Origin of the sequence: Aeromonas sp. s2 (genome assembly GCF_040907935.1) — a bacterium.
Lineage (GTDB): Bacteria > Pseudomonadota > Gammaproteobacteria > Enterobacterales > Aeromonadaceae > Aeromonas > Aeromonas dhakensis.
Map to the genome: position 1 here is coordinate 373,095 of NZ_JBFOCR010000009.1, position 55,559 is coordinate 428,653.

53 protein-coding genes and 1 other RNA gene (2 of these 54 cut by a window edge) are annotated in these 55,559 nt (G+C 62.7%); 35 read left to right on the forward strand and 19 right to left on the reverse strand.

Going from position 1 to position 55,559, the window contains the following annotated elements:
* Together AB5Y81_RS06635 and AB5Y81_RS06640 are read left to right on the forward strand one after the other, a co-directional pair.
* Window positions 1–554: the 3' portion of an anaerobic C4-dicarboxylate transporter gene (locus AB5Y81_RS06635; protein ID WP_005299013.1), read on the forward strand. 790 nt of this gene lie to the left of the window's left edge; the window shows 554 of its 1,344 coding nt (coding positions 791–1,344); its start codon lies off the left edge, out of view; it ends in the stop codon at window positions 552–554.
* Window positions 555–686: 132 nt separating this feature from the next.
* Window positions 687–1,343 carry an adenine nucleotide alpha hydrolase gene (locus AB5Y81_RS06640; protein WP_279484604.1) on the forward strand — a complete coding sequence of 219 codons (657 nt, stop codon included), beginning with the start codon at window positions 687–689 and terminating at the stop codon, window positions 1,341–1,343.
* Window positions 1,344–1,428: 85 nt separating this feature from the next.
* On the opposite strand, the gene AB5Y81_RS06645 is transcribed toward AB5Y81_RS06640, so the two are convergent.
* Both AB5Y81_RS06645 and dcuC read right to left on the reverse strand, forming a co-directional pair.
* Window positions 1,429–2,568: a M20 family metallopeptidase gene (locus AB5Y81_RS06645; protein ID WP_279484605.1), complete on the reverse strand. Its 1,140-nt coding sequence runs from the start codon at window positions 2,566–2,568 to the stop codon at window positions 1,429–1,431.
* Window positions 2,569–2,652: 84 nt separating this feature from the next.
* A complete protein-coding gene (gene dcuC / locus AB5Y81_RS06650; protein WP_017766169.1) occupies window positions 2,653–4,029 on the reverse strand; it encodes a C4-dicarboxylate transporter DcuC in 1,377 nt (458 codons plus the stop codon).
* Between the two features lie 286 nt (window positions 4,030–4,315).
* On the opposite strand from dcuC, the gene AB5Y81_RS06655 reads away from it, so the two are divergent.
* The 9 genes from AB5Y81_RS06655 to AB5Y81_RS06695 all read left to right on the forward strand — a co-directional run bounded on the left by AB5Y81_RS06655 (window position 4,316) and on the right by AB5Y81_RS06695 (window position 12,745).
* The gene (locus tag AB5Y81_RS06655; protein WP_005298999.1) at window positions 4,316–4,630 is read left to right on the forward strand and encodes a hypothetical protein; all 315 of its coding nucleotides are present in this window, start codon (window positions 4,316–4,318) and stop codon (window positions 4,628–4,630) included.
* 317 nt (window positions 4,631–4,947) lie between these two features.
* The gene (locus AB5Y81_RS06660) at window positions 4,948–5,859 is read left to right on the forward strand and encodes a LysR family transcriptional regulator (RefSeq protein ID WP_017783426.1); all 912 of its coding nucleotides are present in this window, start codon (window positions 4,948–4,950) and stop codon (window positions 5,857–5,859) included.
* Window positions 5,860–6,055: 196 nt separating this feature from the next.
* On the forward strand, window positions 6,056–6,406 hold the full coding sequence (locus tag AB5Y81_RS06665; protein WP_017779579.1) for an ArsC family reductase: 351 nt from the start codon (window positions 6,056–6,058) through the stop codon (window positions 6,404–6,406).
* 9 nt (window positions 6,407–6,415) lie between these two features.
* Window positions 6,416–7,543: a succinyl-diaminopimelate desuccinylase gene (dapE, locus tag AB5Y81_RS06670; RefSeq protein WP_017779580.1), complete on the forward strand. Its 1,128-nt coding sequence runs from the start codon at window positions 6,416–6,418 to the stop codon at window positions 7,541–7,543.
* Window positions 7,540–8,229 carry a M15 family metallopeptidase gene (locus AB5Y81_RS06675; protein ID WP_094698264.1) on the forward strand — a complete coding sequence of 230 codons (690 nt, stop codon included), beginning with the start codon at window positions 7,540–7,542 and terminating at the stop codon, window positions 8,227–8,229. The genes dapE and AB5Y81_RS06675 overlap by 4 nt, the downstream gene beginning before the upstream one ends.
* Entirely contained in the window at window positions 8,226–8,372 is a 147-nt protein-coding gene (locus AB5Y81_RS06680) for a hypothetical protein (RefSeq protein WP_005298986.1), read from the forward strand. Before AB5Y81_RS06675 ends, AB5Y81_RS06680 begins: the two co-directional genes overlap by 4 nt.
* A 271-nt stretch (window positions 8,373–8,643) precedes the next feature.
* Window positions 8,644–10,371 (forward strand): potassium/proton antiporter, encoded by a 1,728-nt coding sequence (locus AB5Y81_RS06685; RefSeq protein WP_005298984.1) that lies wholly within the window; start codon window positions 8,644–8,646, stop codon window positions 10,369–10,371.
* Window positions 10,372–10,410: 39 nt separating this feature from the next.
* The gene (locus AB5Y81_RS06690) at window positions 10,411–11,514 is read left to right on the forward strand and encodes a beta-N-acetylglucosaminidase domain-containing protein (RefSeq protein WP_019838588.1); all 1,104 of its coding nucleotides are present in this window, start codon (window positions 10,411–10,413) and stop codon (window positions 11,512–11,514) included.
* A 22-nt stretch (window positions 11,515–11,536) separates the two neighbouring features.
* Entirely contained in the window at window positions 11,537–12,745 is a 1,209-nt protein-coding gene (locus tag AB5Y81_RS06695; protein ID WP_219326416.1) for a sodium:proton antiporter, read from the forward strand.
* 85 nt (window positions 12,746–12,830) lie between these two features.
* On the opposite strand, the gene AB5Y81_RS06700 is transcribed toward AB5Y81_RS06695, so the two are convergent.
* Together AB5Y81_RS06700 and AB5Y81_RS06705 are read right to left on the reverse strand one after the other, a co-directional pair.
* Window positions 12,831–13,619: a DUF1460 domain-containing protein gene (locus tag AB5Y81_RS06700; protein ID WP_279484606.1), complete on the reverse strand. Its 789-nt coding sequence runs from the start codon at window positions 13,617–13,619 to the stop codon at window positions 12,831–12,833.
* Between the two features lie 208 nt (window positions 13,620–13,827).
* A complete protein-coding gene (locus AB5Y81_RS06705) occupies window positions 13,828–14,460 on the reverse strand; it encodes a LysE family translocator (RefSeq protein ID WP_017786084.1) in 633 nt (210 codons plus the stop codon).
* 164 nt (window positions 14,461–14,624) lie between these two features.
* Here AB5Y81_RS06705 and AB5Y81_RS06710 point away from each other — a divergent pair, with 164 nt between their 5' ends.
* The 3 genes from AB5Y81_RS06710 (at window position 14,625) to AB5Y81_RS06720 (ending at window position 17,249) form a co-directional block, all read left to right on the forward strand.
* Window positions 14,625–16,247, forward strand: a complete 1,623-nt coding sequence (locus AB5Y81_RS06710) for a methyl-accepting chemotaxis protein (RefSeq protein WP_017786525.1) — start codon at window positions 14,625–14,627, stop codon at window positions 16,245–16,247.
* Between the two features lie 178 nt (window positions 16,248–16,425).
* Window positions 16,426–16,956 carry a DUF1523 family protein gene (locus AB5Y81_RS06715; RefSeq protein ID WP_010634531.1) on the forward strand — a complete coding sequence of 177 codons (531 nt, stop codon included), beginning with the start codon at window positions 16,426–16,428 and terminating at the stop codon, window positions 16,954–16,956.
* Entirely contained in the window at window positions 16,953–17,249 is a 297-nt protein-coding gene (locus AB5Y81_RS06720) for a helix-turn-helix domain-containing protein (RefSeq protein ID WP_005298972.1), read from the forward strand. The genes AB5Y81_RS06715 and AB5Y81_RS06720 overlap by 4 nt, the downstream gene beginning before the upstream one ends.
* Window positions 17,250–17,359: 110 nt before the next feature.
* Here AB5Y81_RS06720 and AB5Y81_RS06725 read toward each other — a convergent pair whose 3' ends face one another.
* Together AB5Y81_RS06725 and rihA are read right to left on the reverse strand one after the other, a co-directional pair.
* Window positions 17,360–17,830 carry a hypothetical protein gene (locus AB5Y81_RS06725; protein WP_279484607.1) on the reverse strand — a complete coding sequence of 157 codons (471 nt, stop codon included), beginning with the start codon at window positions 17,828–17,830 and terminating at the stop codon, window positions 17,360–17,362.
* Window positions 17,831–17,864: 34 nt separating this feature from the next.
* Window positions 17,865–18,800, reverse strand: a complete 936-nt coding sequence (rihA, locus tag AB5Y81_RS06730; RefSeq protein ID WP_279484608.1) for a pyrimidine-specific ribonucleoside hydrolase RihA — start codon at window positions 18,798–18,800, stop codon at window positions 17,865–17,867.
* A 164-nt stretch (window positions 18,801–18,964) separates the two neighbouring features.
* Here rihA and AB5Y81_RS06735 point away from each other — a divergent pair, with 164 nt between their 5' ends.
* Window positions 18,965–19,729: an RluA family pseudouridine synthase gene (locus tag AB5Y81_RS06735; protein WP_279484609.1), complete on the forward strand. Its 765-nt coding sequence runs from the start codon at window positions 18,965–18,967 to the stop codon at window positions 19,727–19,729.
* A 124-nt stretch (window positions 19,730–19,853) separates the two neighbouring features.
* Here AB5Y81_RS06735 and udp read toward each other — a convergent pair whose 3' ends face one another.
* The gene (udp, locus tag AB5Y81_RS06740) at window positions 19,854–20,609 is read right to left on the reverse strand and encodes a uridine phosphorylase (RefSeq protein ID WP_005298967.1); all 756 of its coding nucleotides are present in this window, start codon (window positions 20,607–20,609) and stop codon (window positions 19,854–19,856) included.
* 391 nt (window positions 20,610–21,000) lie between these two features.
* On the opposite strand from udp, the gene yiaY reads away from it, so the two are divergent.
* From yiaY to AB5Y81_RS06755, 3 genes are all read left to right on the forward strand, one after another.
* On the forward strand, window positions 21,001–22,152 hold the full coding sequence (gene yiaY, locus AB5Y81_RS06745) for an L-threonine dehydrogenase (protein WP_279484610.1): 1,152 nt from the start codon (window positions 21,001–21,003) through the stop codon (window positions 22,150–22,152).
* Between the two features lie 136 nt (window positions 22,153–22,288).
* Window positions 22,289–22,627, forward strand: a complete 339-nt coding sequence (locus AB5Y81_RS06750; RefSeq protein ID WP_011705347.1) for an outer membrane protein assembly factor BamE — start codon at window positions 22,289–22,291, stop codon at window positions 22,625–22,627.
* Window positions 22,628–22,751: 124 nt separating this feature from the next.
* On the forward strand, window positions 22,752–23,387 hold the full coding sequence (locus AB5Y81_RS06755; RefSeq protein WP_279484611.1) for an NAD(P)H-binding protein: 636 nt from the start codon (window positions 22,752–22,754) through the stop codon (window positions 23,385–23,387).
* Between the two features lie 115 nt (window positions 23,388–23,502).
* On the opposite strand, the gene AB5Y81_RS06760 is transcribed toward AB5Y81_RS06755, so the two are convergent.
* Together AB5Y81_RS06760 and AB5Y81_RS06765 are read right to left on the reverse strand one after the other, a co-directional pair.
* A complete protein-coding gene (locus tag AB5Y81_RS06760; protein WP_005298959.1) occupies window positions 23,503–23,850 on the reverse strand; it encodes an RnfH family protein in 348 nt (115 codons plus the stop codon).
* Window positions 23,843–24,277 (reverse strand): SRPBCC family protein, encoded by a 435-nt coding sequence (locus AB5Y81_RS06765; RefSeq protein WP_005298951.1) that lies wholly within the window; start codon window positions 24,275–24,277, stop codon window positions 23,843–23,845. Before AB5Y81_RS06765 ends, AB5Y81_RS06760 begins: the two co-directional genes overlap by 8 nt.
* A gap of 169 nt (window positions 24,278–24,446) precedes the next feature.
* On the opposite strand from AB5Y81_RS06765, the gene smpB reads away from it, so the two are divergent.
* Both smpB and ssrA read left to right on the forward strand, forming a co-directional pair.
* On the forward strand, window positions 24,447–24,935 hold the full coding sequence (gene smpB, locus AB5Y81_RS06770) for an SsrA-binding protein SmpB (RefSeq protein WP_017766150.1): 489 nt from the start codon (window positions 24,447–24,449) through the stop codon (window positions 24,933–24,935).
* A gap of 179 nt (window positions 24,936–25,114) precedes the next feature.
* Window positions 25,115–25,474, forward strand: a transfer-messenger RNA (tmRNA) gene (gene ssrA, locus AB5Y81_RS06775).
* 86 nt (window positions 25,475–25,560) lie between these two features.
* On the opposite strand, the gene AB5Y81_RS06780 is transcribed toward ssrA, so the two are convergent.
* The 3 genes from AB5Y81_RS06780 to AB5Y81_RS06790 all read right to left on the reverse strand — a co-directional run bounded on the left by AB5Y81_RS06780 (window position 25,561) and on the right by AB5Y81_RS06790 (window position 31,262).
* Entirely contained in the window at window positions 25,561–26,451 is an 891-nt protein-coding gene (locus tag AB5Y81_RS06780) for an aldose 1-epimerase (protein ID WP_279484612.1), read from the reverse strand.
* Window positions 26,448–27,902 carry a sugar porter family MFS transporter gene (locus AB5Y81_RS06785; protein ID WP_279484613.1) on the reverse strand — a complete coding sequence of 485 codons (1,455 nt, stop codon included), beginning with the start codon at window positions 27,900–27,902 and terminating at the stop codon, window positions 26,448–26,450. Before AB5Y81_RS06785 ends, AB5Y81_RS06780 begins: the two co-directional genes overlap by 4 nt.
* Window positions 27,903–27,974: 72 nt before the next feature.
* Complete coding sequence (locus tag AB5Y81_RS06790) at window positions 27,975–31,262, reverse strand: DUF5107 domain-containing protein (RefSeq protein ID WP_279484614.1); 3,288 nt, start codon at window positions 31,260–31,262, stop codon at window positions 27,975–27,977.
* A 119-nt stretch (window positions 31,263–31,381) separates the two neighbouring features.
* On the opposite strand from AB5Y81_RS06790, the gene AB5Y81_RS06795 reads away from it, so the two are divergent.
* Entirely contained in the window at window positions 31,382–32,575 is a 1,194-nt protein-coding gene (locus AB5Y81_RS06795; RefSeq protein ID WP_167385384.1) for an ROK family transcriptional regulator, read from the forward strand.
* Between the two features lie 21 nt (window positions 32,576–32,596).
* Here the strand turns inward: AB5Y81_RS06795 and dsdC are convergent, their stop codons facing one another.
* A complete protein-coding gene (gene dsdC / locus AB5Y81_RS06800; RefSeq protein WP_279484615.1) occupies window positions 32,597–33,550 on the reverse strand; it encodes a DNA-binding transcriptional regulator DsdC in 954 nt (317 codons plus the stop codon).
* A 359-nt stretch (window positions 33,551–33,909) separates the two neighbouring features.
* Here dsdC and AB5Y81_RS06805 point away from each other — a divergent pair, with 359 nt between their 5' ends.
* From AB5Y81_RS06805 to AB5Y81_RS06815, 3 genes are all read left to right on the forward strand, one after another.
* Complete coding sequence (locus AB5Y81_RS06805) at window positions 33,910–35,241, forward strand: D-serine ammonia-lyase (RefSeq protein WP_279484616.1); 1,332 nt, start codon at window positions 33,910–33,912, stop codon at window positions 35,239–35,241.
* Between the two features lie 334 nt (window positions 35,242–35,575).
* Window positions 35,576–35,752: a hypothetical protein gene (locus AB5Y81_RS06810; protein WP_279484617.1), complete on the forward strand. Its 177-nt coding sequence runs from the start codon at window positions 35,576–35,578 to the stop codon at window positions 35,750–35,752.
* Window positions 35,753–36,057: 305 nt separating this feature from the next.
* Window positions 36,058–37,512, forward strand: coding sequence for a SulP family inorganic anion transporter (locus AB5Y81_RS06815; protein ID WP_279484618.1), 1,455 nt, complete (start codon window positions 36,058–36,060; stop codon window positions 37,510–37,512).
* 77 nt (window positions 37,513–37,589) lie between these two features.
* On the opposite strand, the gene icd is transcribed toward AB5Y81_RS06815, so the two are convergent.
* A complete protein-coding gene (gene icd / locus AB5Y81_RS06820; RefSeq protein WP_005298939.1) occupies window positions 37,590–38,843 on the reverse strand; it encodes an NADP-dependent isocitrate dehydrogenase in 1,254 nt (417 codons plus the stop codon).
* Between the two features lie 202 nt (window positions 38,844–39,045).
* Window positions 39,046–39,921: a helix-turn-helix transcriptional regulator gene (locus AB5Y81_RS06825; RefSeq protein WP_368146615.1), complete on the reverse strand. Its 876-nt coding sequence runs from the start codon at window positions 39,919–39,921 to the stop codon at window positions 39,046–39,048.
* Window positions 39,922–40,050: 129 nt separating this feature from the next.
* Here AB5Y81_RS06825 and manA point away from each other — a divergent pair, with 129 nt between their 5' ends.
* Window positions 40,051–41,250 (forward strand): mannose-6-phosphate isomerase, class I, encoded by a 1,200-nt coding sequence (gene manA / locus AB5Y81_RS06830; protein WP_279484620.1) that lies wholly within the window; start codon window positions 40,051–40,053, stop codon window positions 41,248–41,250.
* Between the two features lie 235 nt (window positions 41,251–41,485).
* Complete coding sequence (locus AB5Y81_RS06835) at window positions 41,486–41,992, forward strand: hypothetical protein (RefSeq protein ID WP_268009312.1); 507 nt, start codon at window positions 41,486–41,488, stop codon at window positions 41,990–41,992.
* Window positions 41,993–42,066: 74 nt separating this feature from the next.
* Here the strand turns inward: AB5Y81_RS06835 and AB5Y81_RS06840 are convergent, their stop codons facing one another.
* Complete coding sequence (locus AB5Y81_RS06840; RefSeq protein ID WP_005298930.1) at window positions 42,067–42,216, reverse strand: hypothetical protein; 150 nt, start codon at window positions 42,214–42,216, stop codon at window positions 42,067–42,069.
* A 734-nt stretch (window positions 42,217–42,950) separates the two neighbouring features.
* On the opposite strand from AB5Y81_RS06840, the gene AB5Y81_RS06845 reads away from it, so the two are divergent.
* The 3 genes from AB5Y81_RS06845 to AB5Y81_RS06855 all read left to right on the forward strand — a co-directional run bounded on the left by AB5Y81_RS06845 (window position 42,951) and on the right by AB5Y81_RS06855 (window position 45,505).
* The gene (locus tag AB5Y81_RS06845) at window positions 42,951–44,840 is read left to right on the forward strand and encodes a PTS fructose transporter subunit EIIC (protein WP_279484621.1); all 1,890 of its coding nucleotides are present in this window, start codon (window positions 42,951–42,953) and stop codon (window positions 44,838–44,840) included.
* A 199-nt stretch (window positions 44,841–45,039) separates the two neighbouring features.
* Window positions 45,040–45,174 carry a hypothetical protein gene (locus tag AB5Y81_RS06850; RefSeq protein ID WP_279484622.1) on the forward strand — a complete coding sequence of 45 codons (135 nt, stop codon included), beginning with the start codon at window positions 45,040–45,042 and terminating at the stop codon, window positions 45,172–45,174.
* A 40-nt stretch (window positions 45,175–45,214) separates the two neighbouring features.
* Entirely contained in the window at window positions 45,215–45,505 is a 291-nt protein-coding gene (locus tag AB5Y81_RS06855; protein ID WP_211051287.1) for a hypothetical protein, read from the forward strand.
* 62 nt (window positions 45,506–45,567) lie between these two features.
* Here the strand turns inward: AB5Y81_RS06855 and AB5Y81_RS06860 are convergent, their stop codons facing one another.
* Window positions 45,568–46,770 (reverse strand): pyridoxal phosphate-dependent aminotransferase, encoded by a 1,203-nt coding sequence (locus tag AB5Y81_RS06860; protein WP_279484624.1) that lies wholly within the window; start codon window positions 46,768–46,770, stop codon window positions 45,568–45,570.
* A gap of 75 nt (window positions 46,771–46,845) precedes the next feature.
* The gene (malX, locus tag AB5Y81_RS06865) at window positions 46,846–48,417 is read right to left on the reverse strand and encodes a maltose/glucose-specific PTS transporter subunit IIBC (RefSeq protein WP_279484625.1); all 1,572 of its coding nucleotides are present in this window, start codon (window positions 48,415–48,417) and stop codon (window positions 46,846–46,848) included.
* A gap of 272 nt (window positions 48,418–48,689) precedes the next feature.
* Here malX and AB5Y81_RS06870 point away from each other — a divergent pair, with 272 nt between their 5' ends.
* Complete coding sequence (locus AB5Y81_RS06870) at window positions 48,690–49,727, forward strand: Mal regulon transcriptional regulator MalI (RefSeq protein WP_019839596.1); 1,038 nt, start codon at window positions 48,690–48,692, stop codon at window positions 49,725–49,727.
* A gap of 121 nt (window positions 49,728–49,848) precedes the next feature.
* Here the strand turns inward: AB5Y81_RS06870 and AB5Y81_RS06875 are convergent, their stop codons facing one another.
* Window positions 49,849–51,093, reverse strand: coding sequence for an NADH:flavin oxidoreductase/NADH oxidase family protein (locus AB5Y81_RS06875; RefSeq protein ID WP_279484626.1), 1,245 nt, complete (start codon window positions 51,091–51,093; stop codon window positions 49,849–49,851).
* 224 nt (window positions 51,094–51,317) lie between these two features.
* On the opposite strand from AB5Y81_RS06875, the gene AB5Y81_RS06880 reads away from it, so the two are divergent.
* The 5 genes from AB5Y81_RS06880 to AB5Y81_RS06900 form a co-directional block, all read left to right on the forward strand.
* Window positions 51,318–51,782: a MerR family transcriptional regulator gene (locus tag AB5Y81_RS06880; RefSeq protein ID WP_123245819.1), complete on the forward strand. Its 465-nt coding sequence runs from the start codon at window positions 51,318–51,320 to the stop codon at window positions 51,780–51,782.
* A 95-nt stretch (window positions 51,783–51,877) separates the two neighbouring features.
* Window positions 51,878–52,153 (forward strand): hypothetical protein, encoded by a 276-nt coding sequence (locus AB5Y81_RS06885; protein ID WP_017781171.1) that lies wholly within the window; start codon window positions 51,878–51,880, stop codon window positions 52,151–52,153.
* A gap of 55 nt (window positions 52,154–52,208) precedes the next feature.
* The gene (locus AB5Y81_RS06890) at window positions 52,209–52,658 is read left to right on the forward strand and encodes a GNAT family N-acetyltransferase (RefSeq protein ID WP_017785160.1); all 450 of its coding nucleotides are present in this window, start codon (window positions 52,209–52,211) and stop codon (window positions 52,656–52,658) included.
* Between the two features lie 135 nt (window positions 52,659–52,793).
* Window positions 52,794–53,252 carry a GNAT family N-acetyltransferase gene (locus tag AB5Y81_RS06895; protein ID WP_279484629.1) on the forward strand — a complete coding sequence of 153 codons (459 nt, stop codon included), beginning with the start codon at window positions 52,794–52,796 and terminating at the stop codon, window positions 53,250–53,252.
* A gap of 465 nt (window positions 53,253–53,717) precedes the next feature.
* Window positions 53,718–55,559, forward strand: partial view of a fructose-specific PTS transporter subunit EIIC gene (locus tag AB5Y81_RS06900; RefSeq protein ID WP_279484630.1) — the 5' portion only. Its footprint extends 66 nt past the window's final position; 1,842 of the gene's 1,908 nt are visible here — the first part of the coding sequence; its start codon is at window positions 53,718–53,720; its stop codon lies beyond the right edge, outside the window.

Genomic DNA, 55,559 nt, shown 5'->3' on the forward strand with positions numbered 1-55,559 from the left:
AGGACAAGACCGGCCCGCTCTCCATGAACCTGGTGATCCAGATGATGATGCTGATCGCCGGCGCCATCATACTGATGCGCTGCAAGGTCAAGCCGGGCGAGATCGCCAACGGCGCCGTCTTCAAGGCCGGCATGGTCGCCATCTTCTCCGTGTTCGGGGTCGCCTGGATGAGCGAAACCTTCTTCCAGGCACACATGCCGCTGCTCAAAGAGACCCTGGCCCACGTGGTACAGGCCCAGCCCTGGACCTACGCCCTGGTGCTGTTCCTCATCTCCAAGCTGGTAAACAGCCAGGCCGCGGCGCTGACCGCCATCGCCCCCATGGGGCTGGCGCTGGGGGTCGAACCCAAGCTGCTGATCGCCTTCCTGCCGGCCAGCTACGGCTACTTCGTGCTGCCGACCTACCCGAGCGATCTGGCCTGTATCGGTTTCGACCGCTCCGGCACCACCCGCATCGGCAAGTTCATCATCAACCACAGCTTCATCATTCCGGGGCTGATCGGGGTGGTGACCTCCTGCTCGCTGGGCTTTATCCTGACCAGCATACTGCTCTGACGGGGCCGCACCGCGCAATCCGTTCCACAGGCCCCCGCTCGGGGGCCTGTGCTTTTCGCTCACCTTCCCGCTTTGCCAACCGCCCGCACTCTGGGTAGCATGGCCCCTCTTTTTCTTTGCGGAATCTCCCCCATGTCTCGCGTCATCGTGCTCTGGAGCGGCGGCAAGGATGCCATGCAGGCCCTCTGCCATGCCCGTGAAGCGGGCCATCAGGTGGTGGCGCTGGCCACCTTCGCGCCTCCCTCGCCCCGCTTTCTCGCCCATCCCCTGTCGCAAGTGCGTCGACAGGCGGCTGCCCTCGGGCTGCCCCACCTGCTGGTCACCATAGAGGCGCCGTTCGATCTCGGTTATGAGCGGGCACTGGCAAAGCTCAAGGAGGAGTGGCAACTCGATGGGGTCGTCACCGGCGATATCGACAGCGTGGCCGGTGCGCCGAACTGGATCCGCGAGCGTTGCCGCCCGCTTGGCCTCACCGTCCACACCCCGCTCTGGCAGCAATCTCGTCAAGCCTTGCTGGCGGATCTGCTGGCCCGCGGTATCGTCGCTCACCTCTCCTGTATCGATACCGATGTGCTGACCCCCGAGTGGGTGGGTCGGGTGCTGGACAAGGGAGCCCTCACCGAGCTGCAGCAGCTGGCGGCCACCCGGGGCTTCGATGCCTGCGGCGAACAGGGGGAGTACCACACCATGGTGACCGACGGCCCGGGTTTTACAGCTCCGCTGGTGCTCGGCCGCTGGCAGGTCGCCCGTCAGGAGCATCTCGCCTATCTGCTGGAGGGTGAGGAGTAGCACGCAGTTCCGTTCGACCGGTCTGCACCGGCACAACAGATAAAAAACGGGAGGCGATGGCCTCCCGTTTTGCTCTTCATGCTGCCTATCTTGCCAGCTTGCCCAGCACCCGCTGCAACAGGCGGATGCGCGGCTCGATGCTCTCCAGCAGCAGGAACTCCACCTCCGAGTGGAAACCGCCCCCCATGGGGCCGAAGCCATCCAGCGACGGTACCCCGGCCGCAGCGGTGAAGTTGGCATCGGAGCCGCCACCGGCCTCCAGCCAGTTGAAGGTGATCCCCTCCTCTTTCGCCGCCGCCTCCACCAGCGCCATCAACGCCTCGGTGTCGCCGCTCGGGCGCATCGCCGGCTTGAAGCTCTGACGATCCACCTCGACCCGGCAACCGGCGAGGAAGGGGTTGTTGGCCATGAAGGTGAGCCGCTCGTGCACGGCGGCCGCTTCGTCATTGCTCCAGAAGCGCAGGTCAACGATCGCCTCGGCAAAGTCCGGCACCACGTTGACGCCGGTCCCTCCCTGCACCACCCCCACGTTCATGGTGGTGCCGGTATCGAGGTTGACCTGCTGGTTGATGGCGAGCACCCAATGAGCGAGCTCCGTGATGGCGGAGATCCCCTCGCTCAGCGCCGAGCCGGCGTGGGAGGCCTTGCCGTGGAAGGTGATGCGGTACTTGGCATTGCCCTTGCGGGCGCTGATGAGATCCCCATTGGGGCGGGCCGCCTCGGCCACCAGCACGCAGCCACTCTGTCTGGCCTTCTCCACCAGCCACTCCTTGGACCAGGGGGAGCCTATCTCCTCGTCACAGTTGCAGCAGACCAGCACCTTGAGCCTGGCCAGCACGGCCGGGTCCATCCCCTTGAGGGCATACCAGGTGGAGAGCAGGCCGCTCTTCATGTCCGACACACCGGGGCCAAAGGCCTGATTGCCTTCCACTTTCAGCGGGCGCTTGGCCGCCGTGCCCTCGGGGAAGACGGTGTCCATGTGGCCCACCAGCATCACGTCGTAATGGCTGGCGCCAGGGGCATTGGTTGCCTCGAGGCAGGGGCCGCACTCGGCGGCAAACTGGTGGCGAGTCACCTGCCAGCCGATGGCCTCATATTTCTCGGTCATGATGTCGGCCACCGTCGCCACCCCGGCCGGGGTGCGGGTACCGCAATCGAGGTTGATGAGGGGGGCCAGATCCGCCAGGTAGGCGTCCAGAGAAAAAGCGTTGCGAGAGTCTGTCATTGTCATCTCCTGGGACGGGAGGGCACGCCACCCGTCCGACAGCCGAGTGAAAGGGGCGAACGATCCGTGTCGTCCGCCACCCGCTTACATAAACAGCAGATAGTTGAGAGTCAATGCCGTCACCAGCGCCCCCGCCATGGGCACACAGGTGCGCTTGACCACCACGAAGGGGGAGACTTTGGCGATGCCCGCGCAGGCGATCAGCACAGCCGCGATGGGGGAGACGGTGCGGCCTATGCTGGAGGCGAGCTGCATCGGCAACAGCATGGTCACCGCCGGCACGCCGAACTTGGCCGCAACCGCGGGGGCCAGGGTCGAGAAGCTCAGGAAAGCCGCGTTGCCCGAGCCCATGATGACCGCCGCCACCATGATGAGTCCCACCATCACCAGGGTCATCAGGCCGCTGCCGATGCCGGCGTTGCTGGCCGAGTGCAGCAGGGTATCGATGGCACCGATGGCCTTGAGGGATTCGGCAAACAGCTCGGCACAGACGATGAGCGCCACCACGGGGCCGAATACCTTGCCCATGCCGTCGAGGAAGCTGGAGAGCCCGGCAAAGGCGCTGCGCACCGAGCGGGTGCGCAGCAGCTCGCACAACATGCCGATAAAGACCGACAGCAGCATAGCCACCTCCACGCTCATCTTGATGTCGCTCACCAGCAACTTGGAGAAGGTCATCATCAACACGAAGGGGATGATGGGCAGCAGGCCGTACCAGGTCGGTGCGGGCACCTCGTCTGCCCCTTTCTCGTCCAGCTCGGCGTGCTCGCCCCGATGCTGGGCCGGATCCCAGCCATCCTGGCGGTCACAGTGCCGCTGCCAGAAGAAGTGCAGCACCATGGTCACCAGCAGCATGGGGGCCACCAGCCAGATCTGGTAGTCGACGAAATAGCTGGTGGGATCCATACCGGATTGGCCGGCGGAGAAGATGGCGTTGGTCTGGGTCGGGCCGATTTCGAACGCCTGGGAGGTGGCGATGACGCCGCAGGCGGAGGCCGGGCTGATGCCGAGGTTGCGCATCACCGGGTACATGGTGACCATGAGCAGCAGGCCAAGGCCGGTGGCGGAGGTGACGAACAGGGAGACGAACACCGCCACCAGGTAGCAGATGGCCAGCATCAGGTAGCTGGACTGGATGCCCGCCACCGGCTTGACCGCCACCCGCACCAGCGCCTGGGAGGCGCCGATATGGGACATGTAGGTGGCAAAGCCGGCCACCGCCATGATGGTGAGGCCGAGGCCCGCCGCCCGGTAGGAGAAGATCCCCTTGAACACCTCGAACAGGTCGAACAAGGCGAAGCCGGTGCTCTTGTCGGCGGGCAGAATGGGGTGCAATCCCAGCCAGTAGGCGACAGTGAAGATGGCCATGCCGGCCAGTGCCAGCACCGCCTGCGGGTTGTAATCCTTGACGATGCCGTAGACCACGGCCAGCAGGACGAGCAAGACGAAGACGAGCTCCAAACATTCACTCCTGACAAAGTTATCGAGGAGCGAAATCTAGTGGTCTGACCGCGCTTTCCCATTGATCCCTGTCAAGAAAGATGGCTTGACCGCACTTCGATAAAATAAAATGCTACACACTTAACAAAAAACGGTCTTTTAAACTAAAGGCAAACCTTTAGAATCCCTTTGCCACGCGTTCTGGCGAATAACCTCAGGCTTTTTTGCTTTGGATCAACGTCAGGGGCCAGTGAACTGGCCAAGATGCGCAACGACACACAGAGACCGTTTCGCGCCGGAGAGAGTTATGACAGACCGAGCCACCGCAGGCATGACGACCTGCGACTACAAGCTATGGGACATCCTCGTCGAGTCTGCAAAGGAACGCACCACCATTCGTTACTCCAAGCTGGCCAGGCAGGCCGGGCTGGAGAATTGCCAGGATGAGCTGCGCACCCTGCTGCAACGCATCCGCATGTACTGCACCGAGCACCAGTTGCCGATCCTCTCCGCCATCGTGGTGGACGATGTGGGCAAATATACCGGCCTCTCCTCCAGTCTGCCGGACGCCCCCTGGGAGCGGGCCAAGGTGTTTGACTACCAGTGGCCGGTTGCGCCCTGAGTGCTCAGCCCCTCACCATAACGCGCCCACCGGCGCGTTTTGTACTTCTTCGGGCTCCCTTTTTCCTGAACCGCAGGCAAAAAAAACCCGCCGAGACGGCGGGTACTAAGCAAGCAACGCTCTGGATGACCAGAGTAAAGAGTTCAGGCTGTCGAATCTTGCCACCTCCGGCACCACGCGAAAGAGGTAACAGGACAACATGGGTTTGCATAAATCGCTGATTTACCCAAGCTTCATGCTGACCATCGACGGGAAATGAGACTAAAGTGAAGGCCCTGCTTAAGGAAATGATTTATTAGTATTCCATTATGCACAGAATGAATTTACGAGGCGTCGACCTCAACCTGCTGGTGGTGCTCAAGGCACTGCTGGAGGAGCGCAACACCACCAAGGCCGCCGAACGGCTCGCCATGAGCCAGCCGGCCGTCAGCCGGGCACTGGCCCGTTTGCGTCTGCTCTATGACGATCCCCTGCTGATCCGCACTCCCCAGGGTATGGAACCCACCGCCCGGGCAGAGGCCTTGCTGCTGCCGCTGCGAGAGATCCTGCGCGACATCGAGCAGACCTTCAGCCCGCCCGAGCAGCTCGACCCCGCCCAGTTCGAGGGGGTGCTGCGCATCGGGGCCCACACCTATGTGGAGTACGTGATGATGCCGAGCCTGCTGGCCCGGCTGCAGCAGCAGGCGCCCAACCTGCGCATCCACATGGTGCCGCTCAATGCGGACTACGAGAGCCAGCTCGACGAAGGGGTCATCAGCATGGTGATCAGCAAACAGGACGAGGTGCCCGGCCGTTTTCGCCGCATCCCGCTGTTCGAGGACAAGCTGATCTGCGCCGCCCACCGCAGCCACCCGCTGCAGGGCCAGGTGCTGTGCATCGAATCCTTCGCCCAGGCTCAGCACCTGCTGGTCGCCCCCCGCGGCAGCGAAGGGGGCATCGTCGATGATCTGCTGGCCGCCCACGGCATGACCCGGCACACCCCCTTGATAGTGCAGAGCTTTCTGGCCGCCCCCTTCATCCTGCCGTGCGCGCCTCTGCTGCTCACCTCCCCTGCCCGGGTGCTGCGTCCGCTGATGCCGCTGCTGGATCTGGTGGAGTACGAGACCCGCTTCGCCCTGCCCACCTTCGAGGTGAGCCTCATTCGTCATCGTCGCGACGACAACAACGCCATGCTCAACTGGTTCGAATCCGAACTGCACCTCTGGTGTCGCACCCAGAGCGAACTCTGATACCCGCCGGCGCGTCCTGCGCCGGGTACTTTTCCCCTCTTCCCAGGCCCGACCAGCGCCTCGCCTAACCTCCCCCATGCGCATCGGCGTTGCCTTGGGATCGCCACAATGCCAGAATCGGGCCTCTTCTTGATTTCCCGTTTCAGGACTCAAGTTTCGGCTTTCCGGGCCCATGCCCGCAGACAAAGGACTCCCCATGGCCACCACCCTCTATGGCATCAAGAACTGCGACACCATCAAGAAAGCCCGCAAGTGGCTGGAGCAGGCCGGCATCGACTACCGATTTCACGACCACAGGGCCGACGGCCTGAACCCGGCCGACCTCGACCGCTGGCTGAACCAGCTCGGCTGGGAGGCGCTGCTCAACAGCCGCGGCACCACCTTTCGCGCCCTGCCGGACGAAGCCAAGCAGGGGCTCGACACCGCCAAGGCCCGTGCCCTCTTGCTGGAGCACCCGGCCATGATCAAGCGCCCGCTGCTGGACCAAGACGGCGAGCTGACTCTGGGCTTCAAGGCCGATCACTACCAATCCCTCTTCTCTCGTTAAGGAAAAACGATGTCGGATGTCATCGCACTGGCCAAGGATCTGATCCGCCGCCCCTCCGTTACCCCGCTGGATGAAGGGTGCCAGACCCTGATGGCGGAGCGCCTCGCCAAGCTCGGCTTCGTCATCGAGCCCATGGTGTTCGAAGACACCACCAACCTCTGGGCCCGCCGCGGCAGCGAAGGGCCACTGTTCTGCTTCGCCGGCCACACCGACGTGGTGCCCGCCGGCCCGCTGGACAAATGGCACACCCCGCCGTTCGAGCCGACCATCCAGGATGGCGTGCTCTACGGGCGCGGCGCCGCCGACATGAAGGGCTCGCTGGCCGCCATGGTGGTGGCGGTCGAGCGCTTCGTGGCCGAGCATCCGGATCACGCAGGGTCGATTGCCTTTCTCATCACCTCCGACGAGGAGGGGCCCTTCATCAACGGTACCACCCGGGTGATCGACACTCTGGAGGCCCGTAACGAGAAGATCCGCTGGTGCATCGTCGGCGAGCCCTCCTCCACCGCTGTGGTGGGGGACGTGGTGAAGAACGGCCGGCGCGGCTCCATCACCGGCGATCTGCTGGTGCGTGGGGTGCAGGGCCACGTCGCCTATCCCCATCTGGCGGACAACCCGATCCACAAGGCGGCCCCGGCGCTGGCCGAGCTCGCCGCCATCGAATGGGATCAGGGCAACGCCTACTTCCCTCCCACCAGCTTCCAGATCGCCAACATCCAGGCCGGTACCGGCGCCTCCAACGTCATTCCCGGCGAACTGCACGTCCAGTTCAACTTCCGCTTCAGCACCGAGCTCACCGATGCCGCGATCCGCGAGCGGGTCGAAGCCCTGCTCGAGCGGCACGGTCTGGATTACCAGATCAAGTGGACCCTCTCCGGCCAGCCCTTCCTCACCGACACCGGCAAGCTGCTGGCGGCGGCGGTTTCTGCCATCGAGGCGGTGAACGGCCAGCAGCCGGCCCTGCTCACCACGGGGGGAACGTCCGATGGGCGCTTTATCGCTCCCACCGGGGCGGAAGTCATTGAGCTGGGCCCGGTCAACGCCACCATTCACAAGGTGAACGAGTGCGTGAAGGCGGACGACCTGGATCTCTTGGCTGACATGTACCAAGGGGTGCTCGAGAGGTTGCTGGCATGACCCAGGATCAGCTACTGGGCCAGGATGAGGGTCACCTCATCCTGGTGGGGCAAGGCCCGCACCGGCTGACGGCCGCCACCGCGGCGGCCTTCAACGACATGCAGGTGGCCGCCGCCCACGCCGGCTTCAACCTGCAGCCCGCCTCCAGCTGGCGGGGCTTCGAGCGCCAGCTCGCCATCTGGAACGGCAAGTGGCGCGGCGAGCGCCCCCTGCTCGATGCCCACAGCCAGCCCATCGACGCCCTGCAACTGAGTGACGAGGAGCGGCTGCACGCCATCTTGCACTGGAGCGCCCTGCCCGGCACCAGCCGCCACCACTGGGGCACAGATCTCGACATCTACGACCCGGACTGTCTGCCCGCCGGCACCAAACTGGCGCTGGAGCCCTGGGAGTATGAAGAGGGGGGCTGGTTTGCCGACTTGAGCGAGTGGCTTGAGGATCGCATGAACGACTTCGGCTTCTTCCTGCCCTATGCCAAGCCGGCCGGTGCCGGCAGCGGCGTCGCCTACGAGCCCTGGCACCTCAGCTTTGCGCCTGAGTCCCGCGAGCAGCGGCTCGACCCGGCCGCGCTGGCACTTTGCCTACAACAGGCGGATATTGAAGGCAAGGCGACCATACTGGCCAACCTCGACGAGATCCTGGCCCGCTATGTCACCCTGGCCACCGACGAAAGGAGTAGCACATGAACCTCTGGCTCTGGATAGGCTTGCCCCTGCTCTTCCTGCTCGGCCTGTTTCTCAACGCCATCAAGGACATGAAGCGGCTGGAGAAAGAGCTGCCCCGCTACAAGGACAAGATCCGGGAAGTGAAGGACGACGAGGACGACTGACGACCTCGGTCAGCAGGGGCCCGGCGTGGGCCCCTGCCGTTTGCTGCCCGCTGCGGCGCCCGCCTCTCCCTCAAGTGTCCGTTTTGTGAACATCATCACGTTGCCGACCTCTCTGATCACCCCGCTGACCCCCTTTTGATGGCCAGAACCCTTCGCAGCAATCGCACTGAAAATGTAAAAAACTGCAAATAAATGCACAATTAAGCCACACGGAGCCGGTCAAACTGCATATAATGTGCCTGATTTGCATTTTGACAGAAGGAGTTCGCCATTGGATGCCGTCACCATCAACAGTTTCTTCCTCGTCGCGGCCTTGTTGGTGGGTGCCAGTGTCCTGTTGAGCGCGCTCTCCTCCCGTCTCGGTATCCCCATCCTGGTGATCTTCCTCGCCGTCGGCATGCTGGCCGGTGAAGACGGTCCCGGTGGCATCCACTTCGCCGACTACTCCATCGCCTACCTGGTGGGCAACCTGGCGCTCGCCATCATCTTGCTGGACGGCGGCATGCGCACCCGGGTCTCCTCGTTTCGGGTCGCGCTCTGGCCCGCCCTGTCGCTCGCCACGGTCGGGGTGGCCATCACCACCGGCCTCACGGGCCTTGCCGCCGCCTGGCTGTTTGACCTCAACCTGCTGCAGGGGATGCTGATCGGCGCCATCGTCGGCTCCACCGATGCGGCGGCGGTCTTCTCCCTGCTCGGCGGGCGCAGCCTCAACGAGCGGGTCAGCGCCACCCTGGAGATAGAGTCCGGCAGCAACGATCCCATGGCGGTGTTTCTCACCGTCACCCTGATCGAGGTGCTGGCCACCGCCCAGCAGGGGCTGGATGGCGGCTTTCTACTGCTGCAGCTGCTCAAGCAGTTCGGGCTGGGAGCCGGCATCGGTCTTGGCGCCGGCTGGCTGCTGTGGAAGCTCATCAACAGCGCCCGACTGGCCCCCGGCCTCTACCCGCTGCTGACCGTGAGCGGCGGCCTGCTCATCTTCGCCCTCACCACGGCGGTGGGTGGCAGCGGCATCCTGGCCATCTACCTCACCGGCCTCTTGCTCGGCAACCTCTCCCTGCGCAGTCGCAGCACCACCCTGTCGGTGCTGGACGGCCTCACCTGGCTCAGCCAGATCGGCATGTTCCTGGTGCTGGGGCTGCTCGCCTCCCCCCACAAGCTGCTGCCCATCGCCCTGCCGGCGCTGGCGCTGGCCATGTGGATGATCCTGTTCGCCCGCCCCATCTCGGTCTGGATCGGCCTGCTGCCGTTCAAGAACTTCGCCCCCCGCGAGCGCTGGTTCATCTCCTGGGTGGGGCTGCGCGGCGCGGTGCCGATCATTCTGGCGGTGTTCCCCATGATGGCGGGGCTGCCCAACGCCCAGCTCTACTTCAATGTCGCCTTCTTCGTGGTGCTGGTCTCGCTGATCCTGCAGGGCAGCTCGCTGCCGCTGGCCTCCCGCCTCGCCCGGGTCGAAGTGCCGGCGCCCCCCTCGCCCATCAACCGCTCCGGGCTCGAGATCGATCTCGACAGCCAGTGGGAGACCTTCGTCTATCGCCTGAGCGACGAGAAGTGGTGCATCGGCTCGCCGCTGCGGGATCTGCGCATGCCCAAGGGCACCCGCATCTGCGCCCTGTTCCGCGAGCAGGAGCTGCTGCACCCCTCGGGCAGTACCTGTCTGCAATCCGACGACATCCTCTGCGTCATCGGCCACGAGCGCGACCTTCCTGCCCTCGGCCAGCTGTTCAGCCAGGCACCGGAGCAGGATCTGGGCCCACGCTTCTTCGGCGACTTCCTGCTGGAGGCGGCCGCCAAGCTGGTGGATCTGGCACCGCTATACGGGCTGGATGTGAGCGAGGTGGCGGATCAGACCCTTGGCCATTTTATTGCACAGCAGTTGGGCGATAATCTGGTGGTCGGCGACCACGTCGAATGGCAGGGGCTGATCTGGACCGTAGCCGAAATGGAAGAGGGTGAACCCCGCAAGATAGGGGTGCGTTTTCTGGAAGAAGATCCGGTCTGATCGCCATCTGCCTCGTCCTCTGCGAGAAGGGAGTTATCTATGCCTTACCAAACCCTGTTGTCCGGCCTGCAACCCCCTTCGCCCAACCTGGGGGTGATCGAGGGCTTCTTTGGCAAGGGCTGGAGCTGGGAAGCCCGCGCCCGCTACGCCCAGTGGCTGCCCCGCCACGGTTACGGCTTCTATCTCTATGCCCCGAAAGAGGATGGCTATCTGCGCAAGCACTGGGCCAAGCCCTGGCCTGCCGCCCAGCTCGAGGCGCTGCGCCAGCTCGCCCGCCAGTGCCGCGACAACGGCCTCGCCTTCGGGGTGGGGCTGAGCCCCATGGGCGCCCACCACGACTATGCCCGCCAGCGACCGGCCCTGCTGGAGAAGGTGCGGCTCATCGAGGAGGAGCTCAAGCCCGACATCCTGGCGATCCTGTTTGACGACATGAAGGGGGATACCCCGGATCTCGCCCACTGGCAGCTCACCATCGCCCACGACATCGCGGCCCATACCAGTGCCGGCCGGCTGCTGTTCTGCCCCAGCTACTACAGCACGGACCCTGTGCTGGAGAAGGTGTTTGGCGCCATGCCCCCCCACTATCTGCAGGATCTGGGGCAGGGGCTGGATCGGCGCATCGACATCTTCTGGACCGGCCCCAAGGTCTGCTCCAGCGAGTACCCGGCGGCCCACCTGCGGCAGACGGCCGAGTGGCTGCACCGCAAGCCGTTCCTGTGGGACAACTACCCGGTCAACGACGGCAGCAAGGCCAGCAGCTTCCTGCACCTGCGCGCCTTCGAAAACCGCCCGGCGGAATTGGCGGATCTCGTGAGCGGCCACGCGGTCAACCCCATGAAGCAGGCGGCGCTGTCGGCCCTGCCGCTGGCCACCCTGCCCATGAGCTACCGGCTCGGCAAGCAGTACGACCCGGACAAGGCGCTGCACGCCTCCCTCAACGCCACCTGCGGCCCGCAGATCTCCGCCATGATCCAGGCTGACCTGCCGCTGTTTCAGGACATAGGGCTGGCCCAGCTGACCCCTGAGCAGGTGACTCACCTCAAGGCCCGCTACCTGCCGTTTCGCGACCAATCCTGCGTCGACGAGATCCTGCGCTGGCTCGATGGCGAGTACGTGTTCGACCCGGACTGTCTGACCGACTGACCCCACAGCCACAGGAGGCAGCATGGACGCGTCCCTGATTTACCAGAACCTGGCGGTGATCGCCGCCTTCCTGCTCATCTACAGCCTGATCGCCGGGCGCTTTGAATCCCGCCTCATCAACGGCCCCTTGCTGTTCTTGCTGATGGGCTGGCTGCTGGGGCCGGGCGGCATCGAGCTGCTCTCCCTCTCCATCGACAGCGACGGTATCAAGCTCCTGGCGGAGCTGACCCTGGTCATAGTGCTGTTCAGCGATGCGGCCAACACCAACTGGCAGGTGCTGCTGGCCAACCGCAGCCTGCCCATCCGGCTGCTGCTGATCGGCCTGCCGCTCACCCTGGCGGCCGGCGCCCTGTTCGGTCACTGGCTCTTCCCCGACTTGCCGCTGCTGGAGATGGCGATCCTCTCCACCATACTCGCCCCCACCGATGCGGCACTCGGCAAGGCGGTGGTGAGCAACCCGGCGGTGCCCGCCCCCATCCGCGAGGGGCTCAATCAGGAGAGCGGCCTCAACGACGGCATCTGCGTGCCCGTGCTGCTCCTGCTGCTCGCCCTCATCGCCCCCACCGAGCAGCACACCGGCACCGGTCTGCTGGCCATCACCCTGCTGCTGGAGGAGATCGGCATCGGCCTGCTGGTGGCCTGGGGGCTCACCACCTTCACCCTGCGCCTGCTCAAGACCTCCTACCTCAACGGCTGGCAGTTGCCGCTCTGGCGCCAGCTCACCATGCCGGGGCTGGCCCTGCTCTGCTTTTCGCTGGCCCAGACCTTGGGCGGCAGCGGCTTCATCGCCGCCTTCGTCGGCGGCCTGCTGATGGGCCGCAAACTGGGGGAGCACAAGCACGCCTACCTGGACAGCTGCGAGGGATACGGGGATCTGCTCTCGGTGGTGATCTGGATGGTGTTCGGCGCCACCCTGATGCCCATGCTGGCAGAGCTGCTGCACTGGCAGTACTGGCTCTATGCCGCCGCCAGCCTCACCCTGCTACGCATGCTGCCGGTCTGGCTGAGCCTGCTCGGCACCGGCCTCAAGCTTGAACTCAAGCTCTTCATCGGCTGGTTCGGGCCGCGGGGGCTGGCCAGCATCGTCTTTGCGGTGATGGTGCTGCAAAATGAGCCGGCCCTCCTCGGCCAGCGCCCCATCATCGCCACCGTGCTCTGCACCATCATACTGAGCGTCATCCTGCACGGTCTCACCGCCAATCCCTGGGTCGCCCGCTTCAAACCCCGTTGAGGGGCACCGCCAACAAAAAGCCCGGGCACTGCCCGGGGCTTTCTTTTGTCAGGCGCAAGGCGTCCATCTCGGCCAGGGCCCCTCCCTAGGAGCTCGCGTCCTCGGCCTGCGGCCGATAGACCAGGATCCCCGGCTTGTTCTGCACATACTCCAGGAAGGGGGAGTCCACCACCTGCATCTTGCTCGAGAGGGAGGAGGCATTGCGCAGCACGGGGCCGTTCTCACCACGGATGAAGATGCCGGTGTGAGTGACGTCGAGCCCGGCCAGATCGGTGTAGATGCCGATGTAGTCCCCCTCCTCCAGCAGACTCAGGGTGTTCTCGTCGATGCTGGCGGACGGAATGTAGGTGATGTCCCGCGCCGTCACCCCCAGCCCAGGAATGTAGTAGCCGCCGTCCGCCTTCTGGTTGAGCAGCTTGGCCGTGGTCACCGCTGCGCCGCCCACCAGATGGGTCACATCGCTCACCTTGTTGTCACCATGCACCCAGTCTGAGAAGAAATGCTTTCTGGTCAGATAGTTGACCTCACCGTTCACGTAACGAGTGTGCATCAGGTTCTCGATGAAGTGATGCACACTCGTTGCGCGACGCAGCGACTCGACATAATCCAGATAGGTGAAGCAATCGAGCCCGCCAAAATCCACCACCAGCTTCTCCTGCTCCTCGTTCGACCCCACCAGCCGGTTGGCCACATAGGGGTTGCCCAGAAACAGGCTGGAGAAGGTCTTGATCGTCTGACCCGGCGCCCCCTGCTGGCGGGCAAACAGCTCGATAAGTTGCGGCTCCTTGATGTTGTAAAAATCGAGGTTCCTCTCTTTGCCGGCAGCCGCCGCGCCGGCAAACAGGAGCAATCCAATACTGGTCAGCCTCATCATCCTTAAATCTCCTTGCTCGAAATGTTAATAAACGGACCCTGTGCACTCTCTCGCAGGGGCAAGAGAATTCCATTCGAGACTGACGGCATCCCGGCCGTTTGCAAACCGGATAAATGTAAGCAAATGTGGCCGACCGCCCGCCAGCATACGAAAAAGCCCCGCATGGCGGGGCTTCTCGGCAGTAACAGACCAGCTGGCAAGCGCGGTATCAACCCAGCGCCAGCCAGACCCCGACAAACAGCATGAGAGAGCCGGCAATCCGGTTCATCAGGGTGACGTTGCCGCTCTTGGCGAGGAAGTGGCGCAGGGTGCGACCGCCGCTCGCGTAGAGCAACAGGCAGGAGAACTCGATGAGCAGGATCAGGGCCACCAGGGCGCTGATCTGGGGTGCCATCGGCTTGGCTGCGTTGATGAAAGGAGGCAGCAGGGAGACCATGAAGGCCCACCCCTTGGGGTTGGCGATGGCGGTGACGAAGCCCTGCATGGCCAGCGCCAGCGGCCGCGTCTCCTGGGCCGCCGACAGATCCGCCGGGATCGCCAGCTTGCCCTTGGCCTGCCACATCTGGATGCCGAGCCAGATAAGATAGGCGCCGCCCACATATTTGAAGGCGGCAAACAGCGCCGGATAGTTGAGCATGACGGCCGCCACCCCGATCACCGACAGCACAGAGACCAGGCCGACTCCGATGAGCTCGCCCCACATCATGTGCAGGGTGCGGCGCACCCCCAGACTCATGCCGAGGGTCATCGCCAGGGTCATGCACATGCCGGGGGTCACGGAGACAAAAAAGAACGTGGGAATAAACAGCGCCAAAATGGCAGGATCGATCCAGTCGGACACACAACACCTCCATGGTAACAGACCGACGATCTTGCCTATCACACTCATTTAACACAAGAAAAAACCTTTTCAAATAGCCGGTTTTGCACCTTAAAAACCTGTGACAAGCTTTGTCGCGCCTGTGTAAGATGCCGCCTTGTTTCTCTTTTGGGTCAGGATCTTTCATGTCATTGAATAATCTCTCTATCCGTCTGCAAGTACTCATCCCTCTCCTGCTCGCCAGCCTGTTGATGATCCTGATGATCGGGATCGGCAAACAGGACATCGACCGCGCCATCGACGACATGAACGAGACCACCGCCAGCGTGACCCGTCACAAGGACGACATCGCCACCCTGATCCACGCCACCTACCGGCTGCGCACCAACGCCATCTACGGCCTCTACGATCCCGCCCGCTTTGCCCAGCTGCCCAGCGAGCTCTCCGCCGCCGAGCAGGAGATAGGTGCCATCCTGGCCAGACTGGCCATCGCCGGTGCCGAGCAGGACAACAGCCGGGTCGCGGCCGCCCTGCAGGCCTACCTCGGCCACACCCGCAGCAACATGCTGCCGCTGCTGGCCGCCAAGCACCAGGGCGGCGGCGATCCTGCCGCCTATGAGCAGGCCCGCCTGCGCTTTCGCGATCTGGGGGAGGATCTCATTAAGCAGATCGATGCCATGTCCGCCCACGTCAACCAGCTGATCCTGGCTGAAATTGCCGAAGAGCAGGCTCACTACCATGCCACCCTGCTGCGCACCCTGCTGCTGATGGCGGCCAGCCTGGCCGCCGCCCTGTTTGGCGGCTGGTGGCTCTCCGGCCGCATCGTGCGCCCCATCGGTCAGCTGCAGCAGGTGATGCGCGCGGTGGCCCAGGGCCGCTTCAACGTGCGCGCCGCCGCCAACGGCAACAACGAGCTGAGCCAGCTGGCCGCCGACATCAACCAGACCCTGACCCAGCTTGGCAGCACCATCAACACCCTCACCGGCATCAGCGGCAACGTGGCCTCCGCCGCCACCGAGCTCGCCGCCGTGATGACCCAGGCAGAGGTCAATGCCCAGCAGCAGCGCGGTGAGACCGAACAGGTGGCCTCCGCCGTCACCGAGCTGGCCAGCACCGCCGACAACGTCAACCACAACGCCGCCCTGGCCGACGAGCTGGCGCGCGATGCCAACCAGCGGGTCGAAGAGGGGCTGGCGCTGTTTGCCGAGAGCATTCAGGCCAACAGCCGCATGGCCAACAGTCTGGAGAGCGCCGCCTCCGTGGTGGCCAGCCTCAAGTCCCAGTCCGAGCAGATCGGCAAGGTGATCGAGGTCATCCAGGGGATTTCCGAACAGACCAACCTGCTGGCCCTCAACGCCGCCATCGAGGCCGCCCGCGCCGGCGAAACCGGTCGCGGCTTTGCAGTGGTGGCCGACGAGGTGCGCATGCTGGCGGCCCGCACCCAGGACTCCACCAAGGAGATCCAGGCCATCATCGAGCAGCTGCAGAGCCAATCCCTCTCCGCCAACAGCGGCGTGCAGGATACCCTGGCCATCCTGGCCCACAACCAGCAGCTCTCCGGCCAGGTGCAGGATCTGCTGGGCGGCATCACGGAGGCGGTCAACCAGATCAACGGCGCCAATGCCCAGGTGGCCACCGCCGCCGAGGAGCAGTCCTGCGTCACCGCCGACATCAACCGCAACATCACCAACATCCACGAGATCGTGAACCAGAATGCGGCCGGTATCAGCCAGAGTGCCGCCGCCAGTCACGAACTGTCACAGCTCGCCGAGCAGCAGCGCAAGCAGCTGTCCCAGTTCCAGCTGTGACGCCGACCCGCTGACCAGACAGAGAGGCCCCGCACGCGGGGCCTCTCTGTTAATGACGCTGACGACTTGTTATTGTTTTAAACGCTATTTTTTATGATTAGGCTTCATTGGGGGCTGGGCTACCTCACCAAATGTGGGTATGGTAGAGGCACGTCACTCCCCCTCATGCGAGATCATCATGAAGCTGTCCTTCAAGAAACCGGCCTTCATCGGCCTCGGGCTCATCGCCCTCGTCACCGCCATCTGGCTCGACTACTACCTGCCGGAACACACCATCGCCACCATCACAGGGGTGGAGGTGAAGCGCACCGACAAGGATGGCCCCATCAGCCAGAAGAACCCGGCCGACGGCCCCACCACCGACGTCTACTACATCTATACCGAGCGTCCCGGCGAGAAGATCCGCGTGTTCCGCAACGAGGACACCGAGTGGGGCTGGCCCTTCTACTTCAAATTCAACGCCGCCGACGTGCAGGCCAAGGCCAAGTCGATGGAGTTCGAAAAACGGCTGGCCATCATCACCTCCTACGGCTGGCGCATCAACATGTTCTCCATGTTCCCCAACGTCACCAAGATTGAGAGCACCGAGCCCGACGCCTCCACCTGGAGCTTCTTCCGCTGGTTCTGGTTCGGCATCTGGGCCCTGGTGATGGGCAAGGCAGCCATCGCTACCTGGCGCTACTTCGATCGTCTCGAGGACGAGATATGAGTGAGCCGAGCAAGACGCGCACCAGCTTCTATCGCCGGCTCTACGTGGCCTGGCTCATCAGCCAGGGCACGGATACGGTGCCGGCCATCATGGAGGCGACCGGCATGCCGCGCCGCACCGCGCAGGATACGCTCAGTGCCCTGGCCGAGCTGGACATCAGCTGCGGCTTCGAGCAGACCGAGGGGGCTCGCCATCTGCAGGGGCACTACCGTATCAGTGACTGGGGGCCCATCAATCCCGCCTGGATAAAAGCCCAGCTGCCGGTTATCAAGGAGACGCTGGGTTACCCCTGAAGACCTGGAGATCACCCGTCAGTGACTGGGGGACAATCCGCGAAAATAAAAGAGGGCCAGCCGACAAGGCTGGCCCTCTTTTTATCTCCGCCAAGGCGTCGGCCTTGTTTCTACTCGGAGAAAGGCTCCTCCGGCAGCGACTCCTGGCTCTCGCCCCGGGTGCAGTCGATGATGGAGCGCTTGGGGTTGTTGGGATCGCGCAGCAGCAAAGGGGCCAGCCCTTCGTCGTGCTTCTGCTCGTCGGAAAACTCGCTGCCGTAGGCATTGTGGGTAAGCCGGCGCGCGTTGGCGATGGGGGTATCCACGAACAGGGCGTGCACCTCAAAGGTGGAGGCCGGAATGAGAAAACCGCTGATGGGCAGGCCGTGCAACTCCTGGCGGGTCTTGTACCAGGCGAAGCCGTCCGCCACCTTGTAGGGGGTGTAGTGGTTGAGCTGCGGGTGCGCCGGCTTGCCCGTCTCGCTATCGAGATAGAGATCATCCAGCTCGCAGGTCGCCAGCCCCTGCCACATCGACTCGAACGGCGTGGCACACCCCGTCAGTTGCAACCCGGCCAACAGTGCCAGCCCTGTCTTCCACATCGCTTCGCCCCTTCTTGCAAGAGTGGAACTGCGTTTAGTCAAAGGCCCGCAGCCGCGTGACCAGCAGATCGATAAAGCCCGCCCGATCCAGCCCCAGCAGCACCAGCGCATTGGCCGGCTTACCGGTCAGACCGTAGCGATCCACCACCGTCATGCCGCTAGTATGGGTGCCGCCTGTCTCGATATCGACCCGGCACTCGACCCCGTGGAACAGCGCGGGAGCCAGCAACCAGGCAATGGTACAGGGGTCGTGCAGCGGCGCGCCAGCAAATCCCCACTTGGGATCCCGGTGGTAGATCATGAAAAAATCGAGCAGCCCGGCCACGCACTGGGCCACCGGATTGGTGATGGCGCGCACCCGTTCGATGTCTTCGTCCATCACCTGTGCCTGATGGGTCACGTCCAGCCCGCACATGGTGATGGGGATGCCCGACTTGAACACCATATCGGCCGCTTCCGGGTCCACATAAATATTGAATTCCGCCGCCGGGGTCCAGTTGCCGGCCCCTGCGGCGCCCCCCATCAGCACGATGCGGGCGATCTTGGATTTGAGCTCGGGGTGGGCCGCCAGCAGCAGGGCGATGTTGGTGAGCGGGCCGGTCGGCACCAGGGTCACGGGCTCAGGGCTCTCGCGCAGGCAGCTGGCCATCAGCTCGAGGGCTGTCATGGACACGGGGGTAAAGGCGGGATCCGGCAACTTGGGGCCATCGAGACCCGATTCGCCATGGACGTTGTCGGCGATGATAAGCTCGCGGGCCAGCGGCTTGGGAGCCCCCGCCGCCACAGGAATGTCGTCACGCCCCAGCAGGGTCAGGATGCGCAGGGCGTTGTTGAGGGTCTTGTCCGGCGTCTGGTTGCCGGCGCTGGTGGTGACCGCCAGCACCTTGAGCTCGGGGCTGGCCAGCGCCAGGATGAGGGCGATGGCATCATCGTGGCCGGGATCGCAATCGAGAATAACGGGCAACGCCATGGACAGGCTCCTTACAACATGACAGGGAGCCATACCTTAGCAAGCCGCGGCTGCATTAACTCTGGAAGGGGTCACAAAATGGCCCCTTCCCTGTATTATCAAGCAGTTAGTCACAAGACGAGGACCGCCCCTGCAGTTATTCGCCGTGCCCCGCCGGTTCGGGTATGATCCCCCTCCCTTTTCAGACCGTGCGCCCCATGTCCGCCATCATCGACACCTTCATCGCCCCGCCCTGTGCGGCCGCCATCGAGCTCCTGTTTGAGGATGAGCACCTGCTGCTCATCAACAAGCCGAGCGGCCTGCTGAGCCTGTCGGGCAAGAACCCGCAGAACCTCGACTCTGTGCACCACCGGCTGGTGCAGGATTATCCCGGTTGCGCCCTGGTCCATCGCCTCGATTTTGGCACCTCGGGGATCATGCTGGTGGCCAGGAACAAGGCCATCAACGCCCTGCTCTGCCACCAGTTCAGCCAGCGCACCGTGAGCAAGGCTTACAGCGCCCTGCTGTGCGGCCACCTGGCCGAAGACGAAGGGGTGATCGACGCCCCCATCGCCAAGGATCCGGCGCTGTTTCCGCTGATGAGCATCTGCGCCGTCAGCGGCAAGCCCGCCCGCTCCCGCTATCAAGTGATTGAGCGGCTGGAGCAGCAGATTCAGGGACAAACCGTGCCGCTGACCTGGGTCAGACTGGTGCCGGAGACCGGCCGCACCCATCAGCTGCGCATCCACAGCCAGCAGCTGGGCCATCCCATCCTTGGTTGCGATCTCTATGGCGGCCTGCTGCCGCCCGGCTGCGAACAGGCGCCGCGGCTGATGCTGCACGCCAGTGAACTCGATTTTGTTCACCCGATCAGCGGCGAACCGATGCAGATCCGCTGTGAGGCGCCCTTTGCGCTGGCGCTGGCGACCATGACGGGGCAACAGGGATAACTCAGAAGGAAATAGAGGGGAAAAAGAGAAGGGGAAAAGCGGTAAACGGCGGATAAAGATAGGGGCCGTGCTTTCGCAACGGCCCCCACCCCCCACTCGGTACTCTTTGTTACAAAGAGGGCTATCAGATCAGTTTGCGGGCAGCGCCCAGCACGATCTTGATGGCATCAGATTCGGTCTTCGCCATGGTCTCGGCGTTCGGGATCTCTTGCTGGGTACGGTTCACGATGACACCGGCCACCATACCGGCACGCAGGCCCTGGCTGGAGCACATGGTCAGCAGCGTCGCGGACTCCATTTCGAAGTTCAGCACCCCCATGGATTGCCACTCTTTCATGGAACCCTGGAAGCGTTGTACTACGCGGCCGGAGAAGGTGTCGTAGCGCTCCTGACCCGGGTAGAAGGTGTCAGAAGAGGCGGTAACGCCCACGTGCAGCTTGGAACCCAGCTCCTTGGCGGTGTTGACCAGCGCAGTGGTGCAGTCGAAGTCGGCCACGGCCGGGAACTCCATCGGCGCGAAGTGCAGGCTGGCACCGTCGAGGCGCACGGAGCCGGTGGTGACGATCACGTCGCCCACGTTCAGGTGCGGCTGGATGGCGCCGGTGGTGCCGATGCGCAGGAAGGTACGGATGCCCAGCTGAGCCAGCTCTTCCACCGCGATGGAGGTGGACGGGCCGCCGATACCGGTGGAGCAGATGATCACGGCCTTGCCGTCCATCTCGCCGCGCCAGGTAGTGAATTCACGATGGCTGGCCAGGTGCACCGGGTTATCCAACAGCTCTGCGATGCGCTTCACGCGCTCGGGGTCACCGGGGACGATCGCCAGGGTGGCGCCTTGCAGATCCGCTTTTTTCAAACCCAAGTGAAATACATCAGACATAGTGGACTCCTGGTTGCTCCCCACCAGCATGGTCAGGGGCAAGTTAAGGTGATTCTTTATGGTACTTTCAAGCCTTTACTCCCCTCGTCGGGGAGGCGCCAACTATGGTCGAAAGCGCTTTCCAATTCCTTGAAGCATCTCACACTTCCTTGCATTGACAGCCACAAATTCGGCGCAAAACGTTTGCTAACTTGATGAATTAATTGAAAAACGTTTTTCTGTTCGCGAACAGGCTAGCGCGCTTGTCAATCCCTGTCGCGGCCCATGTTCCCGGTACGTGATCGAGTCCATAAAGTTGCAAAGCAGATACTATTGACCCCTTTTCATCCCCCCTGACGGTGCTATGTTGGCGCCAATATACCACTTAATGGCTAATCATACGGAGTCCATCATGGCGACATTCAAGTTCTACATTCCCGCAATCAACCTGATGGGAGCAGGCTGCCTGCAAGAAGCGGCAGCCGATATCAAGGGTTATGGCCATCGCAAGGCGCTGATCGTCACCGACAAGATCCTCAACCAGATCGGTGTGGTGGCCAAAGTGGCCGGCCTGCTGGCAGAACATGGCATTGAAAGCGCAGTTTTCGACGAGACCAAACCCAACCCGACCATGGCCAACGTGGAAGCGGGCCTGGCCATGCTCAAGGCCAATGGCTGCGACTGCGTCATCTCGCTGGGGGGCGGCTCGCCCCACGACTGCGCCAAGGGCATCGCCTTGGTGGCCGCCAACGGTGGCAGCATCAAGGATTACGAAGGGGTGGATCGCTCCGCCAAGCCGCAGCTGCCGCTCATCGCCATCAACACCACCGCCGGCACCGCCTCCGAGATGACTCGCTTTTGCATCATCACCGACGAGGCCCGCCACGTGAAGATGGCCATCGTCGACAAACACGTCACCCCGTTGATGTCGGTCAACGACCCCGAGCTGATGCTGGCCAAGCCGGCCGGCCTCACCGCCGCCACCGGCATGGATGCGCTGACCCACGCCATCGAAGCTTATGTCTCCACCATCGCCACCCCGGTGACCGATGCCAGCGCCATCATGGCCATCCAGCTCATCGCCAAACACCTGCGCACCGCGGTCAACCACGGCGACGATCTGCACGCCCGCGAGCAGATGGCCTACGCCCAGTTCCTGGCCGGCATGGCTTTCAACAACGCAAGCCTGGGTTACGTACACGCCATGGCCCACCAGCTGGGCGGCTTCTACGACCTGCCGCACGGGGTGTGCAACGCCGTGCTGCTGCCCCACGTGCAGGCCTACAACGCCCAGGTGTGCGCCGGCCGCCTCAAGGACGTGGCCCGTCACATGGGGGTGGACGTGAGCGCTATGAACGATGAACAAGGGGCCGCCGCCGCCATTGCCGCCATCAAGCAGCTGGCCCGCGACGTCAAGATCCCGGCCGGACTGGAGCAGCTCGGCGTCAAGGCCGACGACTTCAACGTGCTGGCCGAGAACGCCCTGAAAGACGCCTGCGGCTTCACCAACCCGAAACAGGCGAGCCACAACGAGATCGTCGCCATCTTCCGCGCCGCCATGTAAGGGGCGCAATGGGCAGAAAGGGTCGCATGGCGGCCCTTTTTATTGGCTGATGGATCAATGGCTTTTTACTTCCGTAGAGGGAGCCGGTATGATTTGCCGAGCTTAAAAAGACTTGAATGGATGATCTGAACTCGATATGCGGATGAAACACCTGATTGCCGCGGCCCTGACCGCCCTCACCCTGTCCGGTTGCAGCCTGGTCTATCGCATCGATATTCCCCAGGGCAACTATGTGGAACAAAAACAGGTCGACAAACTGCGCCAGGGCATGACCCGCGAGCAGGTCGAGTTCGTGCTGGGCTCTGCCATGCTGCGCGATGGCTTTGACCCGAACACCTGGTACTACCTCTATGAATTCCAGCCGGGGCGCGGCGAAAAAGAGCGCAAGGAGCTCACCCTGACCTTTGCCAACGACAGATTGGCCACGGTCACCGGCGACTTCCCGCTGCCAGCGGCCTTCCATACCCCGCTCTGATCCCATCCACAAAACCGGCCTCACGCCGGTTTTGTTTTAACGCCGCCGGCCACCCATTCCCCCCTTGCAGAGGGCTGCCCCTCGTCCAATACTGGCCTCGATTCAATCACACAGGGAGAGCAGCATGAGCCGGATCCTGATCGCCGGAGCCACTGGCCTCATCGGCCGCGAGCTGGTGCGGCAACTGCCCGCGGAGCATGAACTGACCCTGCTCTGCCGCAAGCCCGGAGAGCCGCAGCCCACCCACCACTGGCTGCCGGTCAATTTCGATATGCTAGCCGAGGTGAATCTGCCCGAGCCGGTGGATCTCGCCTTCTGCTGCCTTGGCACCACCCGCAAGGAAGCGGGCTCCGCCGAGGCCTTTCGCCGGGTCGACCTTGACTATGTGCTGGCCTTTGCCGAGCTGGCCCGTCGCCACGGCTGCCAGCGGCTGGTGGTGGTCTCGAGCCTGGGGGCCAATCCGCACTCCCCCGCCCTCTATCCCCGTACCAAGGGGGAGATGGAGCAGGCATTGCTGGCCCAGCCCTGGCAGCGGCTCGCCATCGTGCGCCCCGCCATGTTGCTGGGGGATCGCCAGCCGCCGCGTCGCTCGGAGCAGTTTTTCCAGGCCATCTATCCCTTGCTGAAGCCACTGCTGGTAGGCAGGTTGCGCCGCTGGCGCGCCATCGAGGCCAGCCAGGTGGCCCGCGCCATGATCGCCCTCTCCTGCCAGCCCGCCGGCTGCGAAGTGGTCGAGAACGAGCGGCTGCTCCAGCTGTAACGAAGCGCCCCGCTTGGCGGGATGACGGGATCAAAAAAGGCGCCAAGGCGCCTTTTTTAGATGCGGTGTCGTGCCAGTGCAGGCACTGTTATATGAAGAATCGAGCCCAAGGCACTCAGTCGGACTGTTTGCGATTGGCATTGGGCCGACCGCCGGTCACCACGTCGGCACGCCCCTCCTCCTTGGCCTTCTCGGCGCGCTTCTTGCGCATCTCCTTGGGATCGGCGATGAGCGGACGGTAGATCTCGATGCGATCGCCATCTTGCAGCAACTCGGCGCCCTTGACCGGCCGGCTGTAGATGCCGAACTTGTTGACCGCCAGATCGATCTCGGGATGCTTGCTCATGATGCCGGACTGCTCGATGGCTGCCTGCACCGTCGTGGTCGGCGCCACCCGCAGCCGCAGCACGGTCTGCTGCTGAGGCAGGGCATAGACCACTTCGATATTGAGTTGATCAGGCACCGTACACCACCTTGGCGCGGTTGGAGAAGGCCAGCACCATGGAGCTCACCAGGTCGCGGAAGATCTGGCCAAACGCCAGCTCGATGAGTTTGGAGGTGAACTCGAAGTCGAGATCGAACTCCACCTTGCAGGCATCCACGTCCAGCGGGGTGAAGGTCCACCAGCCCGCCAGCTTGCTGAAGGGCCCCTCCACCAGCTCCATCTTGATCTGCCGGTTGGCCTCGAGCAGGTTGCGGGTGGTAAAGGTCTTGGCAATCCCGGCCTTGGCCACATCGACCGAGGCCGTCATATAGTCATCACCGGTCTCGTGGACACGGCTGCCAACACAACCGGGCAGGAACTCCGGATAAGCGTGAACATCATTGACCAGCCTGAACATCTGTTCGGCGCTGAACATCACCAGGGCACTGCGAGTAATACGGGGCATGGCTTTTCCTCATCCAATCGCCGCGATTTTATCACCATGTTTGCGCTTTTGGAGGTAAAACCTCGGTCAAACTGCTCATAAAGCCATCAGTTGACCCGCTGCGCGTTTTACAGCCGCCCTTGCCCACGTATAATGCCCTCCTCCCAGTCATTGCCGGAAATCGCCCGTCATGAGCAAAAAAAACAGTAAAAACAAAGCCGGGTCCAACACCATTGCACTCAACAGAACCGCGCGCCACGAATACTTCATCGAAGAGAAGATCGAAGCGGGTCTGTCCCTGCAAGGGTGGGAAGTCAAATCCCTGCGGGCGGGCAAGGCCAACATCAGCGAAGCCTATGTCATCTTCCGCGATGGCGAGGCCTACCTGTTCGGCTCCAGCTTCCTGCCACTGCAGGCTGCCTCCAGCCACGTGGTGTGCGACCCGACCCGGACCCGCAAACTGCTGCTGAGCCGTCGTGAACTCGACAAGCTCGAAAGCCTGATCGCCCGTCAGGGCTATACAATCGTGCCGCTCGCCCTCTACTGGAAACAGTGCTGGGTCAAGGTCGAAATCGGCTTGGTGAAGGGCAAGAAAGAGCACGACAAGCGCGAAGACACCAAGGCCCGCGAATGGGATCGGGAAAAAGCGCGCATCATGAAGAACAAAAACCGCGGCTAATCCGCTTGATGCTGCAAGGTCCGGGCTCCTGCCCGGACTTTTTCTTTTCCGGTCCGCCGCTTACCCGCTCCCGCCAGGCGTGCGCACAATAAATCGGCAAACGGAGCGGCTCCCTGCGGGAATGACCATCAACGCCTTGCCATGGCAGGATTTTTGCGTACAATCCCTCTTAACAACTTGGGGCTGATTCTGGATTCGACAAGATTCACGAAACCCAAGGTGCATGCCGAGGTGCGGTAGGCCTCGTTAATAAACCGCAAAAAAATAGTCGCAAACGACGAAAACTACGCACTGGCAGCTTAATAACCTGCGCAGAGCCCTTCTACCCTAGCTTGCCTGTGTCCTAGGGAATCGGAAGGTCATCCTTCACAGGATCGTGTGGAAGTCCTGCTCGGGGCGGAAGCATTAAAACCAATCGAGCTAGTCAATTCGTGGCGTGTCTCTCCGCAGCGGGTTGGCGAATGTAAAGAGTGACTAAGCATGTAGTGCCAAGGATGTAGTAATTTTGGACGGGGGTTCAAATCCCCCCAGCTCCACCAAACGTTTGGAAAGGGCCATCTCGCAAGAGATGGCCCTTTTTTATTTCAGCAAACACCCAATCCGCACAATCTCGCCGCTTATCCCGTTACGCCTGGCAACCATCTATCAACGCTGGCATCAGAGTGATTGTCATCGCGATGCTCATGGTGTCACCGCGCTGCAGCAGCCGCAGGCCGGGGTGACCGGCCAGGTGGTGGGCATTGGCGGCGTGGCTATGGGGCTCAAGACAAACAAAACCGCTTGTTTCATCCGGCTGATAGAGCATCAGGAAGGAGGCATCGCTGACTACCTTCAGTCGCTGTTGGCGGGTGGGGTGCACCAGCTCGGCCGTACCATGCCAGCCACCGTAACAGTGGTTGAGCCACCCTTGCGGGCACTGCCACTGGCGAAAGTCGAGGTGGTGCGCTAACCGGCTCGACCAATCGGTCGGCAGATGATCCGTCCCCTCCTGCCAGACGCCGCTCGCCAGAAAGCGAATCTTGGTCTGCTCGTCGCGCCAGAAGAAGGGGTGAAAACCCGCGCCGTAGAGACAGGGCGCCTCCCCCAAATGCGTCAAACTGATGCGTGCGATCAGGCTCACCTCCTGCAGCCGATAGTCAATCTCGGCCAGATAGTGAAAAAGGCCGCATTGGCTGGTGAGCTGCAGCGTCACCGAACTGGCTGAGCCCGCCACCCGCTGCCATGGCTGCAACCAGCCATCGCCATGCAGGAAGAAGTCGGGATCTAGAGGGCTTTCTGGCAAGCGATGCTCCTTCCCCCACAACTCAAAACGGTTGCCTGCCACCCGATTAGCCAGCGGCATCATGGGAAAGAGGGCGCTTTCGCCGGGATGCCATTGCCCGGGGTTGCAAGATGCATCGGGATTGGAGCCGCGCAGCAGCGGGCGCCCCTGCTCATCCTCCAGCCCCAGCACACAGGCTCCTTGGGTTGAAACCCGCAACCGAAGATGCGGGTTGCTCAATGTGTAGACCGTCATGCCGAGGCGCTCGCCTTGGTCGGTGCCAACTCCACCTTGCCCTGGGCCAGCTGGGTTTCCAGCGCCTCCAGCGTCACCCCTTTGGTCTCGGGCACCTTGCGGTAGATGAAGATGAGCCCGGCGAAACAGATAAGGCCATAGAGCAGGAAACTGCCTGCGGCCCCCAACCCGGCGTTGAGCAGCGGGAAGGTGTAGGTCAGCACGAAGCAGGCGATCCAGAGCGCCAGGGTTCCGGCCGACATGGCCAGCCCGCGTACCCGGTTCGGGAAGATCTCCGAAAGCAGCACCCAGGTCACCGGCGCCAGGGTCAGCGCATAGATGGCGATGGCCGCCAGCACCAGCAGCAACACCGGCAAGCCCAACACTCCACTGGCATAGGCCGCGGCCATCATGCCGTAGATGATGGTGAGACCAGCCGAGCCAATCAGCATCAGCTTGCGACGGCCGAGCTTGTCCACCATAGGCAGCGCAATCAGGGTGAACAGCAGGTTGATTAGACCGGTGGCGACGATGGATTTGAGGGTGCTGTTGATGTCAAACCCGGCGGAGGCAAAGATCTCCTGCGCATAGTTGAAGATGACGTTGATGCCGCACCACTGCTGGAATACCGCCAGCACCATGCCGATGATGAGGATGGGGCGCACCGAGGGCTTGCCCAGCTCCGCCAGCGATACTTTGTGCGCCGACTCCCCCACCAGCGTCTGGCGGATCTCGGCCAGCGTCTGCTTGGCATAGGCATCCCCGCCAATCTTGCCGAGCATGCGGGCCGCCTGCTCATACTGGCCATCTTTGGCCAGCCAGCGCGGTGACTCCGGCACGAAGAACATCAGCACCAGAAACGCCAGCGCCGGTACCAGCTCGGCACCGAACATCCAGCGCCAGCCGGACTGGCCGTTCCAGGTCGCCAGAATATCGGCCTGGGTGGCGTTGCTCGCGACCGGATCGGCAATCATCAGGTTCACCAGCTGAGCCGCCAGCACACCGATGACGATGGTGAGCTGGTTGATGGCAACGAACTTGCCCCGCTTGTCGGCCGGACTGATCTCGGCGATGTACATGGGAGAGAGCGCAGAAGCCAGACCGATACCGATCCCCCCCACGATGCGATAGACCACGAACAGATCGAAGTTGCTGGCCGCAGCGGTGCCCCATGCCGAGATGGTAAACAGGATGGCGGCCAGGATCAGCGGCTTCTTGCGGCCGAAGCGATCCGCCGACCAGCCGGAGATGGCGGCCCCCAGCACACAGCCCACCAGCGCCGAGCTCATGGCCCAGCCGGACTGGGCCGGGTCGGTGATGGAGAAATAGGCCTCATAGAAGGGCTTGGCCCCGCCGATGACCACCCAGTCGTAGCCAAACAGCAGACCTCCGCAGGCGGCTACCAAACAGATCATCCAGATGTAGCTCATATTGAGCCGGTGCGTATCCAATTGATTTTTCGTGCGTTCCATGACTCATCCTTTCTATCTTGTCGATTGTAGGGTGCAGTGGCGCCCCGTACCGTGGCAGGGCGCCCGTTGTTGTTATAGCTGTGATGGCTTGAGTGACAGCTCGCGGCAGATCAGAGCGAACAGCTGCCCCTTGTCGTGAGCCGGGTTCAAGATGAGCAGCTCGCGCAGGGTCTGGGAACACGCTTCACGCTGCTCCAACCCCAACTGGCCGAGGGCCCGGACCAGCAGACAGTGCTGACGGTGTTTGTGCTGCGGGTCGTCATCCAGCACGATGAGATCCGGCAGCGAAACGGCAAAGAAGTCCGCCTCGACCGACTCGCCCATTGCCTGCTCGGCCCAAGCCACCATCCCTTCAAACAGACGTTGTGCCTCCGCAATCCGTCCAAGACGAGCCAGCGCCATACCCTGATAGAAGAGGTAATCCACCGGCTGATCGTTGTAGTAGCGGCTGGCCCCCAGCGACCCCTGACCAAGACAAGCCTGTTGCAGGCACTGGGCCGCCAGACTCTGGTGGTCACAGGCCAGATGGCAGAGCGCCAGCAGGTAGTGAATGTCGTTGTCGGTTTGTCCTACAAGGCGCCCCTCCCCCAAATTGAGGGGGTAGTGCAGCGCCTGTTGCAGCAACGGAACAGCCTGCTCGTGACGTCCCTGAGTCATCAACGCCAGCGCCCGGCGCTGCTGGTTGATGAGGTACTGACCGGTCACTTTGCCCTCGCCCCCCTCCCAGGGGTGGAATTCGCGCAGCCGCAAGATCTCGGCCGCCGCATCCAGCTGACCGGTAATGTGATAGAGGCTGAGCAGTTCGGCGGTCAGATCATCGCGCTTGAGGGCGACCGCACGGTGCGCCTCCAGCAGGGCCAGCCGCTCTGCGGGGGCCATGGCACAACGCTTGTGCAATTGATCCAGCTCGAACAGCAGCCGCGCATCGTCCGGCTTTAGGGAAAACGCGCGACGCAGGCACTGCTCGGCCGCCGCCATATCACCCGCCTTGTTGAAGTGGTGAATACCGAGGTTGCGCCAGACCGAGGCAAAGTCCGGTGCCTGTTCGCACACCCGCTGCCACAGGGCAATCGCCTGCTCGTAGTTGCGCTTGCTGTAGTGAAAGCAGCCCAGCAGATAGCTGGCAAACCAGATGTGGGAAAGCTGCGCCAGCATGGCCACCTCACCAAGGGTGTTGGGGAAGCGCACCTTGCGGCCAAAGGCCTGTTCGGCCCGCAGCAGCAGCGCCTCCTGCTCCGGCCCCGCTGCCAGCAAGCTCGCCTCGAACAGCAGCGGCAGGGTCTCCTCCATCGGCAGGGCTGCCAGCAGCTTGCTGGCCAGTTCGGGGCGCCCCCAACTCAGCAGTTCGCTGGTGAGGAAGCAGAGGTTGGTGCCACGCCCGTTGCAAAGATGTACTAGCGCGTCGCGATCGGCGGCCTGCTCGCTTGCCAGCCAGCGCAGGAAGGCCAGCTGATAGTGAAGCGGATAGCGGACTCGCTGCTCGTCGATATAGACGATGGCTGCCTCCGGCTCACCAGACTCCAGCAGAGCCAACCCTTTGAGGGCGATGGCGCCGTAGTGGGTACCGTTGACGGCAAGACTCTTCTCAACAAATTGCAGCGCCTGCGAGGCATCGCGGCGCACCATGGCGATACGGGCCAACCCGAGGAAGCCACTGTCGCGACAGTTGCCACTCCAGGTTGCCTTGTAAAAATTATCGAACGCGGCATCGAACTGGCCGAGTCGCTCCTCGATATGGCCGCGCAGCAAGCTGGCCTTGCCACACTGGGGGTTCTTGTTGAGGCGATGGGCACGGGTAAGCGCTTGCTTGACGTAGACCAGCGCCTGCTCGTAATTGGCACGGTTGTACTCCAGCGTTGCCAGTGCAAGGTTGCAGCGATAGTCGCCGCCATCCAGCTCCAGCCCCCGCAGGTAGTAATCGAACGGCGAGCGACTGGCGTGCAGATACTGCTCCAGATGCTGGCCGATGAAGTAGAGTTCATCGACCGAGTCGAGATTGACGGCAGGCTCCGGCGCCGTGGCGGGATCCGGCAGGGCTTCGCCAGCTGGCTGATGCTCGAGGTAACTCAGCACGCACTGACCCTGCTCATCCAGCAGACGTACCTGCAAACGTCCCTCGCTGGTGATGGCGAATGGCTCCAGCCAGGCCTGACCCGGCTGCAGATCCAGAGGTTGCGTAAACAGCACGCCCCCCTCGTCGCTCACCTCGAACCGGGCCCTACAAAGCGGCGCCACCGCATAGACCCCGCAGACGAGGCCATCATCGCTACGCTCCAGTTTGATGGCGGCGCGGGTGTTGGCGTTTTGCAGAGTGCCGAGGGTGTTATAGGGCAGGAAGTTTTGCACGAACACCTTCTCTTCACCGGCATCCAGCCAGGTGAAGTCGGGCTGGTTATCGGTATAGACCCCGGTCATCAGCTCGATGTAGGGGCCGTTGTCGTCGGTCAGGTTGCGATCCCAGGCCAGACCAAAATCGCAGTTGCCCCAGCTCCACTGCTTCTTGCCCGGCGAGACGTGGTGATCCGCCACGTGCAACAGGCCCCCCTGCTCGTCATGACAGTAGGCGCCGACGAAGTCGTAGTCGGACTTGTCCGCCATGTAGGAGGTGGGCACCGGAATGTTGCGGTAACGGGAGATATCGACTCCGGCGGAGTAGTCCACCTTGTAGTAGGTGCCACGGGCGATGGGGAAGGCGCTGACGTCGCGCTTGCCGTGGTCATAGACGGCGGTCACATCGGGCGGGAAGACGCTCTGGTGGGCATCGCCCCCTTTCACCGCCGGGTTGGACCACCAGAGGAAATGGCGCGGCGTATCGTTGCCGTTGAACACCTTGCCGGTGATCTCGATGAGCGCCTTGTCGGGGTAGAGGGTGAAGCCCGCCATCACCTGCAAACCACGCATCGGCTCCACCTCGCCGAGCCAGACTGTCTTGGCGCCACCCTCCTGCTCCGCGATGGTGAAATCCACCGGCATGAAGGTGGTGGGTCTGTGGTGCTGCGGCCAGTTGAACTCGATGCCGCCGGAGATCCAGGGCCCCACCAGCCCCACTAGCGCGGGCTTGATCACTTCGTTGTAATAGACGAAGTCGCGATTCATCACCTTGTCATAGGCACGGTGGATGCGACCGCCCAGCTCCGGTAACAACATCACTTTGATGAAGTCGTTCTCCAGCCAGACCGCCCGATAGGGCTTCATCTGCTTCTGGCCGGTAAGAGTATCGATCACGCCATAGGGATAGACGGCCCCCGAGGAGCCCTGATAGACCCGCTTCTCGAGAAACATGGGGTGGGGATCTTCGGCGCCCACCTCGTAGGTCGGCAGGGTGATGGTCTCAACCCAGACCTTGACATCAGCTCTCATTAATCTCGCCTCACTTAATACTTGTTAGTAAAAATTTCAGTGAGACCAGATTAGAATGATTAAACCACCATTAATTGCCTAAAGATCACGCAATACAGTAAGCGGAGTTTAGTGAAGTGATGAGCACAGGGTTGAACAACCAGAAGGTACGCCACCACAACAAGCAGGTGCTGCTGGCCCTGCTCTACCAGCTCAAGGAGGCGAGCAAGTCCACCCTGGCGCGCCACTGCGAGCTCTCCATTCCTGCTGTCAGCAAGATCCTCGACGAGCTGGTGGCCGAGGGGGCCATCAGCCACAGCGACCAGAACCTCTCCCAGCGCGGCATCAATGGCGGCAGCTACCGCATCGCCAGCGGTCAGGGGGCGATCCTCTGCCTCAATATCAGCCCCACCAGTCTGGAGAGCATTCTGGTGGACAACCTGATCACCCCCCTCGACGACTACGCCGGCCAGAAAATTGCGCCGCAAACCCCGGACGAGTTGCTGCGTCTGATTGAGGCCTGCTACTACCAGCACAAGCGCCGCCACAAGGGGCTGGCGATCCGGCTGGCCATCGCGGTACACGGTCAGGTCAACCCGGCGACCGGGGTGTCGCAGACCATGCCGCAGGCTCCCTGGCACGCGCCGGTCGAGCTCAAGTATCTGCTGGAGGAGCACCTCGGCTGCGAGGTGATGGTGGACAACGACTGCATCATGCTGGCGCTGGCCCAGAAGTGGCAGGGAGCGGAGAACGTCGGCGATTTTTGCGTCATCAACGTCGATTACGGCATCGGCTCGGCCTTCATCATCAACGGCCAGATCTACCGGGGAGCCCTGTTTGGCAGTGGCCAGATTGGCCATACCATCATCAACCCGGACGGTAGCGCCTGTGCCTGTGGCCGTTACGGCTGTCTGGAGACGATCGCCTCCCTCTCGGCCATCAAGAAGCGGGCCCGGGTCTTTCTCAAGCAGCAGGGGGCGGATCCCGCTGCGCTGGCGGAGGGGCGTGTCGGCACAGCCCAGCTGCTGGCACGCTACCAACAGGGGGATCCCATGATCCGGGCCATGGTGGACGAAGGAGCCCGTGCCATTGGCCTGAGCCTCTACAACTTCCTCAACATCCTCAACATCAACCGCATCTGGCTCTATGGCCGCAGCTGCGGTTTTGGCGAGGAGTGGCTGCAGACCATCATCCACCAGACCGGTGCCAACCCGTTCGACTGCAGCGATGCCGTCAACGCCACCCACATCCGTTTTGGCCAGCTCAGCCGCGCCCAGCAGGTGATGGGGATTGGCTATCTCTATGTGGAAAGTGCCTTGGCACAGCCTCGCTAGCCTGTTTGCGCAAGGGCTGACTCAGACCCCCGCCTGCTGGCAGGCCCAGTCAATGAAGGCTTGCGCCTTGGGGTTTTGGCAATTGGGCAGGGTGGCGATGTAGTAGCGCTGGGCGCAGCGCACCGCCATGTCCGGGAAGGGGGCCGCCAGCTCGCGCCGCGCCAGTCGCTGGCTCACCAGGTTCTGACGCCCCATGGCCACCCCGGTGTGGTTCATGGCGGCGATGATGGCGAGATCGGAGCGATCAAACCCCATGCTGGCCCTGCATGCCGAAAGCGAAACACCGGACTGCTCGGCCCAGCCGGACCACTCGTCATCGTTGGAATCCTGGCTCCAGGCTTGCCGATCGTGCAGCAGGCGGCAGTGTGCCAGGTTGGCCGGGTTGCCGAGCAGGCCGTGCTGCTCGGCATACTCGGGGCTGCACACCGGCACCATGTACTCGTCCATCAGCGGGTGAATGGCGAGCCGCTCCGGCGGCTTGTCATCGAAGCAGAGGGCGAGATCGATGCCGTAGCCATGCAGGTTGATGTTCTCGTTGCCGGTCATGACGTTGAGCTCGATCTGGGGATGCTGACGGGCGAAATCCGCCAGTCGTGGCACCAGCCAGCACTGGGCGATGGAGGGGCGCGAGTAGATGGTCAGGGGGCCCGACAGCTCCTGATGGCGGATCTCCAGGATCTCCTGGTTGATGAACTCCAGCGATGAGGTGAGTGCCCAGAACACCCGCAGCCCGTCCGCCGTCAGCGCCACCTTGCGGTGAAAACGCTGGAACAGCTTGAAGCCAAGCTCCTCCTCCAGGGCGCTTATCCTGTGGCTCACCGCACTCGGGCTGAGCGCCAGCTCGTCGGCAGCCAGCGCAAAGGAGCCGTGTCTGGCCGCCGCCTCAAAGGTATGCAGCCTGGCCAGTTGATAGCCGTTGAGCAGCTTGTTGCCCGCGATACGGCTTCTCGCCACCTGGTGATCCTGCTGGTACATGACGCCCTCATTGCTACCCCTTCAACACATGCGCCGATGATACCGAAAAAGCGGCCCGCTGCATCAGCTCATATCACCCAATGTCGCTCTCAGGCCAACATTGTGATGAATACGGCGCTCTTGCATCAATCTAGCTCACCCAAGATGCTCTTTTCATCATTTGTCACAGCCACCTCATTGGCATTGAATAACACCAAGCTTATTCCCATGCCGGGGTGCGCTATGAGCACCTCAACAAGGCTCGGCGCCCCCGGCCGACAGCCATCATGGACCCCATGGTTCTGTGCCAGGTTTGCCACGGTGGGCGCAACCCTGCTGGCACCTGCATACCCGAATTCAATGACGAAGCCGAGAACACCATGAAAAACATCGACGTATCACAACTCACCCAGCAGTTTCCGCTACTGCGCTCCCTGATCGCGCTGGAACCGGTCAGCTGGTTCAACCCCAAGGCCACCCCCCTGGTGGAAGGTCTGCCCTATGTGGGGCTGGATTGCCGCGATGTGGCGGATGCCTCCGCCCGCTTGGCCCGCTTCGCCCCCTACCTGTGCGAAGCCTTCCCCGAGACCCGCGCCAGCAAGGGTATTCTGGAGTCCGAGATCGCCGCCATCCCGGCCATGCGGCGCGCGCTGAATGCCCGTTACGGGGTCGAGGTGAGCGGCCGGCTGCTGCTCAAAAAAGACAGCCATCTGCCCATCTCCGGCTCCATCAAGGCACGCGGCGGTATCTACGAGGTGCTGGCCCATGCCGAGCAGCTGGCCATCAAGGCCGGCCTGCTCTGCGAAGAGGACGACTATCGCAAGCTGTTCACGGAGGAGTTTCGCCACTTCTTCAGCCAGTACAGCATCGCGGTCGGCTCCACCGGCAACCTCGGCATGTCCATCGGCATCATGAGCGCCCGCCTCGGCTTTCGCGTCACCGTCCACATGTCCGCCGATGCGCGGGAGTGGAAGAAGCGCAAGTTGCGCGAACATGGTGCCATCGTGGTGGAATACGCCGAGGATTACGGAGTCGCGGTGGAGCAGGGGCGCAAGGAGGCCGAGCGCGATCCCAACTGCTTCTTTATCGACGACGAGAACTCCCGCACCCTGTTTCTCGGCTATGCGGTGGCCGGTGAGCGGGTGAAAAAGCAGTTCGACGAGATGGGCATCAAGGTGGATGCCGACCATCCGCTGTTTGTCTACCTGCCTTGCGGGGTGGGTGGCGGCCCCGGTGGGGTGGCCTTTGGCCTCAAACTCGCCTTCGGTGACCACGTTCACTGCCTGTTTGCCGAGCCAACCCACTCCCCCTGCATGCTGCTCGGGGTGCACACCGGCTTGCACGATGCCATTGCGGTGCAAGACCTTGGTATCGACAACCTCACTGCGGCAGATGGCCTCGCGGTGGGGCGCGCCTCCGGCTTCGTCGGCCGCGCCATGGAGCGGCTGCTGGCAGGTTTCTACACCCTGAGCGATCAGGAAATGTATGACCTGCTGGGACTGCTGGCGCGCGATGAGCAGATCAAGCTGGAACCCTCGGCGCTGGCCGGCATGGCAGGCCCGTGGCGCGTCGCGGCCGACCTTGAGTGGCAGGCCGGTCAGGGGCTGGATGCCGCCAAGATGGCCAGCGCCACCCACCTGGTGTGGGCCACCGGCGGCGGCATGGTGCCCGCCGAGGAGATGGAAAAGTATCTGGCCAGCGCCCGCCTCTGATCTTTTTTTCAGCCATAAAACCCGCCAGACTGGCGGGTTTTTCTCGTGTGAGATCAGCAAGATGGCGTGCATATTCGGGCGCATACAAAATGGACGGCCAGACAGCTGGACACCCTGAATTGCCGACAATCCCCCCAAGCTGGTTATTTTGTGATACGATAGTGACCGTTTTTTGACATCTGCACCCACGTTGGCGCCCTGTTCGGGCGAGATCGCGACCCAATCCGTCGATCACAACCATCAAGGGCATGCAGAAAAACCGTGGCCTGATGGCCCCTTCCGGCACAAAGCCTGACGGCGGTCAGCAAGACACACGAGATAAGGAGATCGGGCAATGAAACAATATCAAAGCTGGCTGGGACAATATCTGATGAGTCGCCGCGATGGGGACCACGCCATGGCATCCGAACTCGCCAGCTCCATCTGCGAGTTCTGGCAGACCCAGGGGAATGAGGCCGAGCAGGACAAATGGCAGCAGATCTACCAGCACCATCTGGAACGAACCACCTAATCATCCGAATCCTTGCCTTGCAGTCCCAAACTGCAAGGCTCCCTTTTATCCAGCCCCTTCTTCCCCTCGCCTCCTTTGCTCTCTCACCATGACAGCGCAGATCTGCCTGCCTGCTTCATATCGTTGCCCGCATCGTTTCAACAGGTTACCGGGCAGGGCCGCCAGCCATGTGCAATTTGGCGTCACATCGGCCCGTTCGCGCCTTGCCCCTGCCCCTCCCCTTTGTTAGAGTCGCGCGCCGCGCGGCCACCGCGCCCATAACGACAACGCGCGCCCAGAGCGCCAGCAACGAGCGAGAACAATCCATGCGTGAGCGCATCAGACAAGAGTGGTTTGGCAACGTCAGGGGGGATCTGCTGTCGGGCACGGTCGTGGCCCTGGCCCTGATCCCGGAGGCCATCGCCTTCTCCATCATCGCCGGCGTCGATCCCAAGGTGGGGCTCTACGCCTCCTTCTGCATCGCCGTTATCATCGCCTTCACCGGCGGCCGCCCGGCCATGATCTCCGCCGCCACCGGCGCCATGGCCCTGCTGATGGTGACCCTGGTGCGCGAGCACGGCCTGCAATACCTGATGGCCGCCACCCTGCTCACCGGCCTGCTGCAGATCCTGGCCGGCTACCTGCGCCTCGGCGCCCTGATGCGCTTCGTCTCGCGCTCGGTGGTGACCGGCTTTGTCAACGCCCTGGCCATCCTCATCTTCATGGCCCAGTTGCCGGAGCTGACCAACGTCAGCTGGCAGGTCTACGCCATGACCGCAGCCGGGCTTGGCATCATCTACCTGTTCCCGCGCCTGCCGCGCATCGGCAGCCTGCTCCCCTCGCCGCTACTGTGCATCGTGCTGCTCACCGCGGTGAGCGTCGGCCTCGGCCTCGGGGTGCGCACGGTCGGCGACATGGGCGCCCTGCCGGACACCCTGCCGGTCTTCATGTGGCCCGAGGTGCCCCTCAATCTCGAGACCCTGGCCATCATCTTCCCCTACTCCGCCGCCCTGGCCGTGGTGGGACTGCTCGAATCCCTGATGACCGCCGCCATCGTTGACGAGATGACCGGCACCCGCAGCGATCGCCACCGCGAGTGCAAGGGCCAGGGGCTGGCCAACATCGCCGCCGGCCTGATGGGCGGCATGGCGGGCTGCGCCATGATTGGCCAGTCGGTCATTAACGTGAAATCCGGTGGCCGCGGCCGCCTCTCCACCCTGGTGGCGGGGGCCCTGCTCATCGTCATGGTGGTGTTCCTGGACGAGTGGATCCGCCAGATCCCCATGGCGGCCCTGGTGGCGGTGATGATCATGGTATCCATCGGCACCTTCTCCTGGGGCTCGGTGCTGCGCATGCACAAGACGCCGCTGGCCACCAACCTGGTGATGCTGAGCACGGTGGCCGTGGTGGTGGTGACCCACAACCTGGCCCTCGGGGTGCTGACCGGGGTGCTGCTGGCCTGCCTCTTCTTCGCCCACAAGGTGGCGCGTACCCTGCTGGTGCACAGCGACAGCGAGCGCCACGGCGCCACCCGCACCTACCGGGTACACGGCCAGGTCTTCTTCGCCAGCACCGAGCAGTTCTGCGCCGGCTTTGACACCGGCGAATCCCTTGAGCGGGTGGTGATCGACTTAAGTGACGCCCACTTCTGGGATCTCAGCGCCGCCGAGGCTCTGAGCACGGTGCGCCGCCGCTTCGAGGCTGCCGGCACCGAGGTGCAGCTGACGGGGGTGAGCGACACCAGCGCCGCCCTGCTCGGCCGCTTCGCCCCGGCGACCTGACCGAACGCCGCTTCAGGCGCCACACGCCCATAAAAAAGGCCAGCCCCCTGGGGCTGGCCTTTTGCATCTTCACAGACTTACATCTGGTCGACCATGTCCTGGGCGAACTGGGAGCAGGAGCGCAGGGTGGCACCTTCCATCAGACGCTCGAAGTCATAGGTGACGGTCTTGTTGCGGATCGCCGCTTCCATCCCCTTGATGATGAGGTCGGCCGCCTCAACCCAGCCCATGTGGCGCAGCATCATCTCGGCGGAGAGGATCAGGGAGCCCGGGTTGACCTTGTCCTGACCGGCGTATTTCGGCGCGGTGCCGTGGGTCGCTTCGAACAGGGCGACGCCGTCGCCGATGTTGGCACCCGGTGCGATGCCGATACCGCCTACCTGGGCCGCCAGCGCGTCGGAGATGTAGTCGCCGTTCAAGTTCATGCAGGCGATGACGTCATACTCGGCCGGGCGCAGCAGGATCTGTTGCAGGAAGGCGTCGGCGATGACGTCCTTGACGACTATGGTCTTGCCGGTTTTCGGGTTCTTGAAGGAGCACCAGGGGCCACCGTCGATGAGCTGGGCATCGTACTCTTTCTGGGCCAGGGCGTAGCCCCAATCCTTGAAGGCACCTTCGGTGAACTTCATGATGTTGCCCTTGTGCACCAGGGTCACGGAGTCGCGATCGTTGTCGATGGCATACTCGATGGCGGCACGGACCAGACGCTCGGTACCGGCCTTGGACATGGGCTTGATGCCGATGCCGCAGGTCTCGGGGAAGCGAATTTTCTTCACGCCCATCTCGTTTTGCAGGAAGGAAATCACCTTCTTGGCTTCGTCGCTGTCGGCTTTCCACTCGATGCCGGCGTAGATGTCTTCGGCGTTCTCGCGGAAGATCACCATGTCGGTCAGATCCGGGCGCTTGACCGGGCTCGGGGTGCCCTCGTAGTAACGGACCGGACGCAGGCAGATGTAGAGATCCAGCTCCTGGCGCAGGGCCACGTTGAGGGAGCGAATACCGCCGCCGACCGGGGTGGTCAGGGGGCCCTTGATGGCCACGCAGTATTCACGAATGAAATCCAGGGTTTCGGCCGGCAGCCAGGCACCTTCGCCATAGACATGAGTCGATTTCTCGCCGGTGTAGATCTCCATCCAGGCGATCTTGCGCTCGCCTTTGTAGGCTTTCTCGACCGCGGCATTCACCACATTCAACATGGCCGGGGTCACGTCCACGCCGATGCCATCCCCTTCGATAAACGGAATGATCGGATGGTTGGGAACCTGCAGCTTGCCGTTGGCATCGACTGTGATTTTCTGGCCCTGGGTCGGGATAACTACTTTGCTTTCCATCGGCATCTCCTAACTTCCGTTTGTTATCAATCTGTAAGTTGCGCGCGGCCATCTTAAGCCCATCCATTGGCAGAATCAAATGGCGAGCACGCATGTCAGACCATAGTCGCGCACTGGATCACAATGCGTCCCTTCAGCCGGCTCCGGATCCGAAGCAGCCCCGCCGGCGCCTGACTCGGACAGGCTCCGGCGGCATCCCTGTTTATCCCGCCAGCCCCTCGGCCTGCCCCTGCAGCTGGCTGAGCGCCCGGTACTGGGAGGGGGTCAAGCCGGTCTTTTGCTTGAACACTCGGCAAAAATAGTTCACATCGCTGTAACCACAGCGGCTGGCCACCTCTTCGAGGCGAAAGCGGTATTTCTTGAGCATGAACTTGGCCCGATCGATGCGTACCCAGCTGATGTAATCGGCCAGGCGCATGTGCCCCTGCTCACGAAACAGGTGCGACAGGTGGCTGGCCGAGACGTTGAAGCGATGGGCGATCGAATCCCGGCTGATGGGGCGGTGAAAGTTCTCCTGGATATAGATGCAGATCCCGTGAAACAGCTCTGCCCCCCGCGGCCGCTCGAAGGTGGACTCGGCCAGCAGCTGGCGCACGCTGGTGAGCAGCGCCTGCAGCAGATGATTGTCGGTGGGGGAGCGCGCGGGATCCTCGGTCAGCACGTTCAGTGCCGCCAGTATGTGTTCGTTCACATGGCCGGCCCTGGCCATGATGCTGTGCTTTTGCACGTCAAAGAAATCGGGGTCTTCCCGCCGCTTGCTCACCAGACTGAAACCCAGCTGACGCTTGCCGAACAGCAGGCTCAGCACCGAGCAGTCGGTGGTCCAGAGCGGCTTGTTCCAGCCGTTGGGGGGGATGTAGAGCGCCTGCCCCGGGGCGATGCAGATCTCCTGGCAGCCCTGCTCCCTGTCCCAGATCTGGTTGCGGTACTCGCCGCTGAACACCAGCTCGAGGCGAGGAAAGTTGACCTGATAGCTGAAACCGGGCGGCACCCCCTGATCCTGGGCGAACCAGATCTGGTCGAAGGGGGTCTGCTCGTGGAGGGCGCCATCGAGCAACTGGCTGAAGACAAGAGACATGCTGATCCTGATCAAGAGAGAGGCAAGCGGTTGCGGTGCCCGCGACCGCCCATGTTATAGTCCGGTCCACGGCAGCAATGCCACCCTTTTCTGCACCCGATTTTCTGCACACCAAATGAGGCATCCCTTATGAGCAGTCGCGATCTGCCCTCTTTTTTGTCAATGCAAAATCCGATTCAAGGCTACGACTGGGGCAGCCATGACGCCCTCACCACCCTGTTCGGCATCCCCAATCCGGCGGGCAAGCCCCAGGCCGAGCTGTGGATGGGTGCCCACCCCAACGGCTGCTCCGAGGTAGTGCTGGCCGGGCAGACGCAAAAGCTCTCGACCCTGATAGAGAGCGCCCCCGCCGCCGTACTGAGTGAAGCCACCCAGACCCGTTTTGGCAGCCTGCCGTTCCTGTTCAAGGTGCTGTGCGCCGAGAAGGCTCTCTCCATTCAGGTGCACCCGAGCAAGGCGCAGGCCGAAGCAGGCTTTGCCAAAGAAGAGGCCGCCGGCATCTCGCCCAAGGCCGCCAATCGCAACTACAAGGATCCCAACCACAAGCCCGAGCTGGTGTTTGCCCTCACCCCCTATCAGGCGATGAACGGTTTTCGCGCCATCCCGGCCATCCTGGCGCTGTTCGAGCGGGTCAAGCTGCCTGCCCTTGCCGAGCTGGTTGCCGCCCTCGCCGCCAGCCAGAATGAAGTGGGCCTGCAGCACTTCTTCCACCAGCTGCTGGTGCTGGAAGGGGCGCGCAAGGATGAGGCACTGGCGGACCTGCTGGCCTTTGCCGCCAAGCATCAGGATGAAGAGACCTTTGCGCTGATCACCAGCCTGGCCGCCCAGTACCCGGGGGACGTGGGGCTCTTCTCGCCGCTCTTGCTCAACGTAGTGACCCTGCAGCCCGGTCAGGCGATGTATCTGGACGCCTGCACCCCGCACGCCTATGTGCGCGGCACCGGCCTCGAGATCATGGCCAACTCCGACAACGTGCTGCGCGCCGGGCTCACCCCCAAGTACATAGACGTGGCCGAGCTGTTGGCCTGCACCCGCTGCCTGCCCAAGCCGGACGACCAGATCCTGCTTGCCCCCCGCCTGGACGGGGCGGTGCAGCACTTCGAGGTGCCGGTGCCGGACTTTACCTTCAGCGTCTACCCGGCGGGCGAGCATCAGCTCACCACCGCCAGCGCCGAGATCCTGTTTGCCATCGACGAGGCCGTCATCCTCAAGCGCGGTGACGACACCCTGCGTCTCGAGAAGGGTCAGTCCGCCTTCATCCCGGCCGCCACCGGCCGCTACCAGCTGCTGGCCGAGGGCCGGGTCGCCCGCGCCGGCAACCGCTGCTAAGCCGGTTCAAATCGAGCCATGACAACAAGGGCCATCCAGGATGGCCCTTGTTGTTGGCAGTGACCGCCACTGTCCACTTCCGCCTTTGCCGACTAATTTCTTGATGTGCGGCATAAAATCATCAGATCCTGCTGTCGCCCTCTGCCGGGTTGGCTATCATGCCCGTCTGGCTATCACACGCCTTGATACCCGCCGGAGCAGCACTGCCAGCCGGCCCCAGTTCAGGAAGAACATCATGAAAGGCTACTGCGGACTATCCGTTTTACTGCTGGCGCTGCTGGGCGGCCCGGTGCACGCCGCCTGCGACAAGGGGGTGGCGCTCAGGCTGGCCAAGTCCTTCTGGAGCGAGCACAAGGATTTCTATTACGCCGATCCGGCGCCGCTCAAGGCGCTGCTCACCCCCGACTTCTTTGCCGTGCTGAGCAGCGAGGCCGAGTGCAACGCCGACGGCGAGGTGTGTGCCATCGATGCAGACCCCTGGATCAACGCCCAGGATGGCGAGGTGAGCGAGCCCGTCAGCTTCACCCTGGCCAAGGAGCAAGAGCAAGGGGTAACGGTCAGGATGCACTATCTGTTCGCCCTCTCCGACGCCCAGAAAGAGCCGCAGACCGTCAGCCTCCACTTTCAGAAGAGCGGCGACAACCGCTGCTACCTGATGGATGACTTCATCCCCCCTGGCGATGGCTCCCTCAAGCAGCGCCTGCGTCAGTGGCAGAACCACAACGCCATCGAGTTGCAATAAAAAACCCCCGCCATACAGGCGGGGGTTTTGCATTCAGCCGGGCCACACGCATCAGCGCCGGGCCCATGGCGAGGTCACTCCTCTACCGCCTCCGACTGAGGCTCTTCAGCACGGATCTGCTGCAGCTCTTCGACCCTGGCCTGCCATTTGTCGTGGGCCTGTTTGCGCTCCTGTTGCTTGAACTCTTCGCGCATGGTGTCGATATTTTGGGCCAAATTTTCCATCAGGATGTCTCCTTACATCTGGGTGAACATGACAAGTAAAACGGGTTGACGGCACACTCCGCATCAAGGGCGTTGGCCTGTCGGTTCATCAAGTTTGACTTCCGGTTTGCCAAAACTGTCCAACTAAATAAACGATTGGATATGCACAAAGCAATCTAAAAAATGATTAAACGTCTCTCGTAAAACCATCTAAAGGCGGTCAGCGGACCCTCTTTTCACTCCTATGGAAGAGATGTAAACCATTAAATATCAATAACTTAATATTCACTCATGGCTAATGCACACGTCCTTTTCAGACCACCGATTATGCACTGATTTTTCACGCCCCGTGTTTGCGTCCCTTGCAACCCCGCCACCATAAGCGCCGCACAAAGCCAGGCAGCCGCTTTTGCCGATCGGCTCACAGTTTTGCTGGCCACGTAAGCACACAAATCTCCATCCTTCAGCCCACAAAGAGCAGGCCCTCCAACCGCCGGCTGGTGATAAATAGCCCCTCACCAATAGTAATCACCTGTTTTTAAAGCTGTTTTTGTTCATCACCCGCTACCTTTACTAACCGAACAAAATGAGAGCAGGGTCACAGGCAGGCACCATCAACACAAAAATCCAGTAAAGGGCACATATCTCCGATTTCGGCCGAGGCACTTGGGAGAAACAATAAGCAGGTCAACCAGTTGCACCACAGTTTTCAACAGGACCAGTTCCATTCGGACGGCACCAGCCAGGAGAGAACCATGCTCACCACCCTGATAGATGAAGGATTGATCTGCCTCGATCTTGCGGCCCGCGACAAGCAGGCGCTGTTTGTCGAGCTGGCCGAGAGGCTCAAGGCCAGCGGCAAGATAGCCAGTCAGGATCAGTTTGTCCGCGACCTCTGGGCGCGGGAGGCGCTCGACAACACCGGCTTCGAGCAGGGGGTCGCCCTGCCCCACGCCAAGAGCGAGGCGGTGCGAGAGCCTGCCATCGTGGTCGGCATCAGCCGCCAGGGCATCGACTACGGCGCCGAAGATGGCGAGCCCTCCAAACTGTTCTTCATGATTGCTTCCCCGGCGGGCGGCGCCAACCACCATATCGAGGTGCTGGCCGAGCTCTCCACCAAGCTGCTGGAACCCGGTTTCATCGCCAGCATGCAGGCGGCCACCAGCCGCACCGAGGTACTCGCCTTGCTGGCCGCACCAGGGCCGTCCGCAGCCCCTGCCGCCCCCACCCGGGCGCAACCTGCCCAACCTGCAGAGCCGCAGGAGCGCGGCATCAAGACCCAGCTCAACACCCTCAAGCAGCATTTGCTGTTCGGCACCTCCCACATGATCCCCTTCATCGTCGCGGGGGGCGTGCTGCTGTCGCTGTCGGTGATGATCAGCGGCAAGGGCGCCGTGCCCGAGGCGGGCGTGCTCAAAGACATGGCCGATATGGGGATTGCCGGGCTCACTCTGTTTACCGCCGTGCTGGGCGGCTACATCGCCTACTCCATGGCGGACAAACCGGGTCTGGCCCCCGGCATGATCGGCTCCTGGATTGCAGTGCAGCAGTTTCACACCGGTTTTCTCGGCGCCATCCTGGTGGGCTTTATCGCCGGCCTCATCGTCAACCAGCTCAAACGCATCAAGCTGCCGGATTCCATGAGTTCGCTCGGCTCCATCTTTATCTATCCGCTGATCGGCACCTTCCTGGTGTGCGGCATCGTCATGTGGGTGATCGGCGCCCCCATCGCCGCCATGATGGAGGGGATGAACCACTGGCTCTCCGGCATGGCGGGCTCGGGCAAGGTGATGCTGGGGGCCATCCTCGGTGGCATGACCGCCTTTGACATGGGCGGCCCCATCAACAAGGTGGCCACCCTGTTCGCCCAGACCCAGGTCAACACCCAGCCCTGGCTGATGGGCGGGGTCGGCATCGCCATCTGCGTGCCGCCGCTCGGCATGGCGCTGGCAACTCTGCTCTCCCCCAAGCGCTACAAGAAAGAGGAGCGTGAAGCGGGCAAGGCGGCCGCCATCATGGGCATGATCGGCATCAGCGAGGGGGCCATTCCGTTTGCCGCCGCAGACCCGGTGCGGGTCATCCCGGCCATCGTCGCAGGGGGCATCGTCGGCAACATCACCGGCTTCATGATGCACAGCATCAACCACGCCCCCTGGGGCGGCTGGATCGTGCTGCCGGTGGTGGAAGGCAAGATGGGCTATATCCTCGGCACCCTGCTCGGCGCCCTCACCACGGCCCTTATCGTCAACCTGCTGAAAAAGCCGGTCAGCGACACGGAAGAGAGCAACGAGCGCCAGGAGGAGTACCAGATCATCGAGGCGGAAGGGGAAGCCGAGGTGCTGGCCATCACCGCCTGCCCCTCCGGCGTAGCCCACACCTTCCTGGCCGCCAAGAGCCTGCAAAAGGCAGCCGCCAAGGCCGGCATCAAGCTGAAAGTGGAAACCCAGGGTGCCAACGGCATCATCAACCGCATCAGCGCCAAAGACGTGGCCAACGCCCGCTGCGTCATCCTGGCCCACGACGTGGCCATCAAGAACAAGGAGCGCTTCGCTAATATCGAGGTCATCGACGTCAAGACCCGGGAGGCCATCCACAACCCGGAGGGGCTGCTGGCCCGCACCCGGCCGGGGCGCCAAGTGGCCTGACAACGGCAGTTGAGAGATATATGACAGAAGGGGCCAAGGGCCCCTTCTTTTATCCCGGCATCAGGCAGCAGCAAACCCCCTCGTCAGCCGCCCGAACGGGGATGGCGACCTCACCCACAGGATCGATAAGATAGGAGCCATATTGTGCCTTCGCCTGCCAGCCGGCCTGGCGACCACATATGGACGGAGCCTTGCACAGATGGATCTGACGGACGTACGGCTCACCCTGCCCGAGTGCCTCGTCCGCCATCCCGAATGCGCCACCGACGATAGTGAAAACGCCAGCTGCTGTGCCTGCGGCAAGGTGCTGTTTCGCAGCCGTGTCATTCTCTGATCCAGGCCCCTTATCGCATTTTTCACCAAGGAGTCACATCATGGACCTCTTATGGCTGTTCAGCCTGCTTGCACTTGCGGCCAGCCTCTATGCCATGCGTTTCTGGAACAGGCGCCACGCCCACCCCGACTGGCTGCGCCTGCCCACTCGCGCCGAGTACCTGAGCGCTCATCCCGAGTGTGCCAGCGGGGATACGCTCAGCGCCCGCTGCTGTGCCTGCGGCTCGGACAAGGTGCTCGGTCACCCCCAGACCGGCTGGTTTGATCACCGCTTTCGCCATACCTGCCTCGCCTGCGGCAAGGTGTTGTTTCGCACCGAAGAGCCACGCTAAATGGCTTCCCCAAATGCAGCGAGCCGCCCTTGAGGCGGCCCGCTGATGGTGTCTCCCTTCCATTAATCTCTCAACAGTTCGGTGAGTGCGCCGATCAGGGCGTCGAGTCCTTTATCTACTTTCGAGCGCGGGCAGCCGACATTGAGGCGAAGATAGCCTTTGCCTTCGGGGCCATAGGTGTCGCCGCGCATGATGGCGACCCGGTATTTCTCCACCAGCAAGCGTTGCAGCGCATCCATCCGCTCGGTGGAGTCGATGCCAAGGCCGCGCAGGTCAATCCAGGCGAGATAGGTCCCCTCGGGCACCCGATAGTCGATGGCGGGGAAGGCTGCGTTGAGCCGCGCCGCAACCTGGACGAGGTTGCCGTGCAGATAGGCTTTCAGGGCATCGAGCCAGGCAGCGCCGTCTCGATAGGCGCTGATATGGGCCAGCACCCCGAGAATGGGCGGCGATGAGAGGCCATGGGCCGCCTTGAGCCGCTGCAGATAGCCGGCCCGCGCCTCGGCGTTGGCGATAAAGGCATAGGCGCCGCCAAGGGCGGGGATATTGAAGGATTTCGAGCCCGAACTCACCAACGCCCAGTGGTCATCCGGCGCCACCTCGCTCCACGGCAGGTAGCGGGCAAAGCTCACATCCATATGGATGTCGTCCGAGATGACCTTTACTCCGTGGCGCAGGCAGATGGCGGCCATCCGGCCGAGTTCATCCCGCGTCCAGACCCGGCCGGTGGGGTTGTGGGGGCTGCAAAGCAGCAGGATGCGGCAATCGGGGCGAGCAGCTTGCTGCTCGAAGCAGGTCCAGTCGATGTGATAGCTCCCCTCCCCCTTTATCAGCGGGCAAGGCAGCAGCACCCTGTCGTTGGCAGCCAGCATATTGCCGAAGGCGTCGTAGGCGGGGGTATGCACCAGCACGCCTTCGCCGGGTGCAGACCAGAGGCTCACCAGCTGGGCGATGATGTAGATGACCGAGGGGCCGTAGACCAGGGTTGCGGGGTCGAGGCGAGCCCCGTAGCGGCGGGCAAACCAGTCGCTCACCGCCCCCTTGAAGTCATCGTGATTCCAGCGGCTGTAGCCAAAGACACTATGCTCAAGGCGCCTGGCCAGGGTCTGGCGAATGCAGGGGGCAGTCTCGAAGTCCATGTCGGAGATGGTAAAGGGGAGCAGGTCGGCGTGGCCAAAGCGGTCGGCCACATAGTCCCACTGGGTGCAGTAGGTGCCATGGCGATCGACCAGGCGATCAAAATCAAAGGATTCGGTAGTGGGCATCTCTTTCTCCCCAGCAAAAACAGCAATGAACAAGGGGGCATGGCGCCCCCCAACGCAGGGTAACAGAGGGTCGACTCAGGCCCCCATCAGGCTCTGCAGCTGGTTTTTCACCAGATGAACCTGGGGCCCGATCACCACCTGCAGGTTGTGCTCGTCGAGCTTGATCACCCCGATGGCGCCGTTCGCCTTCAATACCTTGTCATCGACCCGGCTCATGTCCTGCACCGACATCCGCAGGCGGGTGATGCAGTTATCCAGCGCCAGGATATTGCCGGCGCCGCCCAGCGCATTGAGGATGATTTCGCCGTTGTAGCCGCTGTTGCCTGCCTTCTTGCCTGCGGGTTGAGCCGCCTCGCTGGTCTCGATTTCACGGCCGGGGGTTTTCAGGTTGAAGCGCACGATGGCGAAGCGGAACACGCTGTAGTAGATGGCAAACCAGATGGCGGCCGCGACCGGCACCAGATACCACTTGGTGGCGGTGCCCTGCAGCACGCCGAACACCAGGAAATCGATGAGATTGCCGTCGGTATTGCCGATGGTGACACCAAGCAGCCCCATGGTCATAAAGCCCAGACCCGTCAGGATGGCGTGAATGACGTAGAGCACGGGCGCCACGAACAGGAACAGGAACTCCAGCGGCTCAGTAATGCCGCCGATGACGCAGGCCACCACGCCGGAGACCAGCAGCGCCTTGATCTTGCCGCGATTCTCCGGACGGGCGCAGTGATACATGGCGAGCGCCGCCCCCGGCAGGCCGCCGAGGAAGGCCGGCATCTTGCCCTGGGAGAGGAAGGAGGTGGCCGACACCGAGAACTGGGTAGTGTCGGCGCAGGAGAGCTCGGCGTAGAAGATGTTGAGGGCGCCGCTCACCTCGTTGCCGCACACCAGCGATGTGCCGCCCGCCTCGGTGAAGCGAATAAGCGCCACCAGGATGTGGTGCAGGCCGAGCGGCAGCAGCAGACGCTCGCCGGTACCGAACAGGAAGGGGCCAAAGGGACCGGCGTGGGAGATGAGCGCCCCTATGCCATTGATACCGGCAGCAAACCAGGGCCAGACCAGAGGCACCACCAGACCGACTATACCCAGCACCAGCGCGGTGATGATGGGCACGAAGCGGGCGCCGCCGAAGAAGGCGAGCGCATCCGGCATCTTGTAGGTGTAGAAGCGGGCGTGGAGTTTGGCGACGATCACCCCGACGATGATGGCCCCCAGAATGCCGGTGTCGATGGAGCTGATGCCGAGGATGGATTTCACCCCGTAGGCCTTCTCCGCCGCTGCGTCACCGATGACGTTGGCCACGGTGAGGTAGAAGTTGATGGAGAGGTTGAGGGCCGCATAACCGACGAAACCGGCAAAGGCCGCCACCCCCTTCTCCTCGCGCGCCAGCCCGAGCGGAATGGCCACCGCGAACATCACCGGCAGGTAGATAAAGGCCACCAGCCCCACCTTGGTCATCCAGAGGAACAGCAGCTGCAGCACGGTACTGTCGAGGAAGGGCATGCTCTGCTTGACCGCATCGCTGGTGAGCGAGCTGCCGACACCGAGCAGAATGCCCGAGAAGGCCAGCAGGGCAACCGGCAACATGAAGGTCTTGCCGAGGCTCTGCAGGAACTCCCAGATCGTAGATTTGGCGGGGGACTTGGCCATGTGTCAGATCCTTGTGAGGTGAGGGTCATTCGATACGCCTGCCGGTAGCCTCCCTCGCGGATGGCAACGGCGAGCCGTATCTGGTTTTGCTGGATGATAAAACGTTTTATCAACTCACAAGTGCCGACAGGATCACAGAATATAAGTGCTGTCAGGGAAGCGCTTGCAAAACTGTGAGCCGGATCGGCCCGATGGTGATGTAACGTTTCACTCAGGCATATGAGCAGGTATGCTGGAGCCTCGCTCTCAACTCGCCGTCGTCCGTTCGCCCTATGTCGCCCAAATCCCTCTCTGCCAAAGCCACCAAGATCACCGATGTCGCCCAGTGGGCGGGGGTGTCGGTCACTACCGTCTCCATGGTGCTCAACGGCAAGGGGCGCATCTCGCCAGCCACCGCCGAGCGGGTGCAGCAGGCAATCAGGGCGCTCGACTACGTGCCCAACAGCGCCGCCGCCAACCTGCGCAGCCAGCAATCCAACCTGGTGGGGCTGATCCTGCGCGACATCACCGACCCCTTCTATACCGAGGTGACCGCCGGCGTGAGCGAGGTGCTGGAGCAGCAGGGCTATCTGCTGTTTCTGACCCAGTGCGGCCACAGCCCCGAGCGGCTGCAACAGAGCATCCAGTCCTTGTCGCGCCAGGGGGTGGCGGGCATCATCTTCAACCCGGTGCGCGGCGCCGCCGCCAAGCCGCTGGAGCACCTGCTCGACTCGGCGCTGCCGCTGGTGTGCGCCGCCCGCTCCTACTATCGCGACGACGTGGACTTTATCGGCCCGGACAACACCCACGCCGCCCAGCAGGCCACCACCTACCTTATCGAACAGGGTCATCGCCACATCGCCTACGTCGGCGGGCGGGCCGACTCCCTCACCCGCGCCGAGCGGATCGGCGGCTACTGCGCCAGCCTGCTGCAATACGGCCTGCCCTTCAAACCGGAGTGGGTACTGGAGTGTGAACGCACCCAGCGCAGCGCCGCTGACACCATCGCCCAACTGCTGCACCAGCACCCCAAGGTGACCGCCATTCTGTGCCACTACCCCGAGGTGGCCCTCGGTGGCATCTACGGCGTCGAGGCGAGCGGCCGCAGCGTGGGCAAGGACAACTACATCGGCCAGCAGGTGGCCCTGCTCGGCTTTGACGACGTGGCGGAGGCCGAGCTCACCTCCCCCGCCCTCACTTTCGTCAGCTCGCCGGCGCGAGAGATAGGCCGTCAAGCCGCCTTGCGCCTGCTGACCCGTATGCAGCAGCCCGAGCTCGCCCCCACCCGTCATATCATCACCCCCAGCTTGCAGAAGAGGGCGTCGGCTTGAGTTGGCTGGGCAAGCCCGAGCTTACCCCCACCCGCCATATCGTCACTGCTCACCAGCAAACCGCAAAAACGGGCATCGGCCTGAGTTGGCAAGGCTGGCAAATTCACGAGCCGCTACCTCTTCACTTTTCCTGCACCTTGATCCAGCGTCGATAGCGGGCGTTGCCAAGCAGGGTCTGCCACTGCTGGCAGGCCAGCGCCAGGGCGGGCGCGATCTTGGGGCGGCTCGGCTGGCCGCGCCCCTGCCGCCGCAACTGGTATTTCACCATCGCCATATAACCTACCGAGGCCAGCACCTTGTTGCGCCAGGGAATGGGCCTGAGCTCGGCACTTGCCGCCTGCTCATGGTGCCATCTGGCGGGCAGATCCGGGGCGATGGCCAGCGCAGTGGCCATGCCGGCGACCGCCACCCCGCTGCCAAGCACCTGCTCCACCACCGGATAGCGGCGAATTCCCCCGGTCACCATCACGGGCATATGGGCAACGGAGACGATCTCCCGAGCGAACTCCAGAAAATAGGCCTCCCGCGCCAGAGTCCGACCATCGCGGGCCTGGCCGTGCATGGCGGGCGCCTCGTAACTGCCGCCGGAGAGCTCCACCAGATCTACCCCAAGCGGGTTGAGCATCTCCACCACCGCCTTTGCATCCTCGGTACTGAAGCCGCCACGCTGAAAGTCGGCGGAGTTGAGCTTGACCGACAGTGAGAAGCGCTCCCTCGCCTGCTGACGGATCCCTTCTACTATCTCCAGCAGCAAGCGGGCGCGATTCTCAAGACTGCCGCCCCAACGATCACTGCGTTGGTTGGTGAGCGGCGAGAGGAACTGGCTCAGCAGATAGCCGTGCGCGGCGTGGATCTGCACTCCGTCAAAACCGACACGCTGTGCCAACAGCGCCGTGTTGATGAAGCACGCCTTCACCTCAGCAATGTCGGCCTCGCTCATGGCTCTGGGCGGGGCGAACTGCCTCGAGAAACTGCCGAGCGCCATGGGCACGGCGGAAGGGGCCAGGGTGGGCTGCCCCAGCGCCGCCGGCATCTGGCGACCGGGGTGGTTGATCTGCATCCAGATCTGGGCGCCCCCGCTCTTGGCCGCCTCGGCCCAGGCACTGAAACGCTCGGCCAGCTCTGGGGAGAGATCGTGGGAATCGAGTACCACGCCCCCCGGCCCCGTCATGGCGTGGCCGTCCACCATCACATTGCCGGTGATGAGCAGGCCGGCGCCACCCTCTGCCCAGGTACGATAAAGCTGGATCAGCGCCTCTGAGGGGGCATGGTCACGGTCGGCCATGTTCTCTTCCATGGCCGCCTTGGCGAGGCGGTTGATAAGCTGGCTGCCATTGGGCAGAGTCAGGGGAGTAAATGGGTTCATGGCGATCTCCTCGGTAATGAGGACCCCACCATAAGTTTGAAGCTGACTTGAAGGTCAAGCCCCTTTATCGGGATGCCGTCGCGATGGGAGAAATGCTATCCACTCGCACAGTCCCTGCTCAGGGCCGTTGACATTCAAGCTGGCTTTAATCTTAGAATCCCCCTGATCCCGCCCTTCGTCCATGACAGTGGGCAGACCCGCCAACCCGCAGCCCAGGAGGCAAGATGAAGATCGGTGAACTGGCCAAACAGACCGGCATGGCGGCCTCGGCCATCCGCTTCTACGAAGCCAGAGGCCTGCTCAGCAAGGTACGGCGGGGTGCCAATGGCTATCGCGACTACCCGCCCGAGACGGTACCCTTGCTGACCATCATCGGCCAGGCGCAACAGGTGGGCTTCTCCCTCGACGAGATCAAGCAGTTGGTGCCCGCAGATATCAGTTCTTGGCAACACGCCCCGCTACTGGCGGCGCTCGAGGCCAAGGTGAGCGACATAGAAGCGCTGGAGGCAAGACTTGCCCACAGCAAGCAGCAATTGCAGGCCCTGATCCGGCTGGTGGAGTCCAAACCCGACGAGATGCCGTGTGAAGAGAACGCCGCCCGGGTATTGGCCAGCATGGGTATTCCCTCCCCCGAGGGCATCGTAAAAAACACCATCGCAACCAAGCCCGTTACGCACCCCAAAAAGTGATCCCGCTCGCAACCAGCACACGCCCCCAGCATGGGGGATTGAGAGCCAACTGAAGAAGACTATGATGGGCGCGCCATCCATAACAGGTCATCATCATGACAACAGAGTGCACCGCCCAACCCCAAAGCGAGCCACCAAGCGAAATCCATCGCTGTGACAAATGCCGGGAGCGCACCCGCCATATCGTGGTGCTGGTGCCACGGGATCACAGCCAGGACATCATGCCCAAGGATCCGCGCAAAGCCTTCTGGCAAGCCTTTCGCTCCAGCAGCCTGACCAACGCGGTATTCGGCCAGACCCTCGCCTATCAGGCCACCCATGTAAAGCACCTGATCTGCGAGCGCTGCGGCGAGAAGTTTCTGGAGTATTGAGGCCCAGAAGGCGGCACACCCCAGACAGTCAGAGCGAGATAAAAGAGAGAGAAAGATGAAGTTTGTCGAGATGGATCCCGGTCAACTGCCGCTGGCGCTGCTGCTGGAGGCCGATCCCGCAGAGCAGCGCATTGCCACCTATCTGCCCGGCGCCTTGGGCTTTGCCGCCCTGGCGGGCAACGAGGTAGTGGGCACCTGTGTGGCGGGTCTGGTGGGGGAGCAAACGGCCGAGATCTTCAATATCGCCGTTGCCCCCACTCGACAGCAGCAAGGCATCGGCTCCGGCCTGCTGCGCTTCGTGCTGGCGAACCTGGCCGGGAAAGAGGTACACCGCGTCGAACTCGGCACCGGCAGCTTCGGCCACCAGCTCACTTATTACCAGCGCCACGGCTTTCGCGTCGATACCGTCATCAAGGATCACTTCCTTACCCACTACCCGGAGCCCCTGATGGAGCACGGCATCCAGCACAAGGATATGCTGCGGCTCTACCTTGAACTGGGCTAGGCTATCCCCACCCTCAGCAGCCTGTAGCGCCCTGGGGATAAATGGTGGGGGGATCAATTCAGCGTCGCCACACCTCATCGAAAGCAACGAGAGCCATATCGAGCACCATGACACTGGTAAAGGGATGAATGCAGGATGCAGACAAGAAAAGCCAGCCCAGATGAACTGAATGCCATCTTCTGGATGGGCTTTGATGCTTGGGGCGAAGGACTGTCACCGACTGAATATCTGGCGAGCTGCCACGCCAGTCAAAAATACCGCTCCGGTGTGTGGTATGTCCTGATTGTGGACAATCAGCCTGTCTCTTCCCTTATCGTCTATCGGGACCGATTTGGCCTTGGCCAGGGCTGTTTTGGCACAGGTTCACTGGCAACGACACCTGCGATGAGGGGGCAAGGATTTGGCGCCCATCTGCTGCGTGGGGTGACAGGCATGCTGCTGGATAGTCCCGATGCCGTCGCCACCTTCCTCCATGCAGATATCGACCATCACTTCTACGAGAGGCTGGGGTATAGGCGCATTCCGGGGGGTGATTGCATGTATTTCTCTCATAGGCGGCCACGCTATGTCGGCGAACCACCAACCTACTTTTAATCCACTCTCAGCCACCATCCACATGGCAGCCACCCGATGGCTCACGACGTTTCTCCACCTTGCCACCCCTCCCCTTCCCCTGATTACCGCCATTTATGTGCTTTGGCTCACATCCAAGAACCTCTCATTACCTCACAAATTTCTAGCAATGTAGATCCCTTAGCCAAGATGAGGGCTGGCTCCATGGCAGCTGCACATCGGCACACACACTTTCAATTGATTGATTTTTAACTATAAAAAAGCAATTGGTGATTCAATCAAGACCCATTTTTTCAGCTGGTCTGCTGTGCGATCAGGATCACACTCAAGGCCATGTCGCACAAAAATCCAGTATTTCGCAGTTTTGTCCGATAGGTGCGCGGCCCTGCGGGCGGGATAATAGTGGGGTTACTTTTGTCTGCATGTCCTGGGCGCTAGCCCAGGAAAAGATGCCAACAGGCTCCGGCCAGGAGCAGGGAGAACGCCATGATCACCACCCTTATCAACGAGCAGCTGATCGCGCTCGATTTAAAGGCCACGCGCAAGGAGGAGGTCTTCACCGAGATGACCCGTCTGCTCGTGGCGCAAGGCAAGGTCAGCGACGAGCAGCTGTTCATCAAGGACTTGTGGGCCCGGGAAGAGCTGGACAACACCGGCTTTGAAGAGGGCGTTGCCCTGCCCCACGCCAAGAGTGCGGCAGTGAGCACCCCGGCGGTGGCCATCGGTATCAGCCGCGCCGGCATCGACTACGGCGCCGAGGATGGCAAGCCCTCCCGGCTGTTTTTCATGATTGCCTCCCCGGCTGGCGGCGCCAACCACCATATCGAGGTGCTGGCCGAGCTCTCCGCCAAGCTGATTGAAGAGGGCTTTATCGATGCCCTGCTGGCAGCCAAGACGCCTACCGATGCGCTGGCGCTGCTGCTCGAGAAGAAAGAAGAGACGGTGGCCACCCCGGCCGCCGACAAGGGGCTGATCATCGGCGTCACCGGCTGCCCGGCCGGCATCGCCCACACCTATCTGGCGGCGGAATCCCTGGAGCGCGCCGCCAAGGAGCTGGGCTTTGAGGTGAAGGTGGAGACCAACGGCTCCATCGGCGTCAAGAACAGCCCGACTGCGGCCGAGATCGCCCGCGCCAGCGCCATCGTGGTGGCCTGCGACAAGCAGGTGGACATGGCCCGCTTCAACGGCAAGCCGCTCATCAAAACTGGCGTGAAGGCCCCCATCAAGGATGGCAAGGGCCTCATCGAGCAGGCGCTGAAGGCTCCCGCCTATGTGGCGGACAAGGATGAGCGCAAGAGCGAGGAGAAGAGCGCAGGCGGCAGCTCGGATCTCTACCGTTATCTGATGAACGGCGTCTCCCACATGATCCCGTTTGTGGTCACCGGGGGTCTGCTGATCGCCCTGGCACTGGCCATCGGCGGCGATCCGACCCCGAGCGGCATGCAGATCCCGGCAGGGAGCATGTGGAACCAGATCCTCAACGTGGGCGTCGCCGCCTTCACCCTGATGATCCCCATCCTGGCGGGCTACATCGCCTACGCCATCGGTGACAGACCCGCGCTGGCACCGGGCTTTATCGGCGGCTGGATCGCCAACAACGGCAGCTTCTACGGCGCCGACGCCGGTACCGGCTTTATCGGTGCCATCATTGCGGGCCTGTTGGTCGGTTATCTGGTGCGCTGGATTGCGACCCGCCACTACCACAAGATGGTACAACCGCTGGTGCCTATCCTGATCGCCCCCATCGTCGGGTCGCTCTTTATCGCCGCGGTCTTCATCTTCATCATCGGTGCCCCCATTGCCGACATGATGACGGGTCTGAACGCCATGTTGCTCTCCATGAGCGGTGGCAGCCTGGTGCTGCTGGGGATCGTGCTGGGGGGCATGGCCGGCTTTGACATGGGTGGTCCGGTCAACAAGGTGGCCTTCCTGTTCTCGGTGGGCATGATCGCCTCCGGCCAGACCCAGTTCATGGGGGCCATGGCCTGCGCCATCCCGGCCGCCCCCCTTGGCATGTCGCTGGCCACCGTGCTCGGTCGCAAGCTCGGCATCTTCGACGCCACCGAGATTGAAGCGGGTAAAGCCGCCGGTGCCATGGGTCTGGTGGGGATCTCCGAGGGGGCGATTCCGTTTGCCGCCCGGGACCCGCTGGCCGTCATTCCGGCCAACGTGCTGGGCAGCATGACCGCTGCGGTGATGGCCTTCCTGTTTGGTATCACCAACAGCGTCGCCCACGGTGGCCCCATCGTGGCCCTGCTTGGCGCCGTCAACAAGCCACTGCTGGCCCTGCTCTGCATGATCTGCGGCGCCATCGTCACCGGTGTAGTG

Coding starts and splice junctions, on each gene's coding strand:
- AB5Y81_RS06640 (WP_279484604.1), top strand. CDS start 687: ATGTCTCGCGTCATCGTGCTCTGGAGCGGCGGCAAGGATGCCATGCAG.
- AB5Y81_RS06645 (WP_279484605.1), bottom strand. CDS start 2,568: ATGACAGACTCTCGCAACGCTTTTTCTCTGGACGCCTACCTGGCGGAT.
- AB5Y81_RS06655 (WP_005298999.1), top strand. CDS start 4,316: ATGACAGACCGAGCCACCGCAGGCATGACGACCTGCGACTACAAGCTA.
- AB5Y81_RS06660 (WP_017783426.1), top strand. CDS start 4,948: ATGAATTTACGAGGCGTCGACCTCAACCTGCTGGTGGTGCTCAAGGCA.
- AB5Y81_RS06665 (WP_017779579.1), top strand. CDS start 6,056: ATGGCCACCACCCTCTATGGCATCAAGAACTGCGACACCATCAAGAAA.
- dapE (WP_017779580.1), top strand. CDS start 6,416: ATGTCGGATGTCATCGCACTGGCCAAGGATCTGATCCGCCGCCCCTCC.
- AB5Y81_RS06675 (WP_094698264.1), top strand. CDS start 7,540: ATGACCCAGGATCAGCTACTGGGCCAGGATGAGGGTCACCTCATCCTG.
- AB5Y81_RS06680 (WP_005298986.1), top strand. CDS start 8,226: ATGAACCTCTGGCTCTGGATAGGCTTGCCCCTGCTCTTCCTGCTCGGC.
- AB5Y81_RS06690 (WP_019838588.1), top strand. CDS start 10,411: ATGCCTTACCAAACCCTGTTGTCCGGCCTGCAACCCCCTTCGCCCAAC.
- AB5Y81_RS06695 (WP_219326416.1), top strand. CDS start 11,537: ATGGACGCGTCCCTGATTTACCAGAACCTGGCGGTGATCGCCGCCTTC.
- AB5Y81_RS06700 (WP_279484606.1), bottom strand. CDS start 13,619: ATGATGAGGCTGACCAGTATTGGATTGCTCCTGTTTGCCGGCGCGGCG.
- AB5Y81_RS06710 (WP_017786525.1), top strand. CDS start 14,625: ATGTCATTGAATAATCTCTCTATCCGTCTGCAAGTACTCATCCCTCTC.
- AB5Y81_RS06715 (WP_010634531.1), top strand. CDS start 16,426: ATGAAGCTGTCCTTCAAGAAACCGGCCTTCATCGGCCTCGGGCTCATC.
- AB5Y81_RS06720 (WP_005298972.1), top strand. CDS start 16,953: ATGAGTGAGCCGAGCAAGACGCGCACCAGCTTCTATCGCCGGCTCTAC.
- AB5Y81_RS06725 (WP_279484607.1), bottom strand. CDS start 17,830: ATGTGGAAGACAGGGCTGGCACTGTTGGCCGGGTTGCAACTGACGGGG.
- rihA (WP_279484608.1), bottom strand. CDS start 18,800: ATGGCGTTGCCCGTTATTCTCGATTGCGATCCCGGCCACGATGATGCC.
- AB5Y81_RS06735 (WP_279484609.1), top strand. CDS start 18,965: ATGATCCCCCTCCCTTTTCAGACCGTGCGCCCCATGTCCGCCATCATC.
- udp (WP_005298967.1), bottom strand. CDS start 20,609: ATGTCTGATGTATTTCACTTGGGTTTGAAAAAAGCGGATCTGCAAGGC.
- yiaY (WP_279484610.1), top strand. CDS start 21,001: ATGGCGACATTCAAGTTCTACATTCCCGCAATCAACCTGATGGGAGCA.
- AB5Y81_RS06750 (WP_011705347.1), top strand. CDS start 22,289: ATGCGGATGAAACACCTGATTGCCGCGGCCCTGACCGCCCTCACCCTG.
- AB5Y81_RS06755 (WP_279484611.1), top strand. CDS start 22,752: ATGAGCCGGATCCTGATCGCCGGAGCCACTGGCCTCATCGGCCGCGAG.
- AB5Y81_RS06765 (WP_005298951.1), bottom strand. CDS start 24,277: ATGCCCCGTATTACTCGCAGTGCCCTGGTGATGTTCAGCGCCGAACAG.
- smpB (WP_017766150.1), top strand. CDS start 24,447: ATGAGCAAAAAAAACAGTAAAAACAAAGCCGGGTCCAACACCATTGCA.
- AB5Y81_RS06780 (WP_279484612.1), bottom strand. CDS start 26,451: ATGACGGTCTACACATTGAGCAACCCGCATCTTCGGTTGCGGGTTTCA.
- AB5Y81_RS06785 (WP_279484613.1), bottom strand. CDS start 27,902: ATGGAACGCACGAAAAATCAATTGGATACGCACCGGCTCAATATGAGC.
- AB5Y81_RS06790 (WP_279484614.1), bottom strand. CDS start 31,262: ATGAGAGCTGATGTCAAGGTCTGGGTTGAGACCATCACCCTGCCGACC.
- AB5Y81_RS06795 (WP_167385384.1), top strand. CDS start 31,382: ATGAGCACAGGGTTGAACAACCAGAAGGTACGCCACCACAACAAGCAG.
- dsdC (WP_279484615.1), bottom strand. CDS start 33,550: ATGTACCAGCAGGATCACCAGGTGGCGAGAAGCCGTATCGCGGGCAAC.
- AB5Y81_RS06805 (WP_279484616.1), top strand. CDS start 33,910: ATGAAAAACATCGACGTATCACAACTCACCCAGCAGTTTCCGCTACTG.
- AB5Y81_RS06810 (WP_279484617.1), top strand. CDS start 35,576: ATGAAACAATATCAAAGCTGGCTGGGACAATATCTGATGAGTCGCCGC.
- AB5Y81_RS06815 (WP_279484618.1), top strand. CDS start 36,058: ATGCGTGAGCGCATCAGACAAGAGTGGTTTGGCAACGTCAGGGGGGAT.
- icd (WP_005298939.1), bottom strand. CDS start 38,843: ATGGAAAGCAAAGTAGTTATCCCGACCCAGGGCCAGAAAATCACAGTC.
- AB5Y81_RS06825 (WP_368146615.1), bottom strand. CDS start 39,921: ATGTCTCTTGTCTTCAGCCAGTTGCTCGATGGCGCCCTCCACGAGCAG.
- manA (WP_279484620.1), top strand. CDS start 40,051: ATGAGCAGTCGCGATCTGCCCTCTTTTTTGTCAATGCAAAATCCGATT.
- AB5Y81_RS06835 (WP_268009312.1), top strand. CDS start 41,486: ATGAAAGGCTACTGCGGACTATCCGTTTTACTGCTGGCGCTGCTGGGC.
- AB5Y81_RS06840 (WP_005298930.1), bottom strand. CDS start 42,216: ATGGAAAATTTGGCCCAAAATATCGACACCATGCGCGAAGAGTTCAAG.
- AB5Y81_RS06845 (WP_279484621.1), top strand. CDS start 42,951: ATGCTCACCACCCTGATAGATGAAGGATTGATCTGCCTCGATCTTGCG.
- AB5Y81_RS06850 (WP_279484622.1), top strand. CDS start 45,040: ATGGATCTGACGGACGTACGGCTCACCCTGCCCGAGTGCCTCGTCCGC.
- AB5Y81_RS06855 (WP_211051287.1), top strand. CDS start 45,215: ATGGACCTCTTATGGCTGTTCAGCCTGCTTGCACTTGCGGCCAGCCTC.
- AB5Y81_RS06860 (WP_279484624.1), bottom strand. CDS start 46,770: ATGCCCACTACCGAATCCTTTGATTTTGATCGCCTGGTCGATCGCCAT.
- malX (WP_279484625.1), bottom strand. CDS start 48,417: ATGGCCAAGTCCCCCGCCAAATCTACGATCTGGGAGTTCCTGCAGAGC.
- AB5Y81_RS06870 (WP_019839596.1), top strand. CDS start 48,690: ATGTCGCCCAAATCCCTCTCTGCCAAAGCCACCAAGATCACCGATGTC.
- AB5Y81_RS06875 (WP_279484626.1), bottom strand. CDS start 51,093: ATGAACCCATTTACTCCCCTGACTCTGCCCAATGGCAGCCAGCTTATC.
- AB5Y81_RS06880 (WP_123245819.1), top strand. CDS start 51,318: ATGAAGATCGGTGAACTGGCCAAACAGACCGGCATGGCGGCCTCGGCC.
- AB5Y81_RS06885 (WP_017781171.1), top strand. CDS start 51,878: ATGACAACAGAGTGCACCGCCCAACCCCAAAGCGAGCCACCAAGCGAA.
- AB5Y81_RS06890 (WP_017785160.1), top strand. CDS start 52,209: ATGAAGTTTGTCGAGATGGATCCCGGTCAACTGCCGCTGGCGCTGCTG.
- AB5Y81_RS06895 (WP_279484629.1), top strand. CDS start 52,794: ATGCAGACAAGAAAAGCCAGCCCAGATGAACTGAATGCCATCTTCTGG.